This window comes from Streptomyces sp. NPDC001194 (assembly GCF_042896985.1).
In the GTDB taxonomy this organism is placed as follows: Bacteria; Actinomycetota; Actinomycetes; order Streptomycetales; family Streptomycetaceae; genus Streptomyces.
This window is the reverse complement of the sequence record NZ_JBIAXU010000014.1, coordinates 1-56,944: the sequence shown is the minus strand read 5'-3', so window position 1 is coordinate 56,944 and position 56,944 is coordinate 1. Positions and strand designations below refer to the sequence as shown.

At 74.5% G+C, this 56,944-nt stretch carries 46 protein-coding genes (1 of these 46 cut by a window edge); 21 read left to right on the top strand and 25 right to left on the bottom strand.

What is annotated here, in order from left to right; translation table 11 throughout:
* Positions 1-584: the end of a type I polyketide synthase gene (locus tag ACFY1T_RS24995; protein WP_390790143.1), read on the top strand. The gene continues 15,712 nt to the left of window position 1, outside the view; only the last 584 of its 16,296 coding nucleotides appear in the window; its start codon lies beyond the left edge, outside the window; it ends in the stop codon at positions 582-584.
* A 19-nt stretch (positions 585-603) separates the two neighbouring features.
* Positions 604-5,898, top strand: a complete 5,295-nt coding sequence (locus ACFY1T_RS24990; protein WP_390790142.1) for an SDR family NAD(P)-dependent oxidoreductase — start codon at positions 604-606, stop codon at positions 5,896-5,898.
* A gap of 92 nt (positions 5,899-5,990) precedes the next feature.
* Here the strand turns inward: ACFY1T_RS24990 and ACFY1T_RS24985 are convergent, their stop codons facing one another.
* Together ACFY1T_RS24985 and ACFY1T_RS24980 are read right to left on the bottom strand one after the other, a co-directional pair.
* The gene (locus ACFY1T_RS24985) at positions 5,991-8,597 is read right to left on the bottom strand and encodes a BREX system ATP-binding domain-containing protein (RefSeq protein WP_390790141.1); all 2,607 of its coding nucleotides are present in this window, start codon (positions 8,595-8,597) and stop codon (positions 5,991-5,993) included.
* Positions 8,598-8,713: 116 nt separating this feature from the next.
* A complete protein-coding gene (locus ACFY1T_RS24980) occupies positions 8,714-8,887 on the bottom strand; it encodes a PqqD family peptide modification chaperone (RefSeq protein WP_390790140.1) in 174 nt (57 codons plus the stop codon).
* A gap of 934 nt (positions 8,888-9,821) precedes the next feature.
* Here ACFY1T_RS24980 and ACFY1T_RS24975 point away from each other — a divergent pair.
* The 5 genes from ACFY1T_RS24975 to ACFY1T_RS24955 all read left to right on the top strand — a co-directional run bounded on the left by ACFY1T_RS24975 (position 9,822) and on the right by ACFY1T_RS24955 (position 16,044).
* The gene (locus ACFY1T_RS24975) at positions 9,822-10,973 is read left to right on the top strand and encodes an acyltransferase domain-containing protein (RefSeq protein ID WP_390790139.1); all 1,152 of its coding nucleotides are present in this window, start codon (positions 9,822-9,824) and stop codon (positions 10,971-10,973) included.
* 190 nt (positions 10,974-11,163) lie between these two features.
* Complete coding sequence (locus tag ACFY1T_RS24970; RefSeq protein ID WP_390790138.1) at positions 11,164-12,918, top strand: acyl-CoA dehydrogenase; 1,755 nt, start codon at positions 11,164-11,166, stop codon at positions 12,916-12,918.
* A 68-nt stretch (positions 12,919-12,986) separates the two neighbouring features.
* A complete protein-coding gene (locus ACFY1T_RS24965) occupies positions 12,987-13,820 on the top strand; it encodes a 4'-phosphopantetheinyl transferase family protein (protein WP_390790137.1) in 834 nt (277 codons plus the stop codon).
* A 344-nt stretch (positions 13,821-14,164) separates the two neighbouring features.
* Positions 14,165-15,811: an acyl-CoA carboxylase subunit beta gene (locus ACFY1T_RS24960; RefSeq protein WP_390790136.1), complete on the top strand. Its 1,647-nt coding sequence runs from the start codon at positions 14,165-14,167 to the stop codon at positions 15,809-15,811.
* Positions 15,808-16,044, top strand: a complete 237-nt coding sequence (locus ACFY1T_RS24955; protein WP_390790135.1) for an acyl-CoA carboxylase epsilon subunit — start codon at positions 15,808-15,810, stop codon at positions 16,042-16,044. The genes ACFY1T_RS24960 and ACFY1T_RS24955 overlap by 4 nt, the downstream gene beginning before the upstream one ends.
* Positions 16,045-16,099: 55 nt before the next feature.
* On the opposite strand, the gene ACFY1T_RS24950 is transcribed toward ACFY1T_RS24955, so the two are convergent.
* Positions 16,100-17,266, bottom strand: coding sequence for an FAD-dependent monooxygenase (locus ACFY1T_RS24950; protein ID WP_390790134.1), 1,167 nt, complete (start codon positions 17,264-17,266; stop codon positions 16,100-16,102).
* A 105-nt stretch (positions 17,267-17,371) separates the two neighbouring features.
* Positions 17,372-18,097: a TetR/AcrR family transcriptional regulator gene (locus tag ACFY1T_RS24945; protein WP_390790133.1), complete on the bottom strand. Its 726-nt coding sequence runs from the start codon at positions 18,095-18,097 to the stop codon at positions 17,372-17,374.
* A 125-nt stretch (positions 18,098-18,222) separates the two neighbouring features.
* On the opposite strand from ACFY1T_RS24945, the gene ACFY1T_RS24940 reads away from it, so the two are divergent.
* On the top strand, positions 18,223-19,308 hold the full coding sequence (locus ACFY1T_RS24940; protein WP_390790132.1) for an alpha/beta fold hydrolase: 1,086 nt from the start codon (positions 18,223-18,225) through the stop codon (positions 19,306-19,308).
* Positions 19,309-19,533: 225 nt separating this feature from the next.
* Here the strand turns inward: ACFY1T_RS24940 and ACFY1T_RS24935 are convergent, their stop codons facing one another.
* From ACFY1T_RS24935 to ACFY1T_RS24920, 4 genes are all read right to left on the bottom strand, one after another.
* Entirely contained in the window at positions 19,534-20,715 is a 1,182-nt protein-coding gene (locus tag ACFY1T_RS24935; protein WP_390790131.1) for an FAD-dependent monooxygenase, read from the bottom strand.
* A 75-nt stretch (positions 20,716-20,790) separates the two neighbouring features.
* Positions 20,791-23,694, bottom strand: a complete 2,904-nt coding sequence (locus tag ACFY1T_RS24930) for a BTAD domain-containing putative transcriptional regulator (RefSeq protein WP_390790130.1) — start codon at positions 23,692-23,694, stop codon at positions 20,791-20,793.
* A gap of 26 nt (positions 23,695-23,720) precedes the next feature.
* Positions 23,721-24,503: an SDR family oxidoreductase gene (locus ACFY1T_RS24925; RefSeq protein WP_390790129.1), complete on the bottom strand. Its 783-nt coding sequence runs from the start codon at positions 24,501-24,503 to the stop codon at positions 23,721-23,723.
* Between the two features lie 105 nt (positions 24,504-24,608).
* On the bottom strand, positions 24,609-25,016 hold the full coding sequence (locus ACFY1T_RS24920; RefSeq protein WP_390790128.1) for a RidA family protein: 408 nt from the start codon (positions 25,014-25,016) through the stop codon (positions 24,609-24,611).
* 102 nt (positions 25,017-25,118) lie between these two features.
* Here ACFY1T_RS24920 and ACFY1T_RS24915 point away from each other — a divergent pair, with 102 nt between their 5' ends.
* Entirely contained in the window at positions 25,119-25,505 is a 387-nt protein-coding gene (locus ACFY1T_RS24915) for a winged helix-turn-helix transcriptional regulator (protein WP_390790127.1), read from the top strand.
* A 45-nt stretch (positions 25,506-25,550) separates the two neighbouring features.
* Here ACFY1T_RS24915 and ACFY1T_RS24910 read toward each other — a convergent pair whose 3' ends face one another.
* The gene (locus ACFY1T_RS24910) at positions 25,551-26,459 is read right to left on the bottom strand and encodes an aminoglycoside phosphotransferase family protein (RefSeq protein WP_390790126.1); all 909 of its coding nucleotides are present in this window, start codon (positions 26,457-26,459) and stop codon (positions 25,551-25,553) included.
* Positions 26,460-26,566: 107 nt separating this feature from the next.
* On the opposite strand from ACFY1T_RS24910, the gene ACFY1T_RS24905 reads away from it, so the two are divergent.
* The gene (locus ACFY1T_RS24905; RefSeq protein WP_390790125.1) at positions 26,567-27,025 is read left to right on the top strand and encodes a MarR family transcriptional regulator; all 459 of its coding nucleotides are present in this window, start codon (positions 26,567-26,569) and stop codon (positions 27,023-27,025) included.
* A gap of 80 nt (positions 27,026-27,105) precedes the next feature.
* Here ACFY1T_RS24905 and ACFY1T_RS24900 read toward each other — a convergent pair whose 3' ends face one another.
* Together ACFY1T_RS24900 and ACFY1T_RS24895 are read right to left on the bottom strand one after the other, a co-directional pair.
* Positions 27,106-29,052: a protease pro-enzyme activation domain-containing protein gene (locus ACFY1T_RS24900; protein ID WP_390790124.1), complete on the bottom strand. Its 1,947-nt coding sequence runs from the start codon at positions 29,050-29,052 to the stop codon at positions 27,106-27,108.
* Between the two features lie 175 nt (positions 29,053-29,227).
* On the bottom strand, positions 29,228-30,700 hold the full coding sequence (locus ACFY1T_RS24895; RefSeq protein ID WP_390790123.1) for a DHA2 family efflux MFS transporter permease subunit: 1,473 nt from the start codon (positions 30,698-30,700) through the stop codon (positions 29,228-29,230).
* A 209-nt stretch (positions 30,701-30,909) separates the two neighbouring features.
* On the opposite strand from ACFY1T_RS24895, the gene ACFY1T_RS24890 reads away from it, so the two are divergent.
* The gene (locus tag ACFY1T_RS24890; RefSeq protein WP_390790122.1) at positions 30,910-31,524 is read left to right on the top strand and encodes a DJ-1/PfpI family protein; all 615 of its coding nucleotides are present in this window, start codon (positions 30,910-30,912) and stop codon (positions 31,522-31,524) included.
* A gap of 53 nt (positions 31,525-31,577) precedes the next feature.
* On the opposite strand, the gene ACFY1T_RS24885 is transcribed toward ACFY1T_RS24890, so the two are convergent.
* Positions 31,578-31,976 carry an ATP-binding protein gene (locus tag ACFY1T_RS24885; protein WP_390790121.1) on the bottom strand — a complete coding sequence of 133 codons (399 nt, stop codon included), beginning with the start codon at positions 31,974-31,976 and terminating at the stop codon, positions 31,578-31,580.
* Positions 31,977-32,369: 393 nt separating this feature from the next.
* The gene (locus ACFY1T_RS24880; RefSeq protein WP_390790120.1) at positions 32,370-32,813 is read right to left on the bottom strand and encodes a MarR family winged helix-turn-helix transcriptional regulator; all 444 of its coding nucleotides are present in this window, start codon (positions 32,811-32,813) and stop codon (positions 32,370-32,372) included.
* A gap of 110 nt (positions 32,814-32,923) precedes the next feature.
* Between ACFY1T_RS24880 and ACFY1T_RS24875 the strand changes: the two genes are divergently transcribed.
* Complete coding sequence (locus tag ACFY1T_RS24875; RefSeq protein ID WP_030869867.1) at positions 32,924-33,316, top strand: nuclear transport factor 2 family protein; 393 nt, start codon at positions 32,924-32,926, stop codon at positions 33,314-33,316.
* On the opposite strand, the gene ACFY1T_RS24870 is transcribed toward ACFY1T_RS24875, so the two are convergent.
* On the bottom strand, positions 33,313-33,771 hold the full coding sequence (locus tag ACFY1T_RS24870) for a hypothetical protein (protein ID WP_390790119.1): 459 nt from the start codon (positions 33,769-33,771) through the stop codon (positions 33,313-33,315). The two genes, ACFY1T_RS24875 and ACFY1T_RS24870, sit on opposite strands and share 4 nt — an antisense overlap.
* A gap of 145 nt (positions 33,772-33,916) precedes the next feature.
* On the opposite strand from ACFY1T_RS24870, the gene ACFY1T_RS24865 reads away from it, so the two are divergent.
* The gene (locus ACFY1T_RS24865; protein WP_390790118.1) at positions 33,917-34,945 is read left to right on the top strand and encodes an alpha/beta hydrolase; all 1,029 of its coding nucleotides are present in this window, start codon (positions 33,917-33,919) and stop codon (positions 34,943-34,945) included.
* Here ACFY1T_RS24865 and ACFY1T_RS24860 read toward each other — a convergent pair.
* Complete coding sequence (locus ACFY1T_RS24860) at positions 34,920-35,501, bottom strand: TetR/AcrR family transcriptional regulator (RefSeq protein WP_390790117.1); 582 nt, start codon at positions 35,499-35,501, stop codon at positions 34,920-34,922. The two genes, ACFY1T_RS24865 and ACFY1T_RS24860, sit on opposite strands and share 26 nt — an antisense overlap.
* Before the next feature lie 160 nt (positions 35,502-35,661).
* Between ACFY1T_RS24860 and ACFY1T_RS24855 the strand changes: the two genes are divergently transcribed.
* Complete coding sequence (locus ACFY1T_RS24855; RefSeq protein ID WP_390790232.1) at positions 35,662-36,396, top strand: SDR family oxidoreductase; 735 nt, start codon at positions 35,662-35,664, stop codon at positions 36,394-36,396.
* A gap of 124 nt (positions 36,397-36,520) precedes the next feature.
* Positions 36,521-38,164 carry a D-alanyl-D-alanine carboxypeptidase/D-alanyl-D-alanine-endopeptidase gene (gene dacB / locus ACFY1T_RS24850; RefSeq protein ID WP_390790116.1) on the top strand — a complete coding sequence of 548 codons (1,644 nt, stop codon included), beginning with the start codon at positions 36,521-36,523 and terminating at the stop codon, positions 38,162-38,164.
* Here the strand turns inward: dacB and ACFY1T_RS24845 are convergent.
* From ACFY1T_RS24845 to ACFY1T_RS24825, 5 genes are all read right to left on the bottom strand, one after another.
* On the bottom strand, positions 38,143-40,038 hold the full coding sequence (locus ACFY1T_RS24845) for an ABC transporter ATP-binding protein (protein ID WP_390790115.1): 1,896 nt from the start codon (positions 40,036-40,038) through the stop codon (positions 38,143-38,145). The genes dacB and ACFY1T_RS24845 overlap by 22 nt on opposite strands.
* 110 nt (positions 40,039-40,148) lie before the next feature.
* Entirely contained in the window at positions 40,149-41,369 is a 1,221-nt protein-coding gene (locus ACFY1T_RS24840; protein WP_390790114.1) for a cytochrome P450, read from the bottom strand.
* Positions 41,366-42,625, bottom strand: coding sequence for an FAD-dependent oxidoreductase (locus tag ACFY1T_RS24835; protein ID WP_390790113.1), 1,260 nt, complete (start codon positions 42,623-42,625; stop codon positions 41,366-41,368). The genes ACFY1T_RS24840 and ACFY1T_RS24835 overlap by 4 nt, the downstream gene beginning before the upstream one ends.
* Positions 42,626-42,735: 110 nt before the next feature.
* Positions 42,736-43,476 carry an SAM-dependent methyltransferase gene (locus tag ACFY1T_RS24830; RefSeq protein ID WP_390790112.1) on the bottom strand — a complete coding sequence of 247 codons (741 nt, stop codon included), beginning with the start codon at positions 43,474-43,476 and terminating at the stop codon, positions 42,736-42,738.
* 43 nt (positions 43,477-43,519) lie between these two features.
* Positions 43,520-43,903, bottom strand: coding sequence for a MerR family transcriptional regulator (locus ACFY1T_RS24825; protein WP_390790231.1), 384 nt, complete (start codon positions 43,901-43,903; stop codon positions 43,520-43,522).
* Between the two features lie 134 nt (positions 43,904-44,037).
* On the opposite strand from ACFY1T_RS24825, the gene ACFY1T_RS24820 reads away from it, so the two are divergent.
* The gene (locus tag ACFY1T_RS24820) at positions 44,038-44,712 is read left to right on the top strand and encodes a class II aldolase/adducin family protein (protein WP_390790111.1); all 675 of its coding nucleotides are present in this window, start codon (positions 44,038-44,040) and stop codon (positions 44,710-44,712) included.
* On the top strand, positions 44,709-45,149 hold the full coding sequence (locus tag ACFY1T_RS24815) for a carboxymuconolactone decarboxylase family protein (RefSeq protein ID WP_390790110.1): 441 nt from the start codon (positions 44,709-44,711) through the stop codon (positions 45,147-45,149). Before ACFY1T_RS24820 ends, ACFY1T_RS24815 begins: the two co-directional genes overlap by 4 nt.
* A gap of 27 nt (positions 45,150-45,176) precedes the next feature.
* Here the strand turns inward: ACFY1T_RS24815 and ACFY1T_RS24810 are convergent, their stop codons facing one another.
* The 3 genes from ACFY1T_RS24810 to ACFY1T_RS24800 all read right to left on the bottom strand — a co-directional run bounded on the left by ACFY1T_RS24810 (position 45,177) and on the right by ACFY1T_RS24800 (position 50,347).
* Entirely contained in the window at positions 45,177-45,599 is a 423-nt protein-coding gene (locus ACFY1T_RS24810) for a hypothetical protein (protein WP_390790109.1), read from the bottom strand.
* Between the two features lie 115 nt (positions 45,600-45,714).
* On the bottom strand, positions 45,715-46,917 hold the full coding sequence (locus ACFY1T_RS24805; protein WP_390790108.1) for an enoyl-[acyl-carrier-protein] reductase FabV: 1,203 nt from the start codon (positions 46,915-46,917) through the stop codon (positions 45,715-45,717).
* A 268-nt stretch (positions 46,918-47,185) separates the two neighbouring features.
* Entirely contained in the window at positions 47,186-50,347 is a 3,162-nt protein-coding gene (locus ACFY1T_RS24800; protein WP_390790107.1) for a BTAD domain-containing putative transcriptional regulator, read from the bottom strand.
* Between the two features lie 386 nt (positions 50,348-50,733).
* Between ACFY1T_RS24800 and ACFY1T_RS24795 the strand changes: the two genes are divergently transcribed.
* Genes ACFY1T_RS24795 through ACFY1T_RS24780 form a run of 4 tightly spaced genes read left to right on the top strand, consistent with a single transcriptional unit; the run spans position 50,734 to position 54,958 of the window.
* On the top strand, positions 50,734-50,970 hold the full coding sequence (locus ACFY1T_RS24795; RefSeq protein ID WP_030869819.1) for an MbtH family NRPS accessory protein: 237 nt from the start codon (positions 50,734-50,736) through the stop codon (positions 50,968-50,970).
* Positions 50,967-53,696, top strand: a complete 2,730-nt coding sequence (locus ACFY1T_RS24790) for a LuxR C-terminal-related transcriptional regulator (RefSeq protein WP_390790106.1) — start codon at positions 50,967-50,969, stop codon at positions 53,694-53,696. The genes ACFY1T_RS24795 and ACFY1T_RS24790 overlap by 4 nt, the downstream gene beginning before the upstream one ends.
* A gap of 57 nt (positions 53,697-53,753) precedes the next feature.
* Positions 53,754-54,128, top strand: coding sequence for a VOC family protein (locus tag ACFY1T_RS24785; RefSeq protein ID WP_390790105.1), 375 nt, complete (start codon positions 53,754-53,756; stop codon positions 54,126-54,128).
* Complete coding sequence (locus ACFY1T_RS24780; protein ID WP_390790104.1) at positions 54,125-54,958, top strand: thioesterase II family protein; 834 nt, start codon at positions 54,125-54,127, stop codon at positions 54,956-54,958. The genes ACFY1T_RS24785 and ACFY1T_RS24780 overlap by 4 nt, the downstream gene beginning before the upstream one ends.
* Here the strand turns inward: ACFY1T_RS24780 and ACFY1T_RS24775 are convergent.
* Positions 54,939-56,237 carry a sulfate adenylyltransferase subunit 1 gene (locus ACFY1T_RS24775; RefSeq protein ID WP_390790103.1) on the bottom strand — a complete coding sequence of 433 codons (1,299 nt, stop codon included), beginning with the start codon at positions 56,235-56,237 and terminating at the stop codon, positions 54,939-54,941. The genes ACFY1T_RS24780 and ACFY1T_RS24775 overlap by 20 nt on opposite strands.
* Positions 56,238-56,239: 2 nt before the next feature.
* Positions 56,240-56,944: sulfate adenylyltransferase subunit CysD (gene cysD, locus ACFY1T_RS24770; protein WP_390790102.1), on the bottom strand; the 705-nt coding region annotated here is incomplete at its 5' end.

The window sequence follows — 56,944 nt, the reverse complement described above, 5'->3', positions numbered from 1 at the left end:
CGCACAAGCCGGAGCGGGCGGCCGCGGCCTCCGTCCCGGCCGCCGAGGCCGCCCCGGCCGGCAGCCTCGAACAGCGCCTCGCGGGCCTGAGCCCCGACGACAGGGAGCGCCACCTGCTCGACCTCGTACGGGTCCACGTCGCCGCCGTCCGCCACGACCGCCCCGAGTCCATCGACGTCGGCAAGGGCTTCACCGAGCTCGGCCTCGACTCCCTCGCCGCCATCGAGCTGCGCAACCGGCTCCAGTCCGCCACCGGGCTGCGCCTTCCGGCGACGCTGATGTTCGACTACCCGAGCCCCAGCGCCCTGGCCGGCTTCCTGCTGGAGGAGGTCCTGCCGGACCTGCCCGACGCCCCGGCCGCCGGAGCCGACGAGGCCGAGGTCCGCCGTCGGCTGGAGACGATCCCGCTGGCCCGGCTGCGCGAGGCCGGACTCCTCGACCAACTGCTGTCCCTGGCCGAAGCGGGCGGCGCCGGCCAGGCCCGGGCCGAGGAGGAGCCCGCACCCGACCGCACCGATGCCATCAAGAACATGAACATCGACGACCTGGTCCGGGCCGCGCTCGCGTCCGGCGACTCCCAGTAAGAGAGGCTGGCTACCACCCGTGAGTACATCGGTTGATCAGATCGTCGACGCGCTCCGCAAGTCGATGCTCGAGAACGAGCGGCTGCGCCAGGCGCACAGCGAACTGACCGCTGCCGCCCAGGAACCCATCGCCATCGTCGGCATGGCCTGCCGCTACCCCGGCGGGGTCACCGACCCCGAGGGCCTGTGGCAGCTCGTCACCGAAGAGGTCGACGGCATCACCGCCTTCCCCACCGACCGCGGCTGGGACACCGACGGGCTCTACGACCCCGAGCCGGGCAAGCCGGGCAAGACCTTCACCAAGCACGGCGGCTTCCTGTACGACATGGCCGACTTCGACCCGGCCTTCTTCGGGATCAGCCCGAACGAGGCCCTGTCGATGGACCCCCAGCAGCGCCTGCTGCTGGAGTCCTCCTGGGAGGCCATCGAGAACGCGGGCATCGACCCGCTGTCCCTCAAGGGCAGCAAGACCGGCGTCTTCGCCGGTGTGATGTACCACGACTACGGGCCCGGCACCTCCGACGGCAGCATCGTCACCGGCCGCGTCTCCTTCACGCTCGGCCTCGAGGGCCCGGCCGTCACGGTCGACACCGCCTGCTCCTCGTCACTGGTGGCCCTCCACTGGGCCGTGCAGTCGCTGCGCTCGGGCGAATGCTCCCTCGCCCTCGCCGGCGGCGTGGCCCTGATGGCGACCCCCGACATGTTCCTGTACTTCAGCAACCAGCGCGGACTCGCCGCCGACGGCCGCATCAAGGCGTTCGCCGGTGCCGCGGACGGCACCGCCTGGGGCGAGGGCGTCGGCATGATCGTCATCGAGCGGCTGTCCGAAGCCCGCCGCCTCGGCCACAAGGTGCTCGGCGTCATCCGCGGCGTCGCCGTCAACCAGGACGGCGCCTCCAGCGGCCTGACCACCCCCAACGGCCCCTCGCAGCAGCGGGTCATCCGCCAGGCCCTGCAGAACGCGGGCCTGACGGCCGCCGAGGTCGACGCCGTCGAGGCCCACGGCACCGGCACCACCCTCGGCGACCCCATCGAGGCGCAGGCCCTGCTGGCCACGTACGGCAAGGAGCGCCCCGAGGACGACGAGCCCCTGTGGCTCGGCTCGCTCAAGTCGAACATCGGCCACACCCAGGCCGCCTCCGGCGTCGGCGGCATCATCAAGATGGTCCAGGCGATGCGGCACGGCGTCCTGCCCAAGACCCTGCACGTCGACGAACCGACCCCCAAGGTCGACTGGACCGTCGGCAAGGTCGAACTGCTCACCGAGGCCAAGGCCTGGCCCGACCACGGCCGCCCGCGCCGGGCCGGCATCTCCTCGTTCGGAGTCAGCGGCACCAACGCCCACGTGATCGTCGAGCAGGCCCCGGCCGAGGAGCCGGAGCCGGTCGAAGGCCACGAGCTGCCCGCCGTACCGCTCCTGCTCTCGGCGAAGACCCCCGACGCCGTACGCGGCCAGGCCGCCCGGCTGGCCGCCCACCTCGCACAGCACCCCGAGGCCGGCCTCGCCGACATCGGCCTGTCGCTGCTGCGCACCCGCTCGCAGTTCGAGCACCGCGCGGCCGTCGTCACCACGGACCGGGACGCCGCCCTGCGCGCCTTGCAGGCCCTCGCCGCCGACGAGCCCGCCGCCGAGGTCGTGCGCGGCCGCGCCGACGTCCGCGGCAAGACCGTGTTCGTCTACCCGGGCCAGGGCTCGCAGTGGGCCGGCATGGCAGTGGAGCTGCTCGACACCTCCGCCGTGTTCGCCGAGCGCATGGCGCAGATCGAGAGCGCGTTCGCGCCCCACGTCGACTGGAAGCTGACCGACGTGCTGCGCGGGGCCGAAGGCGCCCCGGGTTTCGACCGCGTCGACGTCGTCCAGCCGGTCCTGTTCGCCGTCATGGTGGCCCTCACCGACCTGTGGCGCTCCCTGGGCGTGGTCCCCGACGCCGTGATCGGCCACTCGCAGGGCGAGATCGCCGCAGCCTGCGTCGCCGGGGCGCTCAGCCTCGAGGACGCGGCCCGCGTCGTGACCCTGCGCAGCCAGGCCATCGTGTCCCTGGCCGGCACCGGCGGCATGCTCTCCGTCGTGCACCCCGCGGACCGGCTCCGCGAACGTCTGGACCGCTGGGACGGGCGCCTCAGCATCGCCGCCGTCAACGGACCCACCGCCACGATCGTCTCCGGCGACCCCGCCGCGCTCGACGAACTCGTCGCCGCGTGCGAGGCGGACGGCATCCGCACCCGGCGGATCGCCGTGGACTACGCCTCCCACTCCGCGCACGTCGAGAGCATCCGCGAGGAGATCGCCCGGGCCCTCGCCGGCCTGTCCCCCCGCACGTCCGACATCGCCTTCTACTCCACCGTCACCGGCGGACTGCTGGACACCTCCGTCATGGACGGGGAGTACTGGTACACCAACCTGCGCCAGACCGTCCGCTTCGACGAGGTCGTCGAGCTGCTGCGCTCCGAGGGCTTCTCCCACTTCATCGAGTCCAGCCCGCACCCGGTTCTCACCTACGGCCTCCAGGACACGCTGGAGCGCGGCGAGGCCCAGTACGGCGCGGGTGCGGTCGTCGGCTCCCTGCAGCGCGGCGAGGGCGGCCAGGCCCGCTTCCTGACCTCGGCCGCCGAATACGCCGTCCGCGGCGGCAGGACCGACTGGCAGCGGATCTTCGAAGGCAGCACCGCCCGCCCGGTCCCGCTGCCCACGTACGCCTTCCAGCGCTCCCGCTTCTGGCTCGACGAGGCCGTCTCCTCGACCACCGACATCACCACCGTGGGCCTGCAGACCGCCGGGCACCCGCTGCTCGGCGCGGTCGTCGAACTCCCCGACTCCGGCGTGCTGCTGAGCGGCCGGCTCGCCGTCAACGCCCAGCCCTGGCTGGCCGACCACGGCGTCTACGGCACCCTGCTGCTGCCCGGAACCGGCCTCGTGGAACTCGCCGTCCGCGCCGGCGACGAGGTCGGCTGCGACGTGCTCGAGGAACTGACCCTCCAGGCGCCCCTGATCATCCCCGAGACCGGTGGCGTCGCCGTCCAGGTCGCCGTCGGCGGCCCCGACGCATCGGGCCGGCGCGCGCTGACCATCCGCTCCCGCTCCGACGACGCGCCGGGCGCGCCGTGGACCGTACACGGAGAGGGCGTGCTCGGCACCGGCGCGCAGCCCGCCGACACCGACCTCACCCGGTGGCCCCCGGCCGACGCCGAACAGCTCGACCTCGACGGCGCCTACGCGGCGCTGGGCGAGCGCGGCTACGGGTACGGCCCGCTCTTCCAGGGCATGAAGGCCGCCTGGCGGCGGGGCGACGAGATGTTCGCCGAGGTGGAGCTCGAGGGGCGCACCCACACCGAGGCCGGCCGCTACGGCATCCACCCGGCCCTGCTCGACGCCGCCATGCACGCCGACCTGCTCGACGGCAGCCCGCGCGGCGGCAGCACCGACCTCCCCTTCTCCTGGGGCGGAGTACGGCTGCACGCCGCCGGCGCGACCGCGCTGCGCGTGCGCATCGCCCCGTACGGCGCCGACAGCGTCACCATCGCCGTCGCCGACCGGGACGGGCAGCCCGTCCTGTCCGTCGCCTCGCTGCTGGCCCGCCCGGTCACCCCGGAGCAGCTCAGCGCCGCCGCCCTCGACGGGGAGCTCTTCCGGATCGCCTGGTCCCCGGCCCCGGCCGGTGAGCCCGGCGAGGTCTCCACCGGGCGCTGGGAAACCCTCGGCGACGGCGCGGACGTCCCGGACGTCATCGTGCTGGACGTGGAGCCCCGCCCGGAGCAGGAGGACGTCCCGTCCGCCGTGCGCGCGGCCGCCTCCACGGTCCTCACGGCCGTCCGCCGCTTCCTCACCGAGGACCGGTTCGCCGGGGCGAAGCTGGCCGTCGTCACCCACGACGCGGTCGCCGTCGCCGACGGCGACCCGGTCTCCCTGGCCCATGCCCCGCTGTGGGGGCTGGTGCGCTCGGCGCAGCAGGAGAACCCGGGCCGCATCGTCCTCGTCGACACCGACACCGACACCGACACCGACGCCGGCGCCCCGTCGGCCCGTGCGCTCGCCGCCGCCGTCACGTCCGCCGAACCCGAACTCGCCGTGCGCGACGGCCGGATCCTGATCCCCCGCCTGGAGCGGGCCGCCACCGCCGGACGCGGCGCGCAGCCCGCGCTGGACCCCGAGGGCACCGTCCTGGTCACCGGCGGCACCGGCGGCCTCGGCGGCCTGCTCGCCCGCCACCTGGTGGAGCGCCACGGGGTGCGGCACCTGCTGCTCACCAGCCGCCGCGGGCCCGACGCACCCGGCGCCGAGGAGCTGCGCCGCGAACTCGCCGACCTGGGTGCCCACGTCACCCTGGCCGCCTGTGACGCGGGCAGCCGGGAGGCACTGGCCGCCCTGCTCGCCGCCGTCCCGGCGGAGCACCCGCTCACCGGCGTCGTCCACGCGGCCGGCGCCGCCGACAACGGGCTGGTCCAGTCGCTCACCGACGAGCGCCTGGACGCCGTCCTGCGGCCCAAGGCGGACGCGGCGTGGCACCTGCACGAGCTGACCCGCGACGCGGACCTCGCGCTCTTCGCCCTGTACGCCTCCGTCGGCGGGCTCGTGCTCGCCGCGGGCCAGGCCAACTACGCGGCCGCCAACGTCTTCCTCGAAGGCCTCGCCGCACACCGCAGGTCCCAGGGCCTGCCGGCCACGGCGCTGGCCTGGGGCCTGTGGGGCGTACGGACGGGCCTGACCTCGGAACTCGACGAGGCCGAGAGCGCCATGGCGGCGCAGGGCCTGCCCGCGTTCTCACCGGAGGGCGGTCTCGCACTCTTCGACGAGGCGCTGGGGCGCGCCGAGAGCACCCTGGTTCCCCTGAAGGTGGACACCCAGGCACTGCGGGCCCGCACGGACGAACTGCCGGCGCTGCTGCGCGGCCTCGTCCCCGCGGCGGTGCGCCGGCGCACCGCCGCCACGGCGCAGGACACCGGCTCGCTGCGCGAGCGGCTCGCCCCGCTCGCCGCCGCCGAACGCGGCCGGGCCCTGCTGGACCTGGTACGGGCCCAGACCGCCGCCCTGCTGGGCCACACCTCGGCCGACGACGTCGATCCCGACCGGGCGTTCAAGGAACTGGGCTTCGACTCCCTGAGCGCCGTACGGCTGCGCAACAGCCTGAACGCGGCGACCGGACTGCGGCTCTCCCCGGCCCTCGTCTTCGACTACCCGTCGGCGGCCGAGGTCGCGGCGCTCCTGGCCGAGGAACTCTTCGGGGCACAGGAGAGCGAGCCGCAGGAGGACCTGAGCGAGGCCTCCGCCGACGAGCTGTTCGACATCCTCGACGGCGAACTGGAGTCGCTGAGCTGACGGCGGCCCGTCCACGACGACGGCGGCGCCCGGGGAGGAGATCCCCGGGCGCCGCCGTCGTATGTCGTGGCCCCCGTGCGCGGGCCGCAGGCTCAGACCGTGACCCGGCCGCCCAGCTCCAGGTCCATCGGAAGGTCCCCGCGGCAGCTGATCTGCAGCTTGCGGTAGACCCGCGTCAGGTGCTGTTCGACGGTGCTCACCGTCAGGTAGAGCTTCGCCGAGATCTCCCGGTTCGTCAGACCCTGCGCCGCCAGCGTCGCCACGCGCTGTTCCGAGCTGCTCAGGCGGCCGGCGCCACCCGTGTCCCCCGGCGCGGGAGCCGTGCGCTCCCGGGACGGGTCGCTCAGCGGGGCGTCGGGGAGGATCTCCCTGCACAGCGCGATGGCCTGGCACTCCTTGGCGAGGTTCCACGCCGTACGGATCATGGCGCTGCCCTTCGACGCGGACCCGTCCGCCTGCAGTGCCCGTCCCAGCTCGGCCATGGCGCGGGCCGTCTCCAGCCGGTCCCCCGAGCGCTGCAGTTCGTCGATCGACTGGCGCAGCAGCGCCGGGCGCTGCTCGGGCGCCGCCGTCATGGCCCGCAACCGCAGCGAGACACCGCGCACCCAGGGGCGGCGGGCGTCCGGCAGCGAGAGCTGCTGGAGCACCAGCCGCTCGGCCTGCTGGGGCTTGCCCAGGCGCAGCAGCGCCTCGGCGGCGTCGGTGCGCCACGGCAGGAACGCAGGGCGGTCCGCTTCCCAGCTCTCCAGCCACCGGCCGACCTCGAGGAAGTCGCTCAGCGCGGCGTGCGGCTGGCCGACCGCCAGCTGGTGCAGCCCGCGGGCCCGCAGCAGGCCCAGGCCGTGCACGGTGGTGAGGTGGCGCTGCGGGATCTGCCGCTCAGCGTGGCGGGACCCCTCCGTGTAGCGCCCCATGGCGCTGCACGCCCGGATGAGGATGGCGGTCGGAGCGCACTGGAAGGCGCTGCCCTTGGCGTCCGGCAGGTACTGGAGGGCCGCGGTCGCGTGCGCGTGCGCGCCGGGCAGATCACCCAGCCGCAGCAGGGCCTCGGCGTGCAGGGAGGCGAAGACCGCGCCCCAGCCGGGGGCCCGGCACCGGTCCGCCTGTTCCAGGAGGCTGCGGCTCCACGGCACGGCCCGCTCGGGCTGGTCGGAGATGATCAGGGAGCGCAGGGCCTGCGCCAGCGGTGCGACGGTGGCGTCGGTCAGCCGGGCCGACTGCAGCAGCCGCTCGCTGACGGCGAAGCCGGCGTCGATCGTGGTGTCGAACGGCGACAGGCCCGGGTCCTGGCCGTCGTCGGTGTCCCGCAGCAGTTCCGTCGCCTCGGCGATGCGGCCCTGCGTGATCAGCAGCGAGGCCAGCCGCTGGACGTGCTCCCCGGCAGGGCGGCCGGCGCCGCCCGCGGGCAGCGCCTCCAGCGAGGCGGTCAGGTGCCGTTCCGCCGCCGCCGGGCTGAACCGGCCCGTGATCTGGGCGAGCCGGATGCGCAGGGCGACCCGCAGCTGATCGTCCCCGCACATCTCGTGCGCGAGCTCGAGCAGGCGTTCGGCGTACGGCGCGTCGTCTCGTGCCAGTACGTCCTCCGCGGCGTCGCGCAGCACGTCGACGTCGGCCGCGCTGCCGTGCCGGGGAACGCCGTCCGCCGCCGCGGCGAGCAGGTGCGCGGCGATGTCCGTGGCCGAACCGCCGTCCTCCTGTACCACCTTGGCCGCACGCCGGTGCAGTTCCGCGAGCTGCTGAGGCTCCAGGGCGGCCAGGGCGGCGGCCCGCGCCACCGGGTGGCGGAACCCGGTGCCGTCCAGGATGCCGGCCGCTTCCAGGGCGTGCAGGCCCCGGTCCACGGCAGGGGAGCCGAGGCCCAGGAGACGGGCGATGCGGGCCGGCGTGGCCTGCTCGCCGAGCAGCGCGGCCGCCTGCGCCGGCCCGGTGGCCGCCGGACCGCCGCGGTGCAGGCAGGTCGCCACCGCCCGGGCGAAGGGTCCGGCGGGAGCGGGGGCCGGCAGGGCCGCACCGTCCGCGGACCGCGCGCTGCCGTGCTCCTCGGCCAGGGCCCGCAGCAGCAGCGGATTCCCGCCGCTGATCCGGTGCAGGCCCGCGACCGGCTCCGACTCCCCGTCCCCCGCGGGGTGGCCGAGCATCTCGGCCACGTCGGCGGGGGAGAGCCGGCCCAGCCGGATCCGCCGGAAGTGCGGCTGGCGCATCAGCTCCGTGACGAACACCGGGTACCGGTCGTCGGCGTGCAGCGAACCCGTCACGACCATCAGCACCTTGGCCGACCTGGCGTGCCGGGCGATGTACTCGAGGTGGCGCAGCGACTCCTCGTCCGCGTGCTCCACGTCGTCGACGAGGAGCAGCACCGCCGGGTGGTCCGCACCCAGTTCGCGCAGCGCCGCGCAGAACGCCTGCATGTCCTCGACCCGCGAGGGCGCGCCGCCGTGCGCGGCCGCCGCCGGCGGGGTGAACAGCCCGTCGCTGCGGACCAGCTGGCGCACCACCCCCAACGGGAGGCCGCGCTCCGCTGCACAGGCCACGGCGCTCAGCACCACGACGCCGTCCGCCGCGGCCCGTTCGGCCAGCGCGTCGGCGAGGGCGCTCTTGCCGCACCCCGTGGCCCCCTCGATCCACACGATCCGCGAGCCACCCGCCGTGCAGTCTTCGAGAGCCGTCCCCAGTGCTTCGATCGCCGAAGTCCTGCCCATCAACGCCATACCCGCCCCGTTACAGAAGGTCTGTTACCCCTAACCCCGAACAGCGTGAGGGGTCCGTCCTACAGGGGTGGTCGAGCCATGACTGAGAGGGCGTGCAGGGGTGGCGCTCAGGGGGTGGGTTCGTTGCGCACGAGCCCCGCGTCGCGTACCTCGTCCACCCAGATATCGAGATCCGCGCGGGCATTTGCGGGGTCGGTGTCCCACAGCGCGGCCAGCGTTTCGGCGGCGGCCCCGACATCGCCGTCGTGCTGGCGCAGCGCGATCCACATCATGGTGCCCACGGGCCCGCACCAATACCGTCCCGGGCCGAAATCCGACGCGGTCCGCAGCTCAAGGCGTCCGTCCGCATCGACCGCGACGTTCAGGCCCGGCACCGGTCGAACGCGCACAGCCACCTCCAGTGCCGGCTTCCAGGGGCGACCCGGAGCACCCCCGGCGCGTGCGAGCCGTCCCATGACGCGCACGAGGACCGGGAACCGGCGACAGCGGTCAGGCGGTTCGGCTGCCCGGAGGTGTCCGCCCCTGCAGGTTCCCTGGTCGATCGAGGGGATCTCAAGTTATTGAAGACCGCGCCCCAAATCCATTCCCACGGCCAAGGTCTGGGGTGGAGCCGTCCCCGGACCCCTATCCGCAGCCGCCCGCGGCCGCCAGGTTAGGGGGACGCGGGCCGGGCCCCGGGCACGGACCGCGGCCGGATCCCGCCCGTCCGACCTGCCGGACGAGCGGAGCGGAAGGGCGGCCGACGGGTGCGCGGGGGCATGTCCCCGCCCGCAAATCCAAACCCGTCCCGAGTGAATTGGCCGAATAGCGAGAGGCGGTACGGGGAAAGCACAACAGAGCGTCCGGCCGGGCTTTTTCGCGGATTCCACCCGCGCTCCCGGAAAGGCGAAAGGAGCCGCCGACCGCGGCCGGCGCGGCCGGCACACGCGCCCACGCCCGCCCGGCGGCACCCGGCTCCGGGCTCCGCCGGGGGTCCGCAGCCTGTGCGGCCGGGCTCGAGCGGCCTTCGAAGCCTCCTCGAGCGCCGCACCCGAACGTAAACGGCGAGCAGTTGTCACCCCTCCCTCCCGGACAGCCGCCTGCCCCAGCAGATCCCACCCCAGGAGCGACGGATCATGGTGTTTCGCAGCGAGGTGTTCCAGGGCCGGGCCGAGTACCCCGGCCCGCTCCGCGTCCCCGGGACCGGTTCCCGCGCGAGGGCGGAGGCGGCCGCAGGTGTCCGGTGAGCGCCGGCCCCATCCGGTGCCCGGCCCCGCCCCGGCAGCCCTGCGTACGGGCCCTCCGGTCGCCGCCCCCGGCCGGCCGGCCCGCGCACCTGCCCGTACGCCCGCCGACCGGCCCGTGCCGCTGACCGTGTCCGGAGCCACCGCGGACGCCCGCTCCCGGCAGGCCGCACTGCTCGCCGACGCGCTGGCGGGCGGCGGGCGCGCGGCCCTGGCCGCCGCCGCCCGCACCGCCGGGCCCCCGGCCCCCCGGCAGGCCTACCGGGCCACCGTGGTCGCCGGTACGGCGGAGGAGGCCGTACAGGCGCTGCGCGCCCTCGCGTACGGCCGGCCGCACCCCGCCCTCGTGAGCGGGGCGGACGAGGCGGGCCGGGCGGCCGACGCGGCCGTCGTCCTGTTCACCGCCCACAGCCCGCCACCGCCCCGCACGGGCCGGGAGCTCTACAGCACCTTCCCCGCCTTCCGCGCCGCGTTCGACGCGGTACGCGAGGCGGTCGATACCCACCTGCCGCTGCCGCTCGCCGCCGTCGTCCTCGCCCCGGAAGACGGTGTGGACGCGGAACTCATCCGCGACCCCCGCTACGCCCGGCCCGCGCTCTTCGCCTTCCACGTGGCCCTGCTGCGGCTGTGGGAGGCCTGCGGGGTTCGCGTCGGCGCCGTCGCCGGAGACGGCACCGGCATCCTGGCCGCGGCCCACGCCGCCGGCGTCCTCGGGCTCAGCGACGCCGCCCGCCTCGCCGCGGCCGCGGGGAGATCCGCCTCCGACCTGCGCAAACAGACGCGCGGCTGCCGCACGCAGTCGCCCCGGCGCGCCCTGGTCTGCACGGCCACCGGCGACCGGATCGGCCCCGGCCCGGGCGAACACCCCCTCGCCCCGCGCCACCTCCTGCGCGCGGCCGCCCCGGCGGCCGGCCCCGCCGCGGCGCTGCACGCCCTGGCGGGCGCGGGACTGCCCGGCGCCCACCCCTGCGCACCGGACCCCGCGCCCGCCGCGGCCCACGGTGAACTGCGCGCGGTACTCATGTCGCTGGCCCGCTTCCACGCCTGCGGGCAGCCCGTCGCCTGGGCGACCGTGCTCGACGCGACGGGGGTGCCGGCCGCACGTCCGGCCCCGCTGCCCGAGCTGGCCGCCGACCCCCGCTGAACGGCCCGCCGGGCCCGGCCCGCGCCGGGACCGGGGCCAGTTCGGAGCGGACCCCGGTTCCGGCTGCACGGGTTCTCGAGCGGCCTTCGAGTGATCCGCGTGACGCTGGGCGCCAGTGCACGACCGACGGACCAGCCTCGGGCCACCGGCAACGGCGAGTCCCGCGACGAAGGAGCTGATCCCCGCCACCATGGCCACCACCGAGATCCACGCGGACCCCGCCCCCGCAGCCGTCGGGGCCGACACGCCGCAGCACCGCGCGGCCCGGCTCGAGGCGCGGCTCGGCGACCCGTACGACCCCGCCAACCCCCACGGCCTGGGTGCCCTCTTCGCCGCCGACGAGCGGCGCGAGCCGCCCGAGGCCACCGAGCAGCTCCTCACCGAGGCCGGGCTCTCGGCCGAGTTCGTGCCCGCCGAGTACGGCGGCCGGCTCACCCGCGCCGACCACCTGGCCAAGGTGCTGCGCCCCGTCTTCCGCCGCGACCTCGCCCTCGGCTTCGGTTTCGGCATCACCTCGCTCTTCGCCACCTCAGCGGTCTGGGCGGCGGGCACCGCGGCGCAGCGCAGGTCCACCGCCGACCTGCTGCTCGGCGGCGGCCGCGCCTCGATCGTCCACCACGAGCTGGCGCACGCGAACGACATCCTGCGCGACGAGTTCAGCGCCGGCGCGGCACCGGGCGGCGGCTACCGGCTCAACGGCCGCAAGGACGTCATCATCAACGCCGCCCGTTCCCAGGCGTACGTCGTCTACGCACGCACCGACCAGGCCCGCACCCCGTACAGCCACTCCGTGCTGCTCGTGGACCCGGCCGAACTCGGCGGGGGCCTCGGCCACCTGCCCCGGGTCCCCACCACCGGCATGCGCGGAGGCCTGTTCTCCGGGCTCGAGTTCACCGACTGCGCGGTCCCCGCCGACGCGCTCGTCGGCCGCCCCGGCGAGGGCGTGGCCCTCGCGCTGCGCACGTACCAGGTCAACCGCTGCGTCATCGCCTCGACGGCCGTCGCCGCCGTCGACACCGTCCTGCACTCCGCGGTACGGGCCGCCACCGCCGGGCGCAGCCGTCCCCTGGCCCGCCGCTGGCACAAGCCGCTCGCCGGGGTCTTCGCCGACATGCTCGCGTGCGACAGCATGGCAACCGTCGCTCTGCGCGCCCTGAGCCTCCTGCCCGACCGCACCCACGTGCTCGCCGCGGCGGTCAAGTACGTGGTCCCGGACCTGCTGCGGGAGGACCTCGAGGAACTCGCCACCGTCCTCGGCTCCCGCGGCTACCAGCGCGGCACCCCCGAATACGGTGCCCTCGACAAGCTCGGACGCGATCTGCCCGTGGCCGGCCTCGGGCACGCGGGCACCGCCTCCTGCCAGGCCGTGATCGTCCCCCAGCTGCGCAGCCTCGCCGAACGCGCGTGGTTCCGCGAACAGGAGCCGCCGCGCGAGCTGTTCCGCGCCGGGGCCGCCCTGCCCGCCCTCGACTACCGGCTGCTCGGCATCGCCGACGGCGGCGACTTCCTCGCCGCATCGCTCGTCGAGTCCGCCGCGCGGCTCGGCGAGGTGCGCGGGGTCGGGGGCCAGCTGACTGCCCTCGCCGACCTCGCGGAGGCCTTCGTCACCGAGCTGCGCGCCCTGCGCGAACGCTGCCGGGCCATCCCCGCCCACGGCACCCGCGCCACCTTGTCCGACCCCGCCCTGTGCGTGCTCAGCGACCGCTACGCCCTGGTCCTGGCGGCCGCGGCGGTCCTCGGCATCTGGGAGGGCCAGGACGGAAGCGACCCCTTCCTGGCCGCCCCGGCCTGGGCGGTGCTCGCGCTCTCGCGGATCGGTGGCCGTCTCGGCATCCCGGTGCCCGAGCTCCCCGACGGCTGCCTCGAGCAGGTGCTGGAGGAGCTGATACGCCGCTACCGCACCGGCCTCAGCTGCGACCTCGACGCGACGGAACTCGCGCAGTGACCGTGCCGCCGCCCACCGGCCCACGTCCAGCACGTCCAGCACGTCCAGTACCAGGGAAGGACAGCCCGATGAAGGACGACGCGCAGCGCATCACCACGCCGGTCCACGTCTCCGGGCCGGACGGTCCCTGGGAGGGGGTGGGGCAGGGCATGGCCCTGCGCGGAAACGCGACGGTGTTCACCACCTGGGGCGAGTGGCTCACCGCGGCGCTCGCCGAACCCGCACTGCGCCCGCTGCTGGGCCGGGACTGGCTGCGCTACCGGCAGACCACCGATCCGACGATCCGCTACCGCTTCGTCGCCTCCCGGCTGGCCGTCAAGTACACGGCGGCGGCCGCGCTCGGCGCCGACCCGGCCGACCTGGACCTCGCGTACAAGATCGGCGGCCGTCCCTACCTGCGCGGGTTCGACCAGATCGACGTCAGCCTGACCCACACCGACGACCTGATCGCCGTGGGCATCAGCCGCACCGGCAGGATCGGCGTCGACACCGAACCCGCCGACCGCAAGCTCTCGTTCGACCTCTTGCAGGACCAGGTGTGCACCGCGGCGGAGAAGGCCGAACTCGCCGCCGTGCCCGAGGCGGAGCAGCCCGCCGCGATGCTGCGGCTGTGGACCCTGAAGGAGGCGTACACCAAGGCGCTCGGCCAGGGACTGCGGCTGGGCTTCTCCGAGTTCGGCTTCGAGACCGGCAAGGAGGGCGGCGCGGGCCTGCTCGCCCCGGACGGCACCCCGGCGGCCCGCGGCGAGTGGGCGTTCGGAACGTACCCGGCGCTCGGCCGCTACCTGGTCAGCGTCGCCTGCCACGACACCGGCCTGGGCACCTCGAGCGACACCAACGTCTCCACGATGCTCGACGAAGGCTTCCTGACCACGGTGGCGGGCCTCCTCGACCGGCTCTGATCCGGTTGCCACGACCGCGGCTGCGCCACGGCTCCAGACGGGGCCGAGCGCTGCGGGGGAGAGTGGCTCTCGCGGCGCCCCGGTCCCCCCGCCGAGCGCGCGCCGCTCCTCTTGCCCCGCTGTCCGGCGCCCGCGCCGGGCAGCGGGGCACAGGCATGTCCGGCCGCCGCCGCCGCCGTCGCCCGGCCTGCCCCGCCCGCGCCCCGTTCCCCCGCCCCGCAGGTGCGCGCGAGCGGGCCCGTACGGATCCCCGTGCGGAATTCGAGCCCGGCTGTAGCGCCTCGGTCAATGCTGGGCGATGCGACACCGGCCGGACCCGGTGCCTCTGTGTCGAAAGGGCCCGTATGAGCATCGTCGAGGAAAGACCACTGGAGACCGTACTCGCGCCGGACTCCCGGCCCGCGGCTCCGATCCCCCCGCGTCCGGAGGAGACCCGCTTCGCCTCCCTGCGTGATCGCACCGCGGAACTGCACGCCGTACGCGCGCTGGCCGAGGCCGGCCCCAGCGAACGCGCCACCGCAGCCCAGCACGCCAAGGGCAAGCTGACCGCCCGCGAGCGCATCGAGCTCCTGTTCGACGAGGGCACGTTCAACGAGGTCGAGCAGCTGCGCCGGCACCGCGCCACCGGCTTCGGCCTGGAGGACAAGAAGCCGCACACGGACGGCGTCGTCACGGGCTGGGGCAAGGTCCACGGCCGCACCGTCTTCGCGTACGCCCACGACTTCCGCATCTTCGGCGGTGCGCTGGGCGAGGCGCACGCCGAGAAGATCCACAAGCTGATGGACCTGGCCGAGGCGGCCGGCGCCCCGATCGTGGGCCTGTGCGACGGTGCGGGCGCCCGTATCCAGGAGGGCGTCACCGCGCTCGCCGGCTACGGCGGCATCTTCCAGCGCAACGTCCGCAACTCGGGCGTCATCCCGCAGATCTCCGTGATCCTGGGCCCGTGCGCCGGCGGCGCCGCGTACTCGCCCGCCCTCACGGACTTCGTCTTCATGGTGCGCGGCACCTCGCAGATGTTCATCACCGGCCCGGACGTGGTCCAGGCGGTGACCGGCGAGGCCGTCACGATGGAGCACCTCGGCGGGGCCGACAGCCACGCCGGCGCCTCGGGCGTGGCGGCGTTCGCGTACGACGACGAGCAGAGCTGCCTGGAGGACGTACGCCACCTCCTGTCCCTGCTGCCCTCCAACAACCGCGAACTCGCCCCCGCGGGCGACCTCGAGGACCCGGTGGACCGGCGCTGCGACAGCCTGCTGGACCTGGTCCCGGCCAAGCCCACCCAGGGCTACGACATCCGCGACCTCATCGAGGAGGTCGCCGACCACGGGGACTACTTCGAGGTCCACGCGCAGTGGGCGCAGAACGTCGTCTGCGCGCTGACCCGCCTCGGCGGCCACGTCGTCGGCATCGTCGCCAACCAGCCGGCCCACCTCGCGGGAGTCCTGGACATCCAGGCCTCGGAGAAGGCGGCCCGCTTCGTCCAGTTCTGCGACTCGTTCAGCATCCCGCTGGTCACGCTGATCGACGTACCCGGCTTCCTGCCGGGCGTCGACCAGGAGCACAACGGCATCATCCGGCACGGCGCGAAGCTGCTGTACGCGTACTGCAACGCCACCGTCCCGCGGATCTCGCTGATCCTGCGCAAGGCCTACGGCGGCGCGTACATCGTCATGGACTCCCGCTCCATCGGCGCGGACGTGGCGCTCGCCTGGCCGTCGAACGAGATCGCGGTGATGGGCGCGGAGGGCGCGGCGAACGTCATCTTCCGGCGCGAGATCAACGCCTCGGACGATCCCGACGCCACCCGCGCGCAGAAGATCAAGGAGTACCAGACCGAGCTGATGCACCCGTACTACGCGGCCGAACGCGGCCTCGTCGACGACGTCATCGACCCGGCCGAAACCCGCGCGCGGCTCATCTCCACGCTCGACATGCTGCGTACGAAGCACACGCAGCAGCCGAGCCGCAAGCACGGGAACGTGCCCCTGTGACCGCCCCCGCACCCGGCTCCGCCGGCGACGCGTCCGCGCCGGCGCTCGCGGACTCGATCCGCATCGTCAAGGGCAAGCCGACGGCCGAGGAGGTCGCGGCCCTGGCCGTCCTGCTGGCCGCCCGGCTCCGACAGCCGGACGAGGCGCGGCCCGGGCAGGGCGGGGCCCAGGTGCACAAGCTGCCCCTGCGCCCCCGCCCCGCCTTCATCGCTCCGGGGGCCTGGGCTTCGTAGCGTGTCCGCGCCGCCCCGCCGGGGCCGTCCCCCGGGGGACGGCCCCGGGCCGGGGTCAGCGGACCGGGTAGTACGGGAGGGGAGCCGGCTCGGCGGCCGCGTGCGACGGGTCGCCGGCGGCGAGCAGGTCCAGCACCTCCTGGCTCGGCGGGGGCATGAAGTACCGTTCGGCCACGTCCCGACCCATCGCCTGGTGCTCGGCGACGAGGCCGCGCATCCCCTGCTCGTAGGCGGCGAAGGCGGCCGCGGGGTCGCCGCCCGCCCGGGAGAGCTCACCGGCCAGGATGTAGGCGCCGATCAGGGCCTGGGAGGTGCCGCGTCCGGAGGTGGGCGCGGCGCAGTAGCCCGCGTCTCCGAGCAGGACGACGGCCCCGTTCGCCCAGGTGTCCATCTCCACCTGGGCGTTGGTGTCGAACCAGAAGTCCTCGGCGCGTTCCATCTCCTCCAGCAGCCGCGGCACCTCCCAGCCCTCGCCGGCGAACCGCTCCGCCACGATCCGGCGCTGTTCGGCCGGGTCGTGGCGGTCGTACTCGGGGCCGTCGTCCGCGAAGTGCAGCGCCGCGCGGGCCCGGCCGTCGCGGCCCTCCGAGAAGATGTTGGCGGCCTTGCCCGGCGAGACGTAGAGCTGGCCGGTGCGGTGCAGGCCCAGGTAGTTCGGCAGGCTGAAGATGGCGGTGTGCAGGCCCAGGTGGCGCACGTAGCGCTCCTTCGGTCCGAAGGCCAGCGCACGGGTCCGCGAATGCAGCCCGTCCGCGCCGACCACGAGGTCGAAGCGGCGCGGCGGCGCCTTCTCGAACCGGACCGTCACGCCGTCGCCGCTCTGGTCCAGGGCGGCGATCGAATCGTCGAAGACGTACTCCGCGGTGTCGCGGGTGACCTCGTACAGGAGCCGGGTCAACTCGCCCTTGGGCACCTCCAGATCACCGGCGAAGACCGCGGCGGGCATGGTGGCGTACTGCCGCCCCTGCGCGTCCATCATCGCCGCGTCCCCCATCTGGGTGTCCAGCGCCCGGACCCGCTCCAGCAGGCCCATGCGGTCCACGACCTCCAGGGCGCCGCCGCGGAAGTCGACGGAGTACCCCCCGTGCCGCATCTGCGGGGCGCGTTCGACCACGGTGGCCGCGAAGCCGTGCCGGTGCAGCCAGTAGGCGAGGGCGGGGCCGGCCACTCCGGCGCCGGAGATCAGGACATGCTGTGCGGGATGGCCGCTGCTCGTCGTCATGTGTACAAACGTACAGATGTGGATGCGCGAAATTGGCCCCTGCTTGCCGAAAATGTCCCGAAGTCGGTGTAGAACCCACCGGATTTGGCCGACCGCGCCCGCAGGTCAGCCCCGTTCGGTCAGTGCGGCGATCCCGTCGAGGATCCGCTCCAGCCCGAAGTCGAGCGGATCGTCCGCGCGGGGCGTGAAGGCGCCGCCGGCGATGGCCGCGCTCAGTGCGGGGAACCGGTCGCCGTGCCGTTGCCACACGTCCGCCGTGAGCCGGTTCCACTCCTCGCGCCCCTCCTCGTCGTCATCGACGAGCTGCTGCGCCAGCCCGCGGACGTGCCCGATGACCAGCAGGAACGCGGCGTGCTGTTGCGCGTGCGGGAGCCCGGTCCCCGACAGTGCGGCCAAGGCCGAGTCGAGCCACGCCAGCTGACGGGGCCCCATGAGCCGGCGCCGCATCCCGGTGGCGGCCACCATCCACGGCCGGCGCCGGTACTGCTCCCAGCACGCGCGCGCCCATGCCTCCAGCTGCGGCCGCCAGCCCCCCGGCACGGCGGTGACGTCGGGAGCCGCCCCGAAGGCGGCGTCGACCATCAGGTCGAGCAGCTCCGCCTTGCCGGGGACGTAGCGGTACAGGGCCATGGTGGTCACGCCCAGACGCGCGGCGACGCTCTGCATGGACAGCGCGTCCAGCCCCTCCGCGTCGGCGACGGCGAGCGCGCTGTCCACGATCCGCTCGAGGTTCAGGGAGGGCTTGGGGCCGCGCCTGGGCTGCCCCTGCTCGCCCCACAGGAGCGCCAGGCTGACCGCCGGATCGCGCTTCTCGTCCCTGCTCCCGCCCATGCGGCCCCGCTCCTCGCATCGTTGCGCGCCGGATCCGTTGACGGCGCGCCAGGAACTGTATATAACATAAACGAAATTGCTTAGGTCGTACGCAGTTCTGGTCCGCGACATTCTGAGGAGCCACCATGCTCGCCACCGTCCTCGGCGCCTTTGCCGTCCTCCTCGCCACTCCGGCCGCGGGCCTGCTGGGCCACCGCGCCCTGCGCCGCGCCGGCCGTGCCCGGCGCCTGCGCATCGACGGCCCGGGCGCCGTCGACGAGCAGGGCTTCGTCCGGATCGGCGGGATCGAGCAGTGGATCTCGATCCGCGGGGAGGACCCGGCCAACCCGGTCGTCCTCGAGCTGCACGGCGGCCCCGGCTCCTCCAACTCGATCTTCGCCACGCGCACCCGGGCCTGGGAGGAGCACTTCACCCTCGTCCGCTGGGACATGCGCGGAGCGGGCAAGACCTTCGCCCGCTCCGGCCCCGGGGGCCAGGGCGAGATGAGCATGGCGCGGATGCACCAGGACGCCGTCGAGGTCACCCGTTACGTTCGTGAGCGGCTCGGTGTCGACAAGGTCGTGCTCCTCGGTCAGTCCTTCGGCAGCGTCTTCGGGCTGCGCCTCGCCCGCGAATACCCCCAGTGGTACTCGGCCTACGTGGGCACCGACCAGAACATCCACGACGCGGGCCGCGACACCTCCGTGTACGAAGGACTGCGCGCGCGCCTGCGCGCCGCGGGCAAGCGCAGGCAGCTCGCGGCCCTCGAGCGGATGGGCCCGGACTCCCGCCGGTGGACCGCGGACCGGCGCGCCGCCTACAGCAGGATGCTGGCCACCAGCGACCCCCTGACGGCCGCCACCATGAAGAGCGTGGTGATGGGCTCCCTGTGGTTCTCCCCGCTGCACACCCTGCGCGAGCTGGGTGGCTTCGCGAAGGCCATGAAGTTCTCCGAGCAGATCCTCGCCGACGTCGCCACGGCCGACGACTGGGCCGACGGCACCCGCTTCGACCTGCCCTTCTTCATCTTCCAGGGCGACCGCGACGTCATCACCCCGGCGGAGCGCGCGCGGAGGTTCTTCGACGACGTGCAGGCCCCGGTCAAGGAGTTCGCGCTCATCGGGAACAGCAGCCACTTCGCCTGCCACCGCGATCCGCAGCGGTTCCTGCACCTGATGCTGACCCGGGTGCACCCGGTGGTCACCGGTGCCCGGCGGCCGGCCGGCCTCTGAGGGGCATCGCGCCCCGCACCCATCGCCGGACACGCCCTAGGGGGCGTCTTGCCGATCATGCCGGGCTCGCGGCGGCGGGCACCGCGCCTCGCCGCGTTGTCCTCGCTCGCCGACACACCACGTCGCCTCCTCCCCCTGCCTTCGGCGGGGGGACCCCCACGTCCGCCTTGCGATCCACGGCGCCCGCCACCGCTCCCTGATCCGGCCTGATCGACAAGACACCCCCTAGCGGTAGTCGCGCAGGGAGATGTTCTCCGCGGCCTTGCGGGCGATCTTGGCGGCCATGTTCTTCCCCGGCAGGTACGGCATGACCCTGTAGTAGCGGTTGAGGACCGTGGCCAGGACACGGCTTCCGGGGACCATCAGCCTGGCGACGCCGTCGCCCATCTTCTGGCAGCCCACCGCGTACTCGCGCATCTCCGCCTCGTACCGCCCGAACGCGACGCGGTGGTCGCCGCGCGCCGCGGCCAGCTCGCCCGCCAGCACGTACGCGCCGACCAGGGCGAGCCCCGACCCTATGCCCGAGAGGGAGGAGGGGCAGTGGGCGGCGTCGCCGAGCAGCGCGACGCGGCCGCGCGACCAGCTGTCCATGTGGACCTGGCCGACCGAGTCGAAGTGGAAATCGGGCGCGTACCGCATGTCGTGCAGCAACCGGTCGCTCTCCCAGCCGTTGCCCGCGAACGTCTCGGCGAGTACGGCCTGCTGCCCCGCCACGTCGCGGCGGTCCAGGTCCAGTTGCGGCGAGGCGAAGTAGAAGACCGCCTTGGCCTCTTCGTTGTGGCGCGCGCTGTACATCGCGACGAGCCTGCCCGCGGTGCGGTAGGCGCGCCCGCAGTGGTCGAGGCCGAGATGGTTGGCCGTGGTGAAGACCGCGCAGTTGACGCCGAGGTGCTTGACGAACCGCTCCTGCGCCCCGAAGGCCAGGCGGCGGGTTTCGGAGTGCAGCCCGTCCGCGCCGATCACCAGGTCGAACCGGCGCGGCGCGCCGCGCTCGAAGGTCACGTGCACGCCGTGGGCGTCCTCGGTGAGCGAGGTGACGGAGTCGCCGAAGACGTACTCGGTGTGCGGCCTGGTGGCCTCGTACAGGATCCGGGACAGATCGCCCCGGAGGATCTCGACGTCCCCGGCGAACAGGTCGGCGGGCAGTTCGGCCTGGCGCTCGCCCGCGCTGTTGACGTACGTCATGGAGCCCACGCCGGTACGGGCGCGCTCGATGTCGGCCAGAACGCCCATGCGGCGCAGGACCGTCAGGTGGGCCTCGCCGCGGAAGTCGACCGCGTACCCGCCCTCGCGGAGCGCGGGAGCACGTTCCACCACGGTGGCCCGGAAGCCGTGCCGGTGGAGCCAGAGGGCGAGCGCGGGGCCGGCCACTCCGGCGCCGGAGATCAGGACCTTGAGGTTCGTCATGCCGCAGAGCTTCCACGGGGCCGCTCACCGGGGGTTCACCGTGCGCTCACCGCGCTCCCGCTCACCGCGGTGACGTCACGCGCTCAGCACCGCGTGCACGGCCTCCTGCGACAGGCCCAGGATGCGCAGCACTTCCGGTGCGGGCGCCCCCATCCCCTCCGCGGCCGCGGCGGCCTCCCGGTAGCGCTCGCGCGCCTCGGCGTCGCGGCCGAGGGCGGCGGCGACGCGGCCCAGCCCGATGAGCGTGCGCAGCCGGGTCCCCAGGCTCTTGACCCAGTGCGGGTCGATCCGCTCCAGGGCCTGCGCGTACAGCCGTTCGGCCTCGGCCGGGCCGCCCTCTTCCAGGGCGATGTCACCGAGGCCGCGCAGGGCCGCCGCCAGGTACGTGGAGCTGCCTGCGCGGCGGGCGAGCGCGGCGGCCTGCGCGTAGTCGCCCCGGGCCGCCGCCGGGTCTTCGCCGGCGAGGTGGTCCCCCCGGTTGACCAGCAGGTCGGCACTGTCCTCGAGGGCGCCGAGCCGTTCGGTGAGCACGAGCGCCTCGTCGGTCAGCGCGACCGCCCGCGCGCGGTCGCCGCGGGCGCCCGCCGCCCCGGCGAGCGCGTCCAGGGCCAGTGCGGTGCCCCATCGGTCACCGAGCGAACGGAATCCCCGCAGGGCCTCCTCGAAGGCGTGCCCGGCCCCCGCCGGGTCTCCGTCGCCGAGGTACCCGAACCCTGAAACGTAGTGGGCGGCCGCCCGGGCCCACGGCTCGTCGCAGTCGCGCTGGGAGGCGAGGAGGGCGAACGCGCCCTCCGGGTCGGGTCCGATCGCGTTCCGCATCATCCACAGCAGCAGGACGGCCGGGTAGCGGCCCGGCCGTCCGCCGGGCCACGCGGCCGCCAGCGCCGTCCCGGCCGCCGCGCGATGGCGCTGCCACATCCGCTGTCCGGCATCGTCCGACGCCGGTGCCGACCCGGCGAGCAGCGCGCACGCGGCGTACTCCTCGCCGAGCCCGTCGGGGACCGCCCCGCCCACCGTCGCGAGCAGGGCGCTCGCCTGCGGCGCGGCCGACGCGGACGCCCCCCGGATCCACAGGTAGTTGACCGACGAAGCGAGCAGCTCGAAGGCCGTCCCCACGTCCGGCTCCCCGACCGCCCAGTGCAGCGCCGCCATGAGGTCGCCGTGCTCGGCGGCCACGGCGGGCAGCCACTCCAGCTGCTCGGCCCGCCGCAGGTGCGGGTCGGCCGTCCGCACCAGCTCCAGGATGCGCCGGGCGTGTTCGCGCCGCACGGACTCGCGTTCGCCCGCCGCGTCGAGCAGCTCCGCACCGTACGCGCGGATCGTCTCCAGCATCCGGTAGCGGCCGCCGGCGAACTCCAGCAGCGACTTGTCGACCAGCGACTCCAGCGTCTCGCCGTCGGCGCCGCACACCCGCCGCGCGGACCCGGCCGTCGCGCCCCCGGCGAAGACCGTGAACCGCCTCGCCGCCCGCTGCTCGGGCTCGGAGAGCAGGTCCCAGCTCCACGCGACCACCGAACGCAGCGTGCGGTGCCGCGCGTCGACCGTGCGGCTGCCGCGGGCGGCCACGCCGAGCAGATCGTCCAGACATCCCGCCAGATCTTCGATGTCCAGGGTGCGCGACCGCGCCGCCGCGAGCTCGATGGCCAGCGGCAGGTCGTCGAGCGCCGCACAGATCCGCCGTACGAGGTCGGGGTCCGCGGCGAAGCCCCGCCGCACGGCGCCGGCCCGATCGGTGAACAGGCGTGCCGCCGCGTCGGCATCGAGCGGCCGCACCGGGAACAGGTGCTCGCCGATGATGCCGAGCGGCTCCCGGCTCGTCGCCAGCACGCGCAGCCGCGGGCAGGTCGCCAGCAGCCGCGCCGCCAGCTGCGCCGTCTCGTCGACGACGTGCTCGCAGTTGTCCAGTACGAGCAGCAGCACCCGGTCCGACAGCGCCGCGATCAGGCGGTCGACCGGCGTCTTCGCGCCGCCGTCCATCTGGAGGCCGTTCCCGCGCAGGCCGAGCGCGCCCAGCAGGGCTTGCGGCAGCCCGGCTCCGTCGCGCAACGGGGCCAGTTCCACGAAGCACACCTCGGCGGCGGCCCCCTCGGCGTCCGCGACCTCGACCGCCAGCCGGGTCTTGCCGACTCCGCCGGGCCCCGTCAAGGTGACCAGCCGGGCCACCCGCAGCAGCCCGGCGACTTCGCCCACCTCGTCGGCGCGGCCCACGAAGCTCGTCAGCTGGGCGGGCGGCGCGGCGGGCGCAGGTACCGGGTCGGTGCTCAGCAGTTCCCGGTGCAGGGCGGTCAGTTCGGCCGACGGGTCGGCGCCCAGCTCGTCGGCCAAGTGCCTGCGGACCTGCTCGAACACCACCAGTGCCTCGGCCTGCCCGCCCGCCGCGAACAGCGCCCGCATCAGCAGTCCGGCCAGCCGTTCCCGGAGCGGGTGCCGGCCGACCAGCTCGCGCAACTCGGGTACGGCCACCGCGTGCTCACCGAGCCGCAGCCCCGCCTCGATGCGGTCTTCGAGCACCCCGAGCCGGTGCTCTTCCAGCCGGGCCGCGGCGGCCCGGGCCGTCTCGCTCTCGGGCAGGTCGGCGAGTGCCGGTCCCCGCCACAGCTCCAGGGCCTCGCGCAGCAGGGGGAGCGCCCGGCCGGCGTCGCCCTCGGCCAGCGCCGCCCGGCCGGCCCCGGCCAGCCGCTCGAAACGGGAAGCGTCCACGTGGTCCGGATCGACCACGATCCGGTAGCCCGCTCCGGCCCGTTCGATCACCGCCCCGGTGCCCAGTGCCGTACGGAGCCTGGACACCTGGGAATGCAGGGAGTGCGCCGACAGCACCCGGGCGGGGTCGATCTCTTCGACCAGTCGGTCCGACGGGACGACCTCCGCGCAGCGGACGAGCAGCAGGGCGAGCAGCGCCCGCCGGGCCGGACCGCCCAGTGACACCTCGCCGCCGTCGCCGTGCCACGCCCTGGTCTCGCCGAGGATTCCGAACCGCATGCCGGTGATTATCCACCGGCATGTGATCACGGGGCGATCGGGCCGAGGAACGTCCCACCCGAGACGTCGACGGTCTGACCGGTGACCCACCGGCCCTGCGGGCCCGCCAGGAATCCGACGACGTCCGCGACGTCCTCGGGCTCGCCCAGCCGCCCCAGGGCGGTGATCGACTCCAGCCCGGCCACCACCTCGGGAACGCAGGTGTGGCCCGCGGTCATGTCGGTGCGCACCGCGCCGGGCGCGACGGTGTTCACCGTGATGCCGCGACGGCCGAGCTCGTTGGCCAGTGACGGCGCCATGGACTCCAGCGCCGCCTTGCTGATCGTGTAGGCGATCTGGGTGGAGACCGCGAACCGGCTGGCCGTCGAGCCCATGTTGACGATGCGTCCGCCGTCGTTGAGCAGCGCCATCGCGCGCTGGACCACGAAGAACGGGGTGGCGACGTTGATCTCCAGCAGTCTGGCGAACTCGGCCGCGGTGACCTGCGAGATCGCGTTTCCCGAGCTGATGCCCGCGTTGTTGACCAGGATGTCCAGTCCGGCCCCCGCACACCCGGCCCCCGCCAGCCCGGCGGCCAGTTCCTCGAACAGCCGGTCCACCGCACCGTCCTCGCCGAACCGCGCCCGGATCGCGAACGCGCGGCCGCCCGCCTCCTCGATCCGCGCCACGGTTTCCCCGGCCGCCTCTTCGTTCCCGCCGTAGTGGACGGCGACCAGCGCGCCCTCAGCCGCCAGCCGCAGCGCGACCGCCCGGCCGATTCCCCGCGAACCGCCCGTCACCAGTGCCGTCTTGCCGGTCAGAACCTTCATCGTCGCTCCCTGTCCAGTGACCGGTCCGTGGCGGATCCGGCGGTGGACCAACCGTCGCGCAGGCGGCTCACCACGTGCTCACCGCGAGCTCACCGGTACGCCGACTCAGTCGAGGACGGCGGTGGCCTCGATCTCGACCAGGTGCTCGGGCACGTCGAGCGCCGCGACGCCCAGCAGGCTGGCCGGGGGGACGGGAACGACGCCCAGCTTCGCGCTCGCCCGCGCGATCCCCTCCAGCAGCAGCGGCATCTTGTCGGGGGTCCAGTCGACGGCGTACACGGTCAGCTTCGCCACGTCCGCGAACGAGCCGCCCGCCCCGGCCAGGGCGGTGGCGACGTTGAGGTAGCACTGTTCGACCTGGGCGGCGAGGTCGCCTTCGCCGACGGTGGCCCCGTCGGCGTCCCAGGCGACCTGCCCGGCGATGAAGACCAGCTTCGAGCCGGTCGCGATCGACACCTGCCGGTAGACGGGGATCTCGGGCAGTCCGGTGGGGTCCACCAGGGTGATGGCCATGGTGCGCAGCCTCCATGTCGTGGTCTCTTGTGGTTACTCAGGAACCGTAGGAGAGTGTTCGATGACATGGAAGAACGCACTTTTCGGTGACTGGGGAACCTGATGGTGACCAAGCAGCTCAGCGGCGTACGCGACGAAGCGGACGTGCGCCGCGCCGACTCCCTGGGGCGGGAGATCTTCTCCGGCGTCGCCAACAAATGGGCGCTCCTGATCATCGAAGCCCTCGGCGACGACACCCTGCGCTTCGGCGAGCTGCGCGACGCGGTCGAGGGCATCAGCCACAAGATGCTCACCCAGAACCTGCGCATGCTGGAGCGGTACGGGCTGCTGCGGCGCACGGTGTACCCCACCGTGCCGCCGCGGGTCGAATACGCCCTCACCGAGCCGGGCGCGGCCCTGCGCGAGACGATCGACGGACTGTGCGACTGGACCCACCGGTACGTCGGCGAGATCGAGGCCTCGTGCCGCCGCTTCGACGCCGGGACCTAGGGGGCGTCTTGCCGATCACCCCCTAGGGGCCGTCCGTACGGCGCGTCAGGAGCCCTGGTGGTCGGCGATCGCCTCGGCCGACGCCCGGCGCGCGACGGCGGCCAGGACGGGATTGGTCACGCGGTAGTAGTGCTCCGCCGTGAGCCCGAAGCGCAGGGCCCAGCCGCGCCCGCGGGCCCAGGTCGCGTCGTCCGCGCCCGCCGCCTCGCGGAACGCCTCACGGGTGTCGGCGGACAGCAGGGTCCAGGCCGCCATCACATCGCACGCGGGGTCGCCCACGCCCACGCAGCCGAAGTCGATGACCGCGCTGAGCCGGCCCCGGTGGCCGAGGAGGTTCCCCGGCAGCAGGTCGCCGTGCAGCCAGACGGGCGCGCCCTCCCACTGCGGTACGCGAACGGCCGCCTCCCACGCGTCGGTCGCGGCCTCCGCGTCCAGCGCGCCGTCGGCGCCCAGGTCCCGGATCGCCGCGCGGACCTCGTCGTCGGCCGTACCCACCGGCCCGCCCCGGAACGACCGCGGTGCGCCGGACGTGTCGATGCGCCGCAGCGCCGCGACGAAGCGCCCCAGCTCGGCCGCGGCCGTGTGCAGTTCGGAGAGGGGCTCGTCGAAGAGGTTCGCCCCGTCGAGCCAGCGGTACACCGACCAGGCGAACGGGAACCCCTCGCCCGGAACCCCCTGCCCCAGCGGCACGGGTACGTGCAGCGGCAGGTGCGGGGCGAGGTGCGGCAGCCACCGCTGTTCCTTGCCGACCTGGCCTTCGGCGTCGGCGATGCGGGGCAGCCGTACGGTCTTGTCCGCGCCCAGCCGGTACATGGCGTTGTCGGTGCCGGCCGAGCGCACCTTCCGTACGGGCAGCCGTGCCCACTGCGGGAACTGCGCCGCGACCAGCCGCTCGACGAGGGCCTCGTCGATGTCCACCTCGTCGGCATGCATCTTCGTGTTCGTACCGGACATGCAGCGGAACGTACCCGCCGGACAGGTGGCCCTGCCAAGGGTTTTCCGCCGGCCGGGCACGTGTTCCATCTGTTTAGATGCATCTTTTCTGATGTAAGGTCGGGCGCATGAACGGTGTGCAGCTCTTCCTGCTGGGCCGGACGCTGATGAAGATCGGCGAAGAGGCCATCCCGACCGGCGGGGTCGGCAAGCGCACGACCAGCACGCGATCGGTCCTGGTCGTGATGCTCGACGTCTACGCCCACCCCGACACCACCGTCGGCGAGATCGCCGTCCGTTCGGGCCTGCCGCAGAGCGCGGTGTCCGCCTGCGTGGCCCGGCTGCGCGAGACCGGCTCCGTGGTCACGGCCACCGACCCCCGCGACCGGCGCCGCACCCTCGTCCGGCGCAACCCCGGGATGTCCGACCGGCGGGCGGAGGTCGCCTCCTCCTCCGTCGACGGGGCCCTGTCCACCGCGCTCGGCACCGGCGACCCCGCCGAACTCGCCGAGGTCGTCGCCCTGTTGGAGGCCCTCGCGGAGCGCCTCTCGCCCGAGGTGCTGGCCCGCCTGACGCCTGACGCCTGACGCCTGACGCCTGACGCGTGACGCCGGCCCCGTACCGTCGCCCGAGCCGCCGGGGCCCGGGCGACGGACCGCGGCGGAGGCTACCTGCGGTACGAGGAGACGTAGCCCGGGCCCGGAGACCCTACGCCCGTCACCACGTCGTAGCCGCGCACGGCGGCCAGCGAGCTGTCCTTGCCGAGGCTGCGGACCGAGGTCACCAGCCCGTCCGCGGCGTCGACGGAGTTCGCGAAGTCGACGCGGGCGACGGCGAGGTCACGGTCCTGGCCCAGCGGGTGGTCGGTGACGTCGTGGTAGAGCGGGGTCCCGAAGCGGAAGTAGATCGCGGGGTTCGCGAAGCCGATCGGCACGTGGCGGGCCTGCTGCGCCAGCGCCTGCACCCCGGCGATGACCGGAGCCGCCAGCGAGGTGCCGCCGATGCGGTACTCGTCGTACGAGACGGAGCCGTCGGGCCAGCTCTGCGTCTGCCCCACGAGGAATCCGGTGTTGGGGTCCGCGATGGCCGCGATGTCGGGGACGGTGCGCATGCGCGTCGCGCCGTTCGCCTTGGCGAGGGAGTCGGGTACGACGCCCCGCTGGTAGGAGGGCTGGGCGACCGTCGCACTCGTGCCGCCGCCCGCGCCGCTCGTGTAGGTGCCCGGGAAGCCCGTCCAGCCGGTGCCGTCGGCGCTCAGCGGAGCCTTGAGCGTGCCCCAGCCCGTCTCGAACTGGTAGGTGTCGCCCTTGCCGACCGCCAGGGAGGTGCCGCCCACCGCCGTCACCCACGCCGAGTTGGCCGGGGTGTCGACCTGCTTCTTCCCGGTGTTGGCGACCTCGTCCCCGTTGTCGCCCGAGGAGAAGTAGAAGCCGATGCCCTCGATGGCACCGAGCTTGAACGTCCGGTCGTAGGCCGCCGCGATGTCCGGGGTCTCGTTGGCCTCGATGTCGCCCCACGAGTTGGAGACGATGTCGGCCAGCCTGCTGTCGACGACCTTGTCCAGGGCGTCGAGGAGGTCCGGGTCGTTGCACGAGGCACCCGCGACGTACACGATGCCCGCGTCCGGTGCGACGGCGTGCACGGCCTCGACGTCGAGGGTCTCCTCCCCGTACCAGCCGGACGCGTCGCACTCCTCGGTCGCCGTGTAGTCGGCGGGCACGACCTGGCGGAGCTGGTTGGGCTTGTAGGCCTTGTCCCCGTTGCGCTGGGCGTACTGCCGCGCGTCCTGGGCGATGGTCGGCGAGGCGTACGCGTCCGTGATGGCGACGGTCACCCCCTGGCCGGTGTACCCGTTCGCGCCGTAGGCCGCGCGCAGCTGCTGCCCCGTGTATCCCCTGACCGCGTAGGGGATCTTCGTGCCGTTGGCATCGGGAAGGGTCTTCGCCACGTTCGACCCGAAGTAGGTCGAGAAGGGGCCGGCGTTGCGGAACCCGGCGCCCGGGCCCGGCAGGGCGTCCTGGTGCGTGGACCGGTGCGGCGCGTCGTCCAGCCCGGTCACGGTGAGCACGGCGCCGGCCAGGTCCGCCGGGGCGGACGCCGTCTTTGCGGGGGCCCGGTAGACCTTGTCGCCCTTGCGGTAGCCGTGCAGCCGGGTGGCGAACGCCTTCTCCGCCGCCGCCGCGTCACCGGTGACGGATATGTAGTGCTGGTCGGAACCGGTGACGGTGAGACCCGCCTGCCGGAGCCAGTGGGTGACGGCTCCGATCTGGTCGGCGGTCGGCCCGAACCGCAGGCGCGCCTCGGCGGGGCTCAGGTACTTCCCGTAAGCGGAGGACCGCGGGTCCGAGACGGCCTCGGCGTAGGCGGTGAGGCCCTTCGCGTCCCGCCCGGCCAGGTACACCCGGGCGTTCACCTTCGCGGACGGGGCGACCGTGCCCTGGTCGGCCGAGGCGGTGGCCCAGGAGGGCTGGGTGCCCTCCAGGGCGGACCGCCCTCCTGGGACGGGCCCGGCGGCCTGCGCGGACGGTGTCGCGAGGGCGAACGCGCCGGTGAGCAACGGGAGTGTCGCTGCCATGACACCTAGGGTGCGGCGCCCTGTGCGGGTGCTTCTCATGTCATCCCCTGCAGTGAAGTGGAGTCTGTCGCGAGCTGGGTACGCGGGCCGCCGCGTTGTGCGCGGCGTACGGCCGCAACTCTTGTCAGGAACCGTTCACGTCAGGGGCACGGAGCGATCAAGAAACCCAAAAGACCTTGCCAGGAAAGGGAATTGACGCATCGGCAGACGCGGCCTAGCCGGCTGCGGCTGCCGCTTCGTCTGCCGCTTCGTGCACCGCTTCGGCGGTTTTGCGTACGGGCTCCGGCGCCGGCCGCCTCGTGTGGTTGCGTACCAGGAGGCACAGCAGTACCGCTGCCCCCAGGGCCGCGATCGGCAGCGCCGCCGTCACGTGCAGCGCCGCGACGAAGGCGTCCGCGTACGCCCTGCCCGCGGCGAGCTCCACGGCCAGCCGCCCCTGCAGCAGCGCCCCGACCGAGGCCGCCCCGATGACCGAGCCGATCTGGCGGACCGTGTTGTTCACCCCGGACGCCGCACCGGCCAGTCGCGGCTCCACGTTCCGCATCGCCTCCGTCGACATCGGCGCCACCACGCACCCGACGCCCAGACCCGTCACCGCCGTCGCCGGCGCGAACAGGTACCAGGGCGTCGCCGGTCCGGCGGCCAGCACGATCGCCACCATCCCCGCCGCGTACAGGGAAAGCCCCGCCATCAGCAGGTACTTGCCGCCCATCCGGTCCGACAGCCGCCCCGCGAAGGGGGCCACCGCCATCGATACGAGGGAGGACGGCGCGAGCACCAGACCGGCTTCGAGCGCGCTCATGTGCAGTACGGACTGCAGGTACAGGTTGAACGGCAGCGCGAGCCCGATCATCGCCATCGACACCAGCGCCACGAGCGCGGTCAGCACGGTGAAGTTCCGGTCGCGGAAGAGCGCGAAGGGCACCAGCGGCTCACGGTCCTGCCTCCCGCGCTGGTGTACGAGGAACCCCGCGGCCAGCGCGGTTCCGGCGGCCAGCAGCCCCCGTATCCCCGCGCCCCACCCGTACCGCCCGCCCTCCTGCAGCCCGAACGCCAGGCAGAACAGCGCGGCGGTCGCGATCAGCACCCCCACGAGGTCGAACGTACGGCCGCGCCCGTTGCGCACGTCCGGCACCACCAGGTACGTGAGCACCAGCGCGGCCACGCCGATCGGCACGTTGACCAGGAAGATCCACCGCCAGCCGGCGGTCGACACGAGGATGCCGCCCAGCGTGGGCCCCGACAGCGTGGCGAGCCCGGCGACCATCCCCCAGACGCCCATGGCGGTACCGCGCCGCCGCGCCGGGAAGACCGAGATGATCAGCGCCATGGTCTGCGGCGCCAGCAGTGCGGCCCCGAGCCCCTGCAGCCCGCGGGCCGCGATCAGCAGGCCGGCGCTCGGCGCGAGCCCGCACGCCACGCTGGCCAGCGTGAACACCGCCACGCCGCAGGCGAAGAGCCTGCGCGGGCCCCACAGGTCGCCGAGCCGCCCCGCGGTGATCAGGAGTACGGCGAGCACCAGCGCGTACCCGCTGACCACCCACAGGGTCTGGTCCAGCGAGGCCCCCAGCGCGCCGATCATCTCCGGGAGGGCGATGTTCACGATGGTCAGATCCAGCAGCGTCATGAAGAACCCCAGTGACACGGTCACCAAGACCGCCCAGGGATTGCCGGCCCACTTGCGCATGTCGTCCCCACTCCCGCGTCCGCGCACCGGTGCGTTCCAGTGGCCGCGACACGAAAGTAATCCATCTTTTTTGATGCATCAAGATTGATGCATCAAAAAAGATGACTCTGTGGGGGAGGAGGCAGGCCAACGTCCGGGGATTGGCCTGTGACCCGCAGGCCGCGCACCTGAGAGGCTGGTCCCCCGAATGCCGTGCTCAGGAGGACTTCATGCAGGTAGCGGTGGTCACGTTCGACGGGTTCAACGAGCTCGACAGCTTCATCGCGTCGGCCCTGATCAACCGGTGCCGCAGGGACGGCCTGGAAGCCTTCATCACCACACCGACGCCCGTGGTGACCTCGATGAACGGCGTCGAGGTCAGCGGCCAGCGCCCCATGGACTTCATCCCGGAGGCCGACGTCGTACTGATCGGCAGCGGGGTGAAGACGCGCGACGTGGTCGCCGACGACCGGCTGCTCGCCCGGCTGCCCCTGGACCCCGCGCGACAGCTGATCGGCTCGCAGTGCTCCGGCGCGCTGGTCCTCGCCCGCCTCGGGCTGCTGGACGGGACGCCGGCGTGCGCGGACCTGACGAGCCGGCCGTACGTCGAGGCCTGCGGGGTCACCGTCCTGGACGCGCCCTTCCACTCGGAGGGCAACATCGCCACGGCGGGCGGCTGCCTGGCCTCGCAGTACCTGGCCGCGTGGGTGATCACCCGTACGCTCGGGGAGGAAGCCGCGCGCGGCGCCATCGGCTACGCGGCCCCCGTGGGGGAGCAGCGGGAGACGGTGGAGCGCACGTTGCGCGCCATCCGCGCACCGCAGCCGGCATCCGTGCCGCGCTGACCGCGCCGCCCGCCCTGACCGTCCGTGCCGCCCGCGCTGACGGTGCCGACCGCTCAGGTCCGGTTCGCGGAGGCGCCGAGCCAGAACCAGACCCACTTGCCGGCCCCGTACGTGGCCACGCCCCAGGACTGGCTGAGGGCGGCGATCAGCCCGAGCCCCCGCCCGGACTCTTGCTCCGCGCAGCCCGAGGGGGTCCGGTCCGCGGGGCCGAGGTGGGGGGCGTCGTCGCGCAGGGCACACAGCAGCCGGTCGGTGCCCGCTTCGACGTCGACCACCATGCGGATGTGGGTGCTCACCGTGTGCCGCACCGCATTGGAGACGGCTTCGGTCACGAGGAGGCGGGCGTCGTCCGCGACCGCGCCGCCGATGGCGGCCTCGGACAGGGCCCGCCGGGCCGAACGGGCGGCCTCGGGCGTGGCGGGGAGCATGATGTCGACGCGGTGAGCAGGCACGGGTGCCTCCGATCCCGGCAGGTCCCCCCTGCGGTTGCGGTCCCTCCACGCTAGGTTCGCCGGCACCTTGGTCACACCGCCCGGACGGCCGATCCCGGCCTCCCGCGGCTCGTCCCTTCGGCCTGCCGAACGGGCCCCGCCCTATCCGGTGCCCGGGAGCCGGACCGTGACGACGAGACCTCCGCCCTGGCGGGGGTGGAGGTCCAGGGTCCCCTCGTGGGCGCGGACGACGCTGTGCACGATGGCCCGCGCGCGCACGGCGGGCCGGAGCCGGCGGGGATGCGTCGTGGTTCATGACCCCATGGGAGACGGCCGCCGGTTGCGGCGGCGTATGCGTTTTCGGATACGTCCGCGACACGGGCGGTCGGCCCGCCCCGATCCGTACGACACGGACTAGGAGAACGGCCCCTCGGTCATGAAGCGGCGCAGGTCGTGGGCGAAGCGTTCGGCCTCGCCCGGGGGCCAGGCGGAGAGGCTCGTGCTGATGTGCGCGGCCAGGCGGTCCCGGAGTTCCGCCACCGCGGCCCGGCCCTCCTCCGTGAGGACGAGCAGGTACGCCCGCCCGTCGGCGGGGTCCGGCTCGCGGCGGATGAGGCCGGCGGCCTCCAGGCGGGAGGCGCGGCGGGTGACGCCCGAGCGGTCGACCCCGACGTCGGGGGCCAGGTCGGCGGCGCTGCGGGGGCCGGTCCGGGCCAGTGTGCTGAGGACCGGGTACGTCAGCTCGTCCACCGCCTCGCCCATGCCCTCGGTGAGCCGCCGGTGCAGCTGCGTGCGCGTACCGCGCCGGAGCAGCATGCCCAGCGCGTCTGCGATCTCGTGACCCGCTTCGTTGTCCACCCCACAAGAATAGCGTGCGCCGCGCACGCTGTTGGTGTTACAGTGAAGGAGAAGCGTGCGAAGCGCACGCATTTCTTCCTCTTCGTTCCATCGCACCGTAAGGAAATCCCATGAACCGCACCGGTATCGAGGCCGCCCTCAACGACCTGATCTTCAGCCGCGACATGACCGTCGAGGAAGCCGCCGACCGCCACTTCACCCCGGAATACCGCCAGCGCACGGACGGGGAGTGGGCCGACCGCGCCGAGTTCATCGAGCACATCAAGCACGTCCGCGGCGTGGTGGCCGACGGCCACGTCGTGGTCCACGAGGAGCTGTACGACGGCGGCAAGTACGCCGACCGGCACACCGCCCACATCACGAAGAAGGACGGCTCGACCGTGCGCATGGAGGTCTACGTGTTCGCCGACATCGCCCCCGACGGCCGGTTCGCCCGCATCGAGGAGACCACCCTGATGCTCGAAGGCTCCGCCGCCGACCGCACCATCGGCAGCGCCCGCTAGACGCTCGCCGCGCAACGGTTCAGGGCGCGGACGGCGGTCTCCTGGGAGTAGGCCAGCACGCCGATCGTCATCGCGCTCATGACGAGGGCGAAGAGCACGTGGCCGAGCGTCGAGGTCACGGCCAGGCCCGCGGCGTTCAGGGCGAAGTGGCTGCCCACCCGCAGGGCGATGAGCGCGAAGGCGAGCTTGCGGGTCTCCTTGCCGCGCCACAGCGCCTTGGCGAGCTTGATCCGCCTGCGCATCATCGTCAGCGAGACGACGATGTTCACGGCCAGCAGGACCAGCAGCACGGGCCAGACCGAGGGGAAGGCCTTCAGGATGTCGAACGCGGCCGCGAGCACGCCCTCGAAGCCGAAGAACCAGAGCGGAAGCCGGTAGTCGGACGGAGCCGGGGCACCGGTGTCGACCGCCTCGGCCGGTGCGGCGTCCTCGGTCTTCTTCTTCAGGATGTTCATGCCGCCGCCCCCGTGATCGGTGTGATGATCACAGTCTGGCCGGGGTGGGGGACCGCGGGGCAGGGCCCCGGGTCACCCGTGCCGCATGACAGCTGTCATGTGCCGCCCGGACGGCGCCGCCTGACGGTGTGATGGGATACCCCGCATGGCTCTCATCGGACCAGGAAACCAGTCGCCGACAGGGCTGCCCGTACCCCCCTTCGACCCCGAACTGGCCGTCGCCCTCGCGGCCCTGGACGAGGAGTCGCGGGAGCCGGTCACCCCGGAGAACCTCGCCGCCCGGCAGGAGCGGGACGCCGCGTCCCGGCCCCGCCCGACGGCCGAGCACCTGCGCGCGGACGGCCGCTTCGAGGTGACGGAGTTCCAGGTCCCGGGACCGCCGGGCGCCCCCGCCGTCACCCTCGTCGGCGCCCGTCCGTCCGCTCTCGCGGGGCGGCCGCTGCCCCTCCTCTACTACCTGCACGGCGGCGGCATGGTCATGGGCAACGCCTGGTCCGTGCTGCCGCGGATCCTGCGCGAATGGGCCCTCCCGCTGGAACTCGCCGTCGTCTCCGTCGAGTACCGGCTCGCGCCGCGGGCGCGGTACCCCGAACCTCTGGAGGACTGCTACGCCGGTCTCGTCTGGGCCGCCGCCCACGCCGGCGAACTCGGCATCGACCCCGACCGCATCGTCATCGGCGGCAAGAGCGCCGGAGGCGGCCTCGCCGCGGCCCTCGCCCTGCTGACCCGCGACCGCGGCGGGCCCGTCCCCCTGGGGCAGCTGCTGCTCTGCCCCATGCTCGACGACCGCGGCGCCACCTTCTCCAGCCGGCAGATGACCGGCTTCGGCGTGTGGGACCTCACCTCCAGCACCACGGGCTGGCAGGCCCTGCTGGGCGACCGCCGCGGCGCCGCGGACCTGCCGCCCTACGCCGCCCCCGCCCGCGCCACGGACCTCTCCGGACTCCCGCCCGCCTTCATCGAGGTCGGATCGGCCGAGATCTACCGCGACGAGGACGTGGCGTACGCGAACGCCATCTGGCAGGCCGGCGGCCAGGCCGAACTCCACGTCTGGCCCGGCGCCTGCCACGGCTTCGACGGCCTGGCCCCGGCCGCCGCCCTCACCCGCGCCGCCCGCGAGACCCGCACCCACTGGCTCCACCGCCTCCTCACCCGCTCGGCGCCGGCCTCCTGAGCCCGTCCAGGGTGAGGTCCAGGAGGCGTTCGGCCTGCTCGCGCTGGTCGGGTGCGGCCGAGGTGAGGGCGATGCCGGCGAGGGCCGCGAACATGTCGGTCGGGCCGATGTCGGTCCGGATCGCGCCCGCCCCGGCGCACGCGTCCATCAGCTCGGTGATCGCGGTCCGGATCATGTCGTGGCTGTGGGCGTACGGGTTGCTCCCCGAAGCGGCGATGGCGCGCAGGGCGTCGGCCATGCCCCGCTTGGCCGTGGCGTAGTCCATGAAGAGGCGCGTCCACGCGCGCAGCGCCTCGTACGGCGGCTGCGCCGCCAGCAGCTCGGGGACGACGTCGCGCAGCCGCGCCACTTCGTTGCGGTAGGCCTCCTCGACGAGCGCCTCGCGGGTGGGGAAGTTGCGGTACAGGGTCGCGGTGCCCACGCCCGCTTCCCTGGCGATGCGTTCGAGGTGCGCGTCCAGTCCCTCCTCCGTGAACACCCGTACCGCCGCGGCCAGGATCTTGTCCCTGTTGCGTCGCGCGTCGGCTCTCAGTGGGCGTGCTGCGTCCGGGGTCATCGGCGACCGCCGTCCTCTCTCGTTCTCGCCGTTTGCTAAGTGGAGGCGCGCCCAGTTAGCCTGCAATAAGTGGTGGCGCCTCCACTTGACTCTAGGGCATGCCCTGGCCTGCCCGTATGCCTCCTGGAAGGACTGCCGAACAATGTCGGGAATCGCGGGAATCGCAGGAATCGAAGGCAAGGTCGTGGCGATCACGGGCGCCGGCAGCGGTATCGGCGAGGCGACCGCCCTGCTGCTCGCCGAACGCGGCGCCAAGGTCGTCCTCGGGGCGCGCCGCACGGAGCGGCTCGAGGCCCTTGCCGCCCGCATCGAAGCGGCCGGCGGCGAAGCGGCGTGGACGCGCACCGACGTCACGGTGCGCGAGGACCTGACCGGGCTCGTCGAACTGGCGCGCAGCCGGTTCGGCAGGCTCGACGTCCTCGTCGGGAACGCCGGGATCGGTCTCATCTCCCCCTTGGACGAGGTCCGCGTCGAGGACTGGGAGCGGATGATCGACGTCAACCTCAAGGGCGTGCTGTACGGGATCGCCGCCGCGCTGCCGGTCTTCCGCGAGCAGGGCACCGGCCATTTCGTCAACACGGTTTCCACGGCCGGACTGCGCATCGTCCCGCTCCAGGCGGTGTACGCCGCCACCAAGAACGCCGTGCGCACCGTGTCCGAGGGCCTGCGTCAGGAGGCCGGCGACAGCCTGCGCGTCACGGTCGTCTCGCCGGGTGTCACGCGTACGGACTTCCCGGACTCCATGTCCGAGCAGATGCGGGCGCAGGTCCGCGACCGCATGGACGCGATCGCGATCCCGCCGGACGCCATCGCGCGCGCCATCGCCTACGCCGTCGAGCAGCCGGACAACGTCGACGTGGGCGACATCGTCGTCCGCCCCACCGCGCAGGCGTAGACACCGGTGACGCGGACGCGTGACGCGGACGCGTGACCCGGACGGGTGACGTGCGGGGCCGATCGGGGCGTGCCACCCTGTTCGCAGGCCTCGGGAGATGCAGCCGCGACGAACGGAGCGCGCTGTGGGACACGCTGTGGGACATCCGGTACGTGTCACGGCGCCGCGGCGCCGGGCGGCCGCCGTCTGCGCCGCCCTGCTGCTGGTGGCCCTCGCCACGGGTGCGGGCGCCGGCGCGGCCCCGGCGCCCGCCCCGATCCCCTCCCCGACCCCGACCCCCTCGGCGCACCGGGCCGCGCTCGATCCGCGCATCGCCGAGATCATGCGCAAGCCCGAGTACCGGCACGCCCAATGGGGCCTCCTGCAGACCGAGGGCGCCGACGGACCCGTGCTGCACAGCCTCTTCCCCGGCCAGTTCTTCATCCCCGGCTCCACCGCGAAACTCCTCTCGGTCTCCGGCACCTGGCGCACCCTCGGCACCGACCACCGCTTCGTCACCCCCGTCTACGCCGTGGGGCGGCGCACCGGCGCCACGCTCACCGGCGACCTCGACCTCGTCGCCCAGGGCGACCTCACCCTCGGCGGCCGTACCCGCCCCGACGGCACCGTCGCGTACACCGACCTCGACCACACCTACGCCAACGACTTCCCCGGCGCGACCCTCACCCCCGAGAACCCCCTCGCCGGCATCGACCGGCTCGCGCGGCAGGTCCGCGACTCCGGGATCACCCGCGTCGACGGTGACGTCATCGTCGACAGCCGCCTCTTCGCCCCCGACCCGGTCCTCGACCCCACCCCGACCCCGCTGATCGTCAACGACAACCTCATCGACCTCCTCACCACGCCCGGAGACCGGGCCGGCGCCGACGCCCGGCTCGACTGGCGGCCGAAGGTCGCCCCGTACGCCGTCACCTCCACGGTCGAGACCGTCGCCGCCGGGGGGCCCACGAACATCACCGTGACCGCCACCGACGGCGGCACCCGGATCCGGCTCTCCGGCACCATCGCCGCCGACGCCGCGCCCCTGCTGCGCACCACCCCGATCACGGATCCGGCCGCGTTCGGCCGGACCGCGCTCATCGAGGCCCTCGCCCGGGCCGGCGTACGGGTCACCGCGGATCCGGCCGGACCCAACCCGGCCGCCCGGCTCCCGCGCGACTACGACGGCCGCCCGCGGGTGGCCGAGTACACCTCACCCCCGTACGAGCAGTACGCCAAGCTGATCCTCAAGGTCAGCCACAACCTGGGCGCCAACCTCGGCATCTGCCTGATGGCCGTCTCCGCCGGCGGCAAGCAGTGCGAAGACGGATTCCCGGTGCTCGCCGCCTTCCTGGACCGGGCCGGAGTGGACCGCAGGCAGGCGGAGCTCATGGACGGCCGGGGCGGCAACCCCGCCGACCGGGCCACGCCGCGGGCGCTGGTGCAGATGCTGGCGTACTGGCAGCGCACCCCGGACGCGCGGCTCTTCCGGGAAGCCCTGCCCGTCCTCGGCGTGGACGGGCTGCTCGCCGAGAACTGCCGCAGCTGCCCGGCGCGCGGGAAGGTGTTCGCGAAGACCGGCGCGGCCGTCGGCGGCGACGCCCTCAACGACCGGCTCGCCGTGGGCGCCATCACCATCGCCGGCTACCTCGACAAGGGCGGCGGCCGCTTCGACCCCTTCTACGCGGGCGTCAACGGGGCCGCCACCCCGACTGCGAACCCCGCCGACATCCTCTCCATCGCCAACGACCTCGCCCTGATCGCCGCCTACCTCCAGGAGTCACCCTGACGCGGTGCGGGGGGTGCAGCGGGTGCGGACGGGTCGGATGCGGGGCCCTCGTCGAGGAAACCGCCCGACTGGTGCTGCCACAGCTTCGCGTACGTGCCCTCGCGGGCCAGCAGTTCGTGGTGCGTGCCCTGTTCGACGATGCGGCCGCGGTCGAGGACGACGAGCCGGTCCATGTGCGCCACCGTGCTCAGCCGGTGCGCGACCACGAGGGCGGTCCGCCCCTCCATGAGCCGCCACAGCGCCTCCTGTACGAGGATCTCGCTCTCGGAGTCCAGCGCGCTCGTCGCCTCGTCCAGCAGCAGGATCGGCGCGTCGCGCAGGATCGCCCGGGCCAGCGCGACCCGCTGGCGCTGCCCGCCGGAGAGCTTGACCCCGCGCTCGCCGACCATCGTGTCGAGGCCCTCGGGCAGCGCGTCGGCGAACTCCGTGACGTGCGCCGCCTCGGCCGCGCGCCGGATCTCGGCCTCGGTGGCCCCGGGCCGGGCGAACGCGATGTTCTCCCGCAGGGTGCGGTGGAACATCGCGGGGTCCTGCGGCACGTACGCCATCAGGCCGCGCAGGTCGCGCTGGCGCAGCCTGCTGATGTCCCGGCCGCCGATCAGGATCCGGCCCGCGTCGACGTCCGTCATCCGCAGCAGCAGCCGGGTGAGGGTGGTCTTGCCGCCGCCGGAGCGGCCCACGAGCCCGATCTTCGCCCCGCTGGGCACGTCCAGGTCCAGCCCCTCGAAGAGCGGCTCCGCGCCCGCGTGGGCGAAGTCCACCTTCTCGAAGCACACCTCGCCGGCCCGGTCCGGCTCCGGCACCGGCTCCGGGGACTGCGGCTCGAGTACGGTCGCCGGCGCCAGAAGCAGCTGCGTGAACTGCGCGGCCTCCGTCATCGAGCTCTCCAGGCGGCGGTAGATCTGGTTGAACTCGAACATGATCCGGGTGGCGTTGGAGAAGTACGTGAAGGCGACCACGACCGCCTCCACACCGTGCCCGCCGCCCCCGCCCGGGCCGGCGCTCCCGGCGATCGTGACGGCGATCAGCAGGCCCAGCGCGTTGGTCACCACCGACATCGGCGCGACGACCGTGTCGATGCGCAGGTTGCCGTAGTCCCACGAGCGCAGCGTGAGCGCGCGCGAGTGCGCGACCCGGGACCGGTGCTCGGCGGCCTCGCGCTCCTCCGCGGCGAACGCGCGGACCGTGTCCATGTTCATCAGGCTGTCGGACACGTGCCCCGACACCCGGGCGATGGCCTCCTCGCGCCGGTCCACGAGGGCCTGGCGGCGCCGGACGAGCGGCAGCACGCAGGCCCCCGTCACGGCGATCATGACCAGGAGCGCCACCACGAGCAGCGGTTCGTAGCGCCACAGCACCACCGACCCGAACAGCAGCGGTACGAACCGGCCCACGACCGAGAAGGTCAGCGCGTCGACGAACTCCTCGAAGCGGGAGGCGAAGCTCAGCACCCGCTTGGTCAGCGACCCGGCGAAGTTGTCGTGGAAGAACGCGGCGTCCTTCGCGAACAGCTCCTCCATGCCGACGATGTACAGCCGCTCGATGCCGCGGGCGTCGACCCGGTTCAGGCAGTGCAGGCCGAGGCGCCAGGCCCCCTCGGAGAGCAGCAGCACGCCGGCGAAGCCCAGGACGTACGGGAGCGCGGCCCCGAGCCCGATGCCGGCGGCGGCGGCGGTGTCGTCGGCGATGCGGCCGACGAGCTTGGCGACGACCAGCGGGGCGATGTAGTTGATGCCGATGTTGCCGATGGCGGGCATCAGCATGGCGGGAGCCGTCAGCCACCGCAGCCGCGCCAGCTCCCGTCCGTAGTAGCGGAGTGCGAGGACCACCGGTCCCCTGCCTGGCGGACCCCCTCGTGATGCGGACGCTTTCATGGCCACCCTAAGTAGTCGCTCGGTTACGGAACCCGCAGTCTCCCGCGACGCCCTCCGTGCCGTCCAAGCGTTTTCCGTGTGGGTGACAACCGCCGGTCACAGCCGTCGGACTAGCCTCCCGGCGTGAAGGTCACCGGCAGGGTCAGCGGGCCGCGCAGGCCGCCGGGGCGCCAGGGGATCTCCGCCGGGGGGACCGCGAGGGCGAGCCCGGGGAGCCGGCGCAGGGCGGTGCCGATGGCGATCTGGCCCTCCAGGCGGGCCAGCGGAGCGCCCAGGCAGTAGTGGATGCCGTGCCCGAAAGCCAGGTGCGCGTTGTCCGGCCGGGTGATGTCCAGGCGGTCGGGATCCGGGAACCGCTCCGGGTCGCGGTCGGCGACGGCCGAGCCGATCAGCACGGTCGCGCCGCGCGGGACGCGTACGCCCGCGATCTCCACGTCCTCCCGCGCGAAGCGGGCGATGCCGGGGCTGACCGGGCCGTCGTAGCGCAGCAACTCCTCGATCGCGCCCGGCAGCAGCCCGGGGTCGGAGCGCAGCCGGTCCAGCTGGTCGGGGTGGGCGAGCAGCATGGCGATGCCGCCGCCGATCAGGTTGACCGTGGTGATGTAGCCGGCGGCCAGCAGCAGGAACACCATGGCGACCAGCTCGTCCTCGGACAGCCGCTGTTCCGCGTCCCGGGCCGTGATCAGGGCGCTGAGCAGGTCCTCGCCTGGCTCCGCCCGCTTGGCGCCGATGAGTTCGGCGGCGTACCCGCGCATGTGCCGCCACGCCTCGTTCACCACGGCCGGATCCGGCGGCTCCGCACCCCGCATGATCATGCGGTCGGTCCAGTGCTGGAACTCGTGCCGCTCGTCCACCGGTACGCCGAGCAGTTCGCTGATCACCGTGACCGGCAGCGGCAGCGCGAAGTCCGCGATGAGATCGGCACGGCCGTCCGCGACGACCGCGTCCAGCAGCCGGTCCGTGACCTCCTGGATCCGCGGCCGCATCTGCGCCACCCGGTGGGCGGTGAACGCCTTGGAGACCAGGCGGCGCAGCCGCGTGTGGTCGGGCGGATCGCTGCGCAGCATGTTGCCGAGCATCGACTCGCGCTCGGTGTCGGGCAGCTGCTGCAGCAGCCGGGTGTCCGCGGCGTCCCGCACGTCGCTGCTGAGGCGGGAGTCGGACAGGGCCGCGAGCCCGTCCTCGTAGCGGGTGACGAGCCAGGCCTCCAGAGCCCCCGCGATGACGACCCGGCGCACCGGTCCGTCCTCGCGCAGCCGCCGGTACAGCGGGAACGGGTCCGCGACGAAGGCCGGGTCGCCGTAGGGGAGCGGCACCGGCTCCTCGCTCATGACACCTCCCGCACCGCGGCGTCGCCGCGCAGCGACTGCGCGGGAGGCCGCTCGCGCAGCGCCCCGTAGGCGATGAAGTAGGCCGGCACCCGGTTCAGCCACCGCGAGTCGGTGACGAGCTCCGTCAGCCACTTCGCCCGCCGGGGATGGCCGAACGGGGCGCGGCCGGCCAGCAGCGGCTCGATGACCTGGGCGTGGGCCAGGCGTTGCATGCCCTGGGTCGCCACCGTCGTCGGCATGCGGCGCAGCTGTACGCGGCGTACGTCGTGCAGCCCCACGGTGCCCTCGCGGAGCGGGCCCACCAGGTGGCGGGCCGCGGCCACCGCGTCCTGCACGGCGAGGTTGATGCCGATGCCGAAGACCGGCGACATGGCGTGGGCGGCGTCGCCGATGCACAGCAGCCCCGGCCGGTGCCAGCGGCGCAGCCGGTCCAGCCGTACGTCGAGCAGTTTGACCTCGTCCCAGGAGGTGACGGCGTGCGACCGGTCGGCGAGCCACGGCACGGCGTCCGTGAACTGGGTCATGAACCGGTCCAGGCCCTCGGCACGGCGCTCGGCGTCGGTCCCCTTGGGGATGAGCCCGGCGATCTGCCAGTAGTCGCCGCGGTCGATGAGCGCGCTGAAGAAGCGCTCGCCCAGGCCTCCCACCAGCCCGCTGGGGTCGTCCTCGTGGCGCGGCAGCCGGAACCACCAGGCGTCCATCGGGCAGGGGAAGCCCTCCAGGCCGAGCTCGGGCAGCACCCGGGCGAAGGACCCGCGGCCGTCGCAGGCCACGGTCAGCGTGGCCCGGAGCTCTCCGGTGGCGCCGTCCGCGGTGCGGTACCGCACGCCCGCGACCCGGCCGCGCTCCATCAGGAAGGACGTGGCCTCCGTGTTCATGCGCAGCCGGAAGGTCGGCTCCTTGCGCGCCTCGTCGGCGAGCAGGTCGAGCAGGTCCCACTGCGGGACCATCGCGATGTAGTTGTACTTGCCGTGCAGCGCGGCGATGTTGCCGACCGTGACGAGCGAGCGGTCGGTTCCGATCGGCAGCTGCACCGAGGTCACCCGCCGCTGCGGCAGCTGGGCGAACCGGTCGGCGAGACCGATGTCGTCCAGCAGCGACAGGGTCGACGGGTGCACGGTGTCGCCGCGGAAATCGCGCAGGAAGTCACCGTGTTTCTCCAGCACGGTGACCTCCACCCCGGCCCGGGCCAGCAGCAGGCCCAGCACCATCCCGGCGGGCCCGCCTCCCACCACACAGCAGGCCGTACGCTCCACGGCAACCACGTCCCTTCGCCCGCATCGGACTACGCCCCTAGGACGTATACCGCACCCGCGGCGCCGGACGCGTCAACGGCGAAGACGCGCCGCGAAGGAGGCGGGACGGCCTAGCGGCCGGGCGTGCGGCGCAGGACCAGGGAGACGAAGCCCCAGGTCTCGCGGTAGGTGTGCAGCCATTCGGAGCGGCGGACGTTCGCCGTCTCGAGCACCTGCGAACTGTCCGGATCGCCAGGGTGGTCCAGGGCCCACGACGCGAGCGAACCCCAGTTGGACCACTCGTACGCGTCCAGCTCGGCGCGCGTGCTGACGTGCCCCTCGACGGGGGTCCACCCGTCGGCGGCGATCCGGTCCACGGTGGTCGCCAGGTCGGCGAAGTCGCCGAGCATGTCGACGGCTTCCGGAGACGGCGTGCGCTCCCAGAACCCGTCCCCGATGACGACGCGGCCGCCGGGGGCCAGGTGCTCGCGCGCCGCCGCGAGGGTGGGGAGCAGCCCTCCGAACGCGTGCGTGGACCCGACGCTGAGCACCAGGTCGAAGGGGTGCGGGGAGGCGAAGTCCTCGGCCGGTGTCCTGTGGAGGGTCAGGCGCTCTTCGACGCCGAGGTCGCGCGCCGCCTTCCCGGCGAGCGCCAGGGCCTCCTCGGAGATGTCCACGCCCTCCGCGCGTACGAGCGGCTTCGCTGCCAGCGCCCTCAGCAGCCACTCCCCGCTGCCGCACCCGAGGTCGAGGACGCGCTCGTCGCCCCGCGGGAGCCCGTGCTCCAGCAGCCGGCGTACGGACGCGTCGTCGAGCGGGGCCTTGATCGGGTGATCGGCGTGGGCGATTGCGGAAATCTGTTCACGGTTCATTGGGGGCAGCCTCTCAGCGGAACGCCGGGCGTGCACCTCGATTTCACGGCGGGGACGGCGCTCGCCACGAGGCCATCTGCTCCCGGAAGTTCGGGCAGCCGACGATGTCCGTCCTGCTGCACTGGAGGGCGTGGGTCAGCAGCTGGTGCGCGTGGTCGAGATCGACCAGGCGCTGCTCGATCTCGGCGACCTTCGTACGGATCATCGCCTGCCGGCGCGGCCGGTCCTGCTGCAGTTCGCGGATCTCGGCCAGGGTCAGGCCCGCCTGCTGGCACTTGCGCAGCAGCACGATCCGCTCCGCGGCCCCCGCCGGATAGCGCCGCTGCCCGCTCTGGCGTTCGGGCTGGGGCAGCAGCCCGTGGCGCTCCCAGTACCGGATGGCCGAAGCGGGTACCCCGGTGGCCCCGGCGAGCTGCCCGATCGTCATGCGCACGTCCGGCCGCCTCCCTCTCTCCTCGCGGGCGTTTGACTTGAACCTTAGTTCAAGTTGAAGAGTGGGCCGCGTACGGGACGGCGGCCCATCAGGGGCCGCCGGCCGCGACGTTCGCAGACGGGACAGCCATGACCACGGCAGACGCACGACGTGAGACACGCGACGAGGCCCACCGGCTCGTGGAGGCCTCCCGGCGCCTCTTCGAGGCGGGAGTGATGTCGCATTCCGGCCACGCCAACCTGAGCGTGCGGCTCGACGCCGAGCGCTTCATGCTGACCCCGGGCTTCGTCCGCGGTCTGCGGGCCGAGGACCTGGCGACGGTGAGCCTCGACGGGCAGGTCCTCGAAGGGGAACTGCGGTCCGTCAGCATGGAGATCATCGCCATGCACAGCGCCGTCTACCGCGCCCGCCCGCAGGTCGGCTCGGTCATCCACACCCACTCGCCCTCCGCGACGGCCTTCGCCGTGGCCCACCGGCCGCTGCCCTGCCGCACCGAGCCGATGCTGCGCTTCGGCCAGGCCGAGGACGTGCCGGTGGTGCCGTGGGGGCCGCGCGGTTCGGACGTGTCGGTGAGGGGGGTCGTCGACGCCCTGACGCACAGCCCCACGACCGCCGCGGTCCTGCTGGCCAACCACGGCCTCCTGGTGTTCGGCCCGGACCCGGCGGACACCGCCCACCTCGTGGTGGCCATCGAGGAGAGCGCCGAGGCGGAGCTCGCCGCGGCGGCGATCGGCGGGGCCGTGGACTTCCCCGCGGGCGCGCTGGAGACCGTACGGGCATCGATCGCGCGGGTGGCGTCGTGAGCACCCCGGACGAGACCCTCGCCCCGCGGGCCGAGGCCGTACGCGAGCGCTACCGCGCCACCCTCGGCGCCGTCCCGGCCGGCGTCGAGGCCCGCCTGGACCTGGCCCTGACCCACGGCCGCCTGCACACCGAGGAGGCGGTCTCCGAGCTCCGGCACATCGTCCTGACGGACAACGCGCTCGGCGGACGGGTGCAGCAGCTCGTCCACTTCGGGCAGCTCCTCGCCCTCGGCCGGGCCGACCCGGCGCGGATCCACGCCCGGGGAGCCCTGCACGCCGGAGCGGAGGTGGCCGACCTCATCGGCGTGGCCGAGACCTCCCTGCTCACCGCGGGAGTCCCGGCGTACGCGCTCGGCATCGAGACGGTCCTCGAGCTCGTCCACGCCCGAGAGGCCGGGCCGCTCGGGGGCCCGGCTCCCGCCGCCGGCCGGCGGTGAGAGACGGCGGACCTCGCCGGCCGCCCGTCAGGCACCGGGCGGCGGGGACTCGATGACGACCGCCGACGGGGCCAGGAGGGACCGGTCGACGGGGAGTGCGGGGCCCGCCAGGACGACCAGGTCCGCACCCAGCAGGGCCCGTTCGCGGGAGGCGGCCGTGGTCAGGGCGGTGCCCTGCGCCGCGGCCAGGGCGGCGTCCCCGGGGTGCGGCCAGCGGGCCGGCCCCGGATGGACCGTGATGTTGCACAGGCCGGGCACCTCGCGCACCAGTGCCGCGAGGTGGGCCGCCACGGCCGCACCCGTGCCCAGCACGGTGGCCGAGCTGACGCGCGGCACGAGCAGGGTCCGGGCCGCCGCCGCGCAGAGCCGTGCGGCGGCCTCGTGGGACAGGGCGGCCTCGTGCGGGAGGGCGGCCTCGTACGGGAGGGCCGGCGGGGCGGTACGGGGCATGCGGGTGCCTTCCTGCGAGCGGGGCCGCCTGCCCCGGTGCCCGCAGCGTGCCGCCGCCCGCTACCCGCCCGCTATCCGCGGGCCGTTGCCGGGTCCCGCGTGCGCCCGGGCCGGTCTACCGCGGGGCGGGCCAGGCCACGTCGGTCTCGACCGGCCGGCCGTAGGCCACGCCCTCGACGCCCCAGCCGTAGAGCTCCCGGACCTGGCCCATGAACCAGTCCGCACCGGCCCGGGCCGCCTCGAGCCCGCGCTCGGGATCCGCCCACAGCTCCCGGACGCGGCCTTGGACCCGGTCGTCGAGTTCCCAGCCGTCCAGCCGGATCCGCCCCGCCTCGTCGAGGAGCAGCGGGGTGCGGCCCTCCAGCTGGTCCCACAGGTCCACGGCCTGCTCGGCCGTGGACCGGAAGCCGCGCTCGCCGAGGACGGTGCGCAGGAAGGCGGTGTAGAGGGCGATGGAGGGGATGGCGCTGGACGCCTGGGTCACGGCGGCGCCGGCCACGACCGTGAAGGCCCGGCCGTCCTTCTCCTCGAGGAGGGGGGAGGCGTTGAGGTCGTGGGCGGTCCGTTCCAGGTGCTCCTTGGCGGCGCCGATGGTTCCCTGCCGGTAGACGGGCGCGGTCACCTCCGAACCGACGTAGGTGAGGGCCACGGTGGTGAACCCGTCCGCGAGGAGCCGGCGGGCGGCCAGGGCGCGCACCCACAGGGCCCAGTCGTCGCCCCCCATCACCGCGACCGTCGCCCGCGTCTCGTCCTCGGTTCCGGGTTCGATCCTGGCCCGGGTGACCTTCGGGTCGGCGCCGGAGAAGTCGAGCGCGGGTGCCTCGTAGGCGGCGCCGAGGGGCTTGATCACCGAGTGGTGGACGGCAGCGGTGGCCGGGTCGGTGCGGCGGGGCGCGGCGAGGCTGTAGACGAGGTGGTCGACGGGTCCGTAGTGCTGTTCCAGCAGGTCCGCCACGTGCGCCTTGGCGTCCGCGGAGAAGGCGTCGGCGTTCACGAAGCGGATGTCGTGACCGTCCTCGGCGGCGAGCCGGGCGGCGGTCGCGGTGCGGTACCAGCCCGCCGTCGCGGTGCGGCGCCCGGTGTCGGCGGCCTCGTAGGCGACGCCGATGCCGCGGATGCCGTGCCGGCGCAGTCCGGCCAGGAGGGTCGCGAGCCCGTATCCGGCGGAGTGTCCCAGGATGAGCGCGACCGGCTTGCGGCCGTCGGCGCGGGCCGGGATCTCCTCCCATGTCCGGCGTACGGTCTGCGCGGCCCCTTCGGGGTGGGAGTTGACGATGAGGAACCCGCGCTGCTTGGGCTCGATCTGGCGAGGGCTCACGATGCGTCCGTTCCGCTCGGGGAGGGGCGGACGAGGAGCGCGCGGGTCCGCGACCGCGTGGAGGCGGCCGGTCTCCCCGTCCGGGATGACGACGGGCTCCCGGTGCCGAACTCCTGAGCGGGACACCCGTCACCGGGGATCGTATCGACCGTTCCGTCAGCGGATCATGACTGAGTGTCATGCAGAATGGGGCCGGTCATTGTGCGGTCCGGCATTGACGCCGCCTCGCCGGCCGCCCTGACGCCCCGGCGCCGCCGGGGCGCCCCCGTCAGCCCGCCGAACCCCGTACCAGCAGCTGCTTGCCCGCCAGCTCCGAGCGCAGGCGGGCGGCCGCCGGGGCCGGGTCGGCCGCCAGCAGCGCCTCGGCCGCCGAGGCCGCCGCCAGGGCCGCCGCCGGGTCGCCGACGGCCGCGTACGCGTCGAAGAGCGCGCTGGCCGCACGGCCCTGCCACACCCGGCCGCCCTCCAGGCCGCCGAACACCTCCCGCGCCGCCGCCAGATGGGCCACGGCCGCGTCGGGCGCACCGCCCTCCAGCGCGGCCCGCCCCAGGGCGAGCGCGATCCGTCCCTCCGCCGCCCGGTCGCCGGTTCGCCGGGCCAGGGCCTGCGCCTGCAGCAGCGCCCCCTCGGCGGCCTCGCCGCGACCCGCGCGCCCGTGCACCAGGCCCAGACCCAGCAGCGTGTGCGCCTCGCCGGTGCGGTCGCGGGCCGCCCGGTCCATGCGCAGCGCCCAGTTGAAGGCCTGCGCGGCGAGCTCGCCCTCCCCGGTGTGCAGGTACAGGGCGCCCAGCCCGCGCACCGTCCGCGCCTCGGCCCGCAGCGAGCCCGTCTCCCGGCTCAGGCCCAGGGCCCGGGTCAGCAGTTCCCGCGCCTCCCCGGGCCGGTCCTGCTCCAGCCGTGCGGCGGCCTCCCCGGCCAGGGCGAGCGCCTCGCCCGCCCGGTCCCCGGCCTCCCGCAGCAGTACCGCGGCCGCGGCGTGCCCCTCGGCCGCCGCCGCGTGGTCGCCCCGTACGGCGTCGGCGCGCGCGCGGAGCCACCGTACGAGCGCCGACCCGTGCCGGTCGCCCCGTACGCGGAAGGCCTCCGCGGCCGAGGCCAGCAGCGGGCCCGCCTGCGCGGCCCGGTGCCGGAACAGGTGCAGCGCGGCCAGACTCGTACGCGCCGCGGCCGCGCCCCGCGCGTCCCCGGCCTCCTCGCAGGCGGCCAGGGCCAGTTCGGCGCACTCGCGCCAGTCCTCGGTGTGCCCGCGGGTCTCGAAGTGCCCGGCGCAGGTCACCGCCAGGTCCCAGGCGCTCTCGTGCAGGCCGCAGCCGGCCGCCCGGCGCACCGCCGCCACCAGGGCGTCGTGCTCCCGCTCCCACCACCGGCCCGGCGCGGCCAGGATCTCGTCCGCCGCGGCGGCGGGCAGCTCGTACAGCGGCGCCCTGGTTTCGCCGTGCAGGACGAGGAAGTCCCCGCCGTGCTCGCGCCGGTGGGCCTGCGCGGCCAGCGACAGCCAGGTCTCCAGCACCCGCCGCACCGCGTCCCCGGACTCCCGCGCACTCTCCGTCGCCAGCAGCTGCTCGCGGGCGAAGACGCGGATCAGGCCGTGGAAGCGGTAGCGGGCCGTGGCGCAGGAGCCCGTGCCGGTGCCCGTGCCGTCGCCGTCCCCGCCGCCGGGCACGAGGTCCAGCAGCTGGGAATGGACCAGCTCCTCCACCACGTCCTCCGCCCCGGCCGGATCCGTGCCGAGCAGCGCGGCCGCCGTCCAGCCCGGGAACTCGGCCGTGTCCAGCAGCGTCAGCAGCCGCAGCAGCCGGGCCGGCTCTGGATCCAGCGCCCGGTAGGCCAGCGTGATGTGCGAGCGCAGCTCCATCCCGCAGTACGAGAACTCGTCGAGCCGGCCCGCCTCGTCGCGGAAGCGCCGTACGAGCCGGTCCAGCGTCCAGTGCGGCCGGCACGCCAGCCGCGCCCCCACCACCCGCAGCGCCAGCGGCAGCCCGCCGCAGAACTCGGCCAGCTCCAGGGCGGCCGGGAGCTGGCCCGCGATCCGCTCGGCGCCCGCGATCCGGGTGAGCAGCTCCACCGAGTGCGCCTCGTCGAGGACGTCGAGGCGGAGCTGCCGGATGCCGGGCAGGCCGGTCAGCGGGTAGCGGCCGGTGACGACCACCGCCGAACAGGCGTCCCCCGGCAGGAGTTCGCCGACCGTGCCCTCGTCGGCCACGTCGTCCAGCACGATCAGCACCCGCCGCCCCGCCAGCAGGCTCCGGTACAGCGCCCGGCGCTCGCCGCGGCCCTCGGGCACCGCGTGCGCGGGCACGCCGAGCGCGCGCAGGAAGCCGGCCAGCACCCCGGCCGACGCGTCGCCGCCGTCGCCGTCGCCGAGACCCTCCATGGCGGCGTACAGGCGGCCGTCGGGGAACCGCTCGCGCAGCCGGTGCGCCACGTGCACGGCCAGGCTCGACTTGCCGACACCGTCCTTGCCGCAGATCCCGGCGATGCGCACGGGCTCCCCCGTACGTCCGGAAGCCCCGTCCGGGCCGGCGAGGAACTCCGTGAGCTCGGCCAGGTACTCCCCGCGGCCCGTGAAGTCGGGCAGGTCGGACGGCAGTTGTTCGGGCCGTACGGGGCCCGCGGGCGAAGCCGGTGCGGGCTGCGCGACGGCCGGGCCCCCCGACGGGCCGACCGGTGCCGCACCGGCCGCGTCGAGGGAGGGGTCCCGGTTCAGGACGGCCGCCTCCAGGTCCTGCAGGGCGCGGCCCGGCTCGATGCCCAGCTCCGCGTCGAACACGGAGCGCAGCCTGCGGTACACCTCCAGGGCCTCCGCCTGCCGGCCCGAGCGGTACAGCGCGAGCATCAGGCTCGCGTGCAGCCCCTCGCGCAGCGGTTCGGCGGCCGCCAGCGCGAACAGCTCGCCCGTCATCTCGGCGTGCCGGCCCAGCGCCAGGTCGAGGCGGGCCAGTTCCTCCAGGGCGGTCAGCCGCTGCTCGTCGAGCAGGGTCGCCCCCCGGCGCACCGGATCGCTGTCCAGGCCCAGCAGGGCCGGGCCCCGCCACAGGGCGAGTGCCTCGCGCAGGTGCCGGGCCGCGCCGGCCCGGTCGCCGGCCGCGGCGTACGAGCGGGCCCGCCCGAGCAGCAGGGTGAAGCGGTGCGCGTCCAGGTCCTCCTGCGCGAGGTGCAGCCGGTAGCCGGCCGCGGTCGTCTCGATCGCGTCGGGACGCCCGGCCCGGGCGCACACCTTGCGCAGCGCGGAGACCGCCGACTGGACCTGGGTCCGCGCCGTCTCCGGCGGGGACTCGCCCCAGATGGCGTCGACGAGCAGCTCCTGCGGGGCGACCTGGTTCGCGTGCAGGGCCAGCACCGCGAGGACGATCTGCTGGCGGGGTCCGCCGAGGGGGCGCGGTACGCCGTCCTGTGTGAGCTCCAGCGGACCCAGAAGGCCGATGTTCATCTGCGAATCCCCCATTCCCGGCGGCCCGTTGGTCCATGGGCGGCCGCGGGCAGGCTATGGGCCGCCGGGCGGCCCCTGCCAGGGACCGCCGTGCGGGGTTCGCGATGCGTGGGATCGGCCGTGCCGATGGCAGGCGGCGACCGGCCGCGGCGGGGTGCGGCGGGGTGCTGCGACGGCCGCGGCGAGGTGCTGCGGCGGACGCGGCCGGGTACGGCGGCGGAGGCGGCGACCGGTGCGGACGCGGGCCCTGACCGGGTCCGATCGGGTTTCCTGATGGGCCGGTTCGGCACCCTCCATCGGCCGTCCGTTGTGGCGGCGAGCCCCGCTGAACCAGTCTGACCGGGCATTCGTCAACGCAATCAGCCGCAATCCCCGGAGGTTGGACCGTGTTCCAGGACGACGACGAGGGCCGGTACGACGTCGTGATCAACGACGAGGAGCAGTACTCCGTCTGGCCGCAGCTCCGCGAGATCCCCGCGGGCTGGCGCGCCACCGGGTTCAGCGGGACGAAGGACGCCTGCGCCGCCCACGTGGACGAGGTGTGGACGGACATGCGGCCGCTCAGCCTGCGTCAGGCCATGGCGCAGGACGCCGGGGCCGCCGCCGGAGCGGGGCCTCGGTGACCACAGGCTCGATACGCCCGCTGATCGGCCGTGGGGAGGAGCTCGCGGCCGTCCGCCGGCGGTTCGCCGCCCTCGGCGACGGCCCGGCCCTCGTCGGCATCGCGGGGGACCCGGGCCTGGGCACGACGCGGCTCCTCACCGAGATCGCCGCGTGGGCCGCCCGTGCCGGCGCCCACGTCCGCACCACGCACCCGGAGGCCCTCCCACAGGCCCTCTCGGCCCTCCCCGCCCCGACCACCGCGCCCGTCGTCCTCATCGTCGACGACGTCCACCGGTGCGACGAGGCGGCGCGGGAGGCGCTGACCGGGCTGCTCGAGACCCCGCGCGACGGGGTCCTGCTCGTCCTCGGCCACCGGCCCCGGCAGTGCCCGCCCGCCCTGCTCGCCGCGCTGACCGCGCCCCGCCCCGGCCTGCACGCCGAACACCTCGACCTGGCCCCGCTGGACCGGGCCGGCGCCGAGGAGTTCGCCGGGGCCGCCCTGTGCGCCCGCCACCGGGCCACCCTCCACCAGGACAGCGGCGGCAACCCCCGCCTGCTCGCCCTGCTCGCCGCCTCCTGCGAGGGCCCCGGCACCTGCCCCGGGGACGCCCCCGGAACGCACCCCTTCGCCGCCCGCGCCGCCGCCCCGCTGCTCGCAGAGGTGGCCGCGCTCGGCCCGCACGCCCGACTGGTCGCGCACGCCGCCGCCGTGCTCGGCGAGCCCGCCGAGCCCGACGCCCTCGCCGAGGTCGCCGAACTCGACCGCGCCGCCGTCCTCGCCGCCGTCGACGAACTCCTCGCCGCGGACGTGCTGCGCACCTCGGCCGTCCCCGGCCACGTCGAGTTCCGCCACCCCCTGCTGGCCCGCCTCGTGCACACCGCCGTGCCCGGCGGCTGGCGGCTCGGCGCGCACCGCCGCGCCCGTACGCACCACCGGGCCCACGGCCGCCCCGCGGTCCGCCGCGCCCGCCACGCCGAACAGGCCTGCCGGCCCGGCGACGAGTCCGGTGCGACCGAACTCGCCGCCGCCGCCGACGAGGTGCTCGCCTCGGCACCCGCCACGGCCGGCGCCTGGTACACCGCCGCCGCCCGGCTGCTGCCCGCCGCCCCCGCGCACCGGGCCCGCCGCCGGGAGCTGCTCGCCGCCGCCGCGGCCGCCGCCGTCCGCAGCGGCCGCGGCGACCTGGCCCGCGCCGCCCTCGCCGACCGCGAACAGCTCCTCGACGTCCACGACCGCGCCGCCGGGGCCGCCGACGCCGCCGAACCGCGCGCCCTCCTCGCCGAACTGGCCGGGGACCTCCCGCAGGCCCGCGAGATCCGCCGGGCCGCGCTCGCCGAGCCGGCCGCCGCCCCCGCGGGCGCCGACCCGCACCGGGCCGCCGCCCTGTGGACCGCCCTCGCGGCCACGGCCGGCCAGGACCACCCCGCGCAGGCCGCCGCCTGGGCCGAGGAGGCCGTACGGGCCGCCGCGCACGGCTGCGACGAGGCCGTGCACGCCCACGCCCTCGCCGCCCGCGGCACCGCGCAGCTGGCCGCCGGGGAGGCCTCCGCCGCCCTGCGCGACGCCCGCGCCGCGGCCCGGATCGCCGACACACTCACCGACCGCGCCCTCGCCCTGCGCCTCGGAGCCCTGGACTGCCTGGCCCGGCTGGAGACCGAACTGGAGCAGTACGGTCCCGCCGTACGGCACTTCACCCGCGGCATCGACACCGCCCGCTCCACCGGCCAGTGGCCGGCCGCCACCGCGCTCGCCGCCGGCCTGGCCGCCCTGCTGCTGCGCCAGGGCCGCTTCCCACAGGCCGCCGCCCGTGCCGAAGAAGCCGTACGGTGCTCCGAACTGGCGGGCGGTCAGGAGCCCCGCGCGCTGGCCCTGTGCGTGCGCGCCCAGGTCGCCCTGGAGGTCCACACCCCCGAGACGGCCGTCGCGGTGGCCCGGGCCGCCTGCGCGCTGGCCGCCGCCGACGGCGCCTGGTGGCACCGCTCCCGGCTGGTGCTGGCCGCCGCCGAACTCGCCGCCGGGGACGCCCTCGGCAGCCTGGAGACCCTTGCCGGAGCCGCACTGGCCGATCCGTCGACCGCCCCGCTGCCCGCCGCCGAGCGGCTCGCGCTCGCCGAGACCCTGTGCGGGGCCCGGCTCGCGGTGGGCCGCGGTGACGCGGCCCGGACCGCCGCCGGCCAGGCCCGCGAACTCGCCGCGCGGACCGGCCTCGCGGGGCTCCGCGTCCAGGCGCTGCTGCTGGCCGCAGCCGTCGCCGAGAGCCCGGCCGAGGCGCTGGCCCCGGCCGAGGAGGCCCTCTCCGCGGCCGCCGCCTGCGGGCACGCCGCCGACGAGGGCTGGGCCCGCGTGGCCCTCGCCCGGGCCCGGACGCGGCTCGGCCAGCCGGAGCAGGCCGACCGCCACCTGACGGCCGCCGCGTACACGGCCACCGCCTGCTCCGCGGCCCGGCTCGGCCGGGAGGTCGCCGCCGCCACCGCCGAGGCGGCGGTGTCCGCGGCCCCCGCCGAGGAGGCGTACATGCTCAGCCAGCGCGAGTACGAGATCTCCCAACTGGTCAGCCAGGGCTGCACCAACCGGCAGATCGCCCGGACCCTGGGGGTCAGCCACAAGACGGTCGAGACCCATCTCGGGCGCATCTTCGCCAAGCTGGAGGTCTCCTCACGGGCGGAGATCGCCAACATGATCGGCCGGAACACGGTGGTCGCCCGGCCCCGGGCCCGCGCCAAGTCCCTCGCCGGGGCATCCTGAGGGCGGCCGGCGACCGTCCGGCCGTCCGATCCACCCCAACTGCCACGGAGAAACACGATGTACCCGAGCATCCGCACGATCACCTTCGACTGCACCGGAGACCCCTACGACCTCGGCCTGTTCTGGAGCGGCCTGCTGGGCCGCCCGTTGGCCGACGACGACAAGCCGGGCGACCCCGAGGCGGTCATCGAGGACCCGGAGGGCGGTCCCACCCTGCTGTTCGTACGGGTCCCCGAGGGCAAGGCGGCGAAGAACCGCATCCACCTCGACCTCAAGCCGAACGGCCGCACCCGCGCGGACGAGGTGGCCCGCGTACAGGCACTCGGCGCCCGCCTGGTCGCCGACCGGACCCGCCCCGACGGCCGCGGCTGGGTCGTCCTCGCCGACCCCGAGGGCAACGAGTTCTGCGTGGAGCGCGGGGAACTCGGGTGACGGCGCACACCACTTCGGCCGCCGGCCCGGACACCGCGCGCTGGCTCAAGCGCCTCACCGTCCCCGGAGCCCCGGCCCCGCGGCCCGCCCGCGCCCGCGTCGTCTGCCTGCCGCACGCCGGCGGCGGCGCGAGCGCCTACCAGGGCTGGGCCCGCCACCTGCCGGCCGCGGTCGAACTGCTCGCCGTGCAGTACCCCGGCCGACAGGACCGGCTGGCCGAGCCCTGCAGCGAGACCATGGAGGAGAGCGCCGGCGCGGCCGCCGCGGCCCTCGCCGCACTGCCCGTACTGCCCACCGTCGTCTTCGGCCACAGCATGGGCGCCCTCGTCGCGTACGAGACCACGGTCCGGCTCGGCCGGCTCGCCCCGCACGCCGCCCCCGTGCACCTGTTCGTCTCGGGTACCGCCGCCCCGCACCGAGACCGCGAGGAGCTGCCCGCCCTGGACGACGCCTCGCTCGTCGCGTACACCCGCCGGCAGGGCGGCGCCGAGCCCGAGGTGTACGAGATACCCGAGCTGCGGGAGCTTCTCCTGCCCTCGCTGCGCGCGGACTTCCGGCTGCTGACCGACTACCTGCCGGTCAAGGAGCCCGCATGCACGAGTGTCCCGGTCACCGCCTTCGGCGGCGACCGGGACACGGGCTGCCCGCCCGGTGCGCTGGCGAGCTGGGGGGAACTGACCACGGCGCAGTTCACCAGCAGGGTGTTCACCGGAGGCCACTTCTACCTGCAGGGGCAGGAGGAGCAGCTGACGGCCCTGGTGACGGCGGCCCTCGGCGACGGCGACGGCGACGACGGCGTGGCCGGCGGGGTCAGCAGGCCGGCTCCGTAGCCATGCACGCCGTGAGCGTGGTCCCGTCGTCCGGGTCGATCAGCAGGAACGATCCGGTACGGCGGGAGCGCGCGTACGCGTCGAGCGCGATCGGCTCGGCCGTGCGGACCACGACCTGCCCGATGTCGTTGGCCCGCAGCTCCTCGACGGCCGTGCGGCGCGCCGGGTCGTCCAGCGCGAGCCGGGACGGGATCGCCTTCACGACAGCCTTGACCGTACGGGTGGTGTGCTTGACCAGCACCCGGTCGCCGACCCGCAGCGGCCGGTCCGCGACGTGGCAGACGGTGGCCGCGAGATCGCGGGTCACCGGCGGGGCGCCGTCGGCCGGGGCGATCATGTCCCCGCGGGAGACGTCGATGTCGTCCGCCAGCCGCACCGTCACCGACTGCGGGGCCCACGCCGCCTCGGCGGGGCCGCCGAGCGTGTCGATGGCCTCGATGGTGGTGGTCAGCCGGGACGGCAGCACGGTCACCGGGGCCCCGACGCGCAGTACGCCGGAGGCGATCTGGCCCGCGTAGCCGCGGTAGTCCGGGTGTTCGGCGGACTGCGGACGGATCACGTACTGCACCGGGAGCCGGGCCGGTGCGGCCTGCGGGTCGTGGTCCACGGCAACCGTCTCCAGGTGCTCCAGGATGGTGGGGCCGCCGTACCAGTCCATGTGCGGGGAGGGCTCGACCACGTTGTCCCCGGCCAGCGCGGAGACCGGGACGGCGGTCACCTCCCGGACGCCGAGCCCGCGGGCGTAGTCGGCGAACTCCGCGGCGATGGCGGCGAAGACGGACTCGTCGTAGCCGACCAGGTCCATCTTGTTCACCGCGAGCACCAGGTGCGGGACCCGCAGCAGGGCCGCGACCGCCGTGTGCCGCCGGGTCTGCTCGACCACCCCGTTGCGGGCGTCGACGAGCACGACGGCGAGCTCCGCCGTCGACGCCCCGGTGACCATGTTGCGGGTGTACTGCACGTGGCCGGGGGTGTCGGCGAGGATGAACCGGCGCCGGGCGGTGGCGAAGTAGCGGTAGGCGACGTCGATGGTGATGCCCTGCTCGCGCTCGGCCCGCAGGCCGTCGGTGAGCAGCGCGAGGTCCGGGGCGTCCTGGCCGCGGCTCGCGGAGACCCGCTCGACGGCCTCCAGCTGGTCGGCGAGGATCGACTTGGAGTCGTAGAGCAGCCGTCCGACCAGGGTGGACTTGCCGTCGTCCACGGAGCCCGCGGTCGCGAAGCGCAGCAGCGAGGTGGCGGCGATGGTGCCGCCGGGGGCGGTGTTCGTGGTGGGGGTCATGGCTAGAAGTACCCTTCGCGCTTGCGGTCTTCCATCGCGGCCTCGGACATCTTGTCGTCGGCGCGGGTCGCGCCCCGCTCGGTGAGCCGGGAGGCGGCGATCTCGGTGATGACCTGGTCGATGGTGGCGGCGTCGGAGTCGACGGCGCCCGTGCAGGACATGTCGCCCACGGTGCGGTAGCGGACGAGGCGCGTCTGTGTGCTCTCGCCGTTCTTGGGGCCGCCCCATTCGCCGGCGGTGAGCCACATGCCGCTCCGCTGGAAGACCTCGCGTTCGTGGGCGAAGTAGATCTCCGGGAGTTCGATGTTCTCGCGGGCGATGTACTGCCAGACGTCGAGTTCGGTCCAGTTGGAGAGGGGGAAGACGCGGACGTGTTCGCCGGGGGCGTGGCGGCCGTTGTAGAGCTGCCAGAGTTCGGGGCGCTGGCGGCGGGGGTCCCACTGGGAGAATTCGTCGCGCAGGGAGAAGACGCGTTCCTTGGCGCGGGCCTTCTCCTCGTCGCGGCGGCCGCCGCCGAAGACGGCGTCGAACCCGAGCCGCTGGATCGCTTCGGTGAGGGGGACGGTCTGGAGGGGGTTGCGGACTCCGTCGGGGCGTTCGCGCAGTGTGCCGGCGTCGATGTACTCCTGGACGGAGGCGACGTGCAGGCGCAGGTTGTGCCGGGCCACGGCGCGGTCGCGGTAGTCGAGGACCTCGGGGAAGTTGTG

What these genes read in the sequence shown, in the direction of transcription:
- ACFY1T_RS24985 (WP_390790141.1), bottom strand. Translation starts at nt 8,597, where the DNA reads ATGGGCAGGACTTCGGCGATCGAAGCACTGGGGACGGCTCTCGAAGAC.
- ACFY1T_RS24970 (WP_390790138.1), top strand. Translation starts at nt 11,164, where the DNA reads ATGGCCACCACCGAGATCCACGCGGACCCCGCCCCCGCAGCCGTCGGG.
- ACFY1T_RS24965 (WP_390790137.1), top strand. Translation starts at nt 12,987, where the DNA reads ATGAAGGACGACGCGCAGCGCATCACCACGCCGGTCCACGTCTCCGGG.
- ACFY1T_RS24960 (WP_390790136.1), top strand. Translation starts at nt 14,165, where the DNA reads ATGAGCATCGTCGAGGAAAGACCACTGGAGACCGTACTCGCGCCGGAC.
- ACFY1T_RS24950 (WP_390790134.1), bottom strand. Translation starts at nt 17,266, where the DNA reads ATGACGACGAGCAGCGGCCATCCCGCACAGCATGTCCTGATCTCCGGC.
- ACFY1T_RS24945 (WP_390790133.1), bottom strand. Translation starts at nt 18,097, where the DNA reads ATGGGCGGGAGCAGGGACGAGAAGCGCGATCCGGCGGTCAGCCTGGCG.
- ACFY1T_RS24940 (WP_390790132.1), top strand. Translation starts at nt 18,223, where the DNA reads ATGCTCGCCACCGTCCTCGGCGCCTTTGCCGTCCTCCTCGCCACTCCG.
- ACFY1T_RS24935 (WP_390790131.1), bottom strand. Translation starts at nt 20,715, where the DNA reads ATGACGAACCTCAAGGTCCTGATCTCCGGCGCCGGAGTGGCCGGCCCC.
- ACFY1T_RS24930 (WP_390790130.1), bottom strand. Translation starts at nt 23,694, where the DNA reads ATGCGGTTCGGAATCCTCGGCGAGACCAGGGCGTGGCACGGCGACGGC.
- ACFY1T_RS24925 (WP_390790129.1), bottom strand. Translation starts at nt 24,503, where the DNA reads ATGAAGGTTCTGACCGGCAAGACGGCACTGGTGACGGGCGGTTCGCGG.
- ACFY1T_RS24920 (WP_390790128.1), bottom strand. Translation starts at nt 25,016, where the DNA reads ATGGCCATCACCCTGGTGGACCCCACCGGACTGCCCGAGATCCCCGTC.
- ACFY1T_RS24915 (WP_390790127.1), top strand. Translation starts at nt 25,119, where the DNA reads ATGGTGACCAAGCAGCTCAGCGGCGTACGCGACGAAGCGGACGTGCGC.
- ACFY1T_RS24910 (WP_390790126.1), bottom strand. Translation starts at nt 26,459, where the DNA reads ATGTCCGGTACGAACACGAAGATGCATGCCGACGAGGTGGACATCGAC.
- ACFY1T_RS24905 (WP_390790125.1), top strand. Translation starts at nt 26,567, where the DNA reads ATGAACGGTGTGCAGCTCTTCCTGCTGGGCCGGACGCTGATGAAGATC.
- ACFY1T_RS24900 (WP_390790124.1), bottom strand. Translation starts at nt 29,052, where the DNA reads ATGAGAAGCACCCGCACAGGGCGCCGCACCCTAGGTGTCATGGCAGCG.
- ACFY1T_RS24895 (WP_390790123.1), bottom strand. Translation starts at nt 30,700, where the DNA reads ATGCGCAAGTGGGCCGGCAATCCCTGGGCGGTCTTGGTGACCGTGTCA.
- ACFY1T_RS24890 (WP_390790122.1), top strand. Translation starts at nt 30,910, where the DNA reads ATGCAGGTAGCGGTGGTCACGTTCGACGGGTTCAACGAGCTCGACAGC.
- ACFY1T_RS24875 (WP_030869867.1), top strand. Translation starts at nt 32,924, where the DNA reads ATGAACCGCACCGGTATCGAGGCCGCCCTCAACGACCTGATCTTCAGC.
- ACFY1T_RS24870 (WP_390790119.1), bottom strand. Translation starts at nt 33,771, where the DNA reads ATGAACATCCTGAAGAAGAAGACCGAGGACGCCGCACCGGCCGAGGCG.
- ACFY1T_RS24865 (WP_390790118.1), top strand. Translation starts at nt 33,917, where the DNA reads ATGGCTCTCATCGGACCAGGAAACCAGTCGCCGACAGGGCTGCCCGTA.
- ACFY1T_RS24860 (WP_390790117.1), bottom strand. Translation starts at nt 35,501, where the DNA reads ATGACCCCGGACGCAGCACGCCCACTGAGAGCCGACGCGCGACGCAAC.
- ACFY1T_RS24845 (WP_390790115.1), bottom strand. Translation starts at nt 40,038, where the DNA reads ATGAAAGCGTCCGCATCACGAGGGGGTCCGCCAGGCAGGGGACCGGTG.
- ACFY1T_RS24840 (WP_390790114.1), bottom strand. Translation starts at nt 41,369, where the DNA reads ATGAGCGAGGAGCCGGTGCCGCTCCCCTACGGCGACCCGGCCTTCGTC.
- ACFY1T_RS24830 (WP_390790112.1), bottom strand. Translation starts at nt 43,476, where the DNA reads ATGAACCGTGAACAGATTTCCGCAATCGCCCACGCCGATCACCCGATC.
- ACFY1T_RS24825 (WP_390790231.1), bottom strand. Translation starts at nt 43,903, where the DNA reads ATGACGATCGGGCAGCTCGCCGGGGCCACCGGGGTACCCGCTTCGGCC.
- ACFY1T_RS24820 (WP_390790111.1), top strand. Translation starts at nt 44,038, where the DNA reads ATGACCACGGCAGACGCACGACGTGAGACACGCGACGAGGCCCACCGG.
- ACFY1T_RS24810 (WP_390790109.1), bottom strand. Translation starts at nt 45,599, where the DNA reads ATGCCCCGTACCGCCCCGCCGGCCCTCCCGTACGAGGCCGCCCTCCCG.
- ACFY1T_RS24800 (WP_390790107.1), bottom strand. Translation starts at nt 50,347, where the DNA reads ATGAACATCGGCCTTCTGGGTCCGCTGGAGCTCACACAGGACGGCGTA.
- ACFY1T_RS24785 (WP_390790105.1), top strand. Translation starts at nt 53,754, where the DNA reads ATGTACCCGAGCATCCGCACGATCACCTTCGACTGCACCGGAGACCCC.
- ACFY1T_RS24775 (WP_390790103.1), bottom strand. Translation starts at nt 56,237, where the DNA reads ATGACCCCCACCACGAACACCGCCCCCGGCGGCACCATCGCCGCCACC.